A 56,836-nucleotide genomic window follows, 5' to 3' on the forward strand; every position below is an offset into this window, starting at 1 on the left:
ATCTTCCGGGCGTTCAGGTGACGGGTGATTTGGGAACTGCGCTGGAAAGCCACGCCATCGACCTTGTGGTCCTTGCTACGCCTGACGCGCTTCATGCAGAACAAGCGCTTTCAGCACTGGACGCGGGCAAGCATGTCGTCGTCGACAAGCCGTTCGCACCAAGTCTTGCAGAGGCGCGCCTCGTTGCCGAGCGAGCGGCTGACCGCGGCCTTACGCTGGCGATATTCCACAACCGGCGTTGGGACGGCGACTTCCTGACGGTCAGGCGTCTTGTCGAGGAAGGTGCCCTCGGCGAAATCATGCTGTTCGAAAGCCACTTCGATCGGTTTCGCCCCGAGGTGACCGATCGGTGGAAGGACAAGCGCGCCGGAGGAGTCTGGCAGGATCTTGGTCCACATCTCGTCGATCAGGCGCTGCGGCTTTTTGGCATGCCAGAGGCTCTGTTTGCGGACATAGGCACCCAAAGGTCCAGCGCTTTGGTGCCCGATTATGCGCATGTCGTCCTCAGATATGGCGCTCGGCGCGTCATCTTGCAGGCATCTCAAATGACGCATGCCAATGGCTTGCGCTTCGCTGTCCATGGAACCCGGGGCAGCTATATCAAATATGGAACCGACCCGCAGGAGGGTCAGTCCAAGGCGGGTCTGAAGCCCGCGTCGCCTGTCTGGGGTATCGACGATCAGCCAGGATTACTGACGCGCCTTGCCCCGGATGGCCGAGCGCATGAAATCATCGTCGAAAGCGAGCGCGGCAATTATGCGGCTTTTTATGAAGCACTGCGTGATGCGATCCTGGACGGGAAACCGAATCCGGTTCCGCCTCAACAAGCGCTGGACGTGATGACTGTCATTGAAGCCGGACGCATCAGTGCCGACGAGCGGCGCGAGGTCCGTTTGTAGCCCATGGCGGCTGACGCGGATGCATTGATGGCAACAGACCGCGACCATGCGAATGCGGATGACGCTTTGGACAAGCTCCGCTTTCGTCAGAACTATATTCGTTTCTGAGAATTTGGAGTGGCTCCCCGAGTTGGATTCGAACCAACGACCAAGTGATTAACAGTCACCTACTCTACCGCTGAGCTATCGGGGAACACTACGCGAGGCGCGCCTATAGCAGTGGGATTCGCGACTTGGCAAGCGCTCTCAATGACAATTTTTTGTGGTTTAGATGACGAACTGCTCCATCGCGATCCGGTCGTCCAGCGCGTGATCGGGATCGAACATCATGGTCAGCGTGCACGAGGGATCGATGCCGATCTCGACACGCGCGACATCGCGGACTTCGCGCTGGTCGGCGACCGCGCTCACCGGTCGTTTGGCGGGGTCGAGCACCTTGAGCGTGAAGCGCGACTTTTCGGGCAGGATCGCGCCGCGCCAGCGCCGGGGACGAAAGGGGCTGATAGGCGTGAGCGCGACCATCGCAGAGCCCAGCGGCAGGATCGGCCCCTGTGCCGAAAAGTTATAGGCCGTCGACCCCGCGGGCGTCGCGACAAGCACGCCGTCGCAAACCAGTTCGGGCAGCACGACGTGCTTGTTGACCATCACTTCGATCTTGGCCGTCTGGCGCGTCTCGCGCAGCAATGAGACCTCGTTGATCGCGGGGAGCGAGAATCGTTCGCCGTCGATCGTCTCGGCATCCATGCGCAACGGCGTGACCGCGAAAGCCCTGGTGCGCGAAATCCGGTCTTCGAGCAGGTCGGGACGCCATTCGTTCATCAGGAAGCCCACGGTGCCCAGGTTCATCCCGAATACAGGCACAATCCGCCGTCGTTCGAGCATCGCGTGGAGCGTCTGGAGCATGAATCCGTCGCCGCCCAGCACCACGATCATGTCGGCGCGCTCGGGCTCGACCCAGTGGTACATTTCGCGCAACTGCGCTGCGGCTTCCTGTGCGGCCGGGGTGGGGGAAGCGATCAGCCCCCGCGTCGGTTCGGGGTTCATCCGCCGGTTACGCTCATGTGCCGCTCCACGGCGGGCGCGGCGTCGCGTCGGTCGATATGGAAATCGTGCCGCGCGGGCTTCAACCGCAGGGCCTCGTCAATCAGCGGGTCGACCGCGGCAAGCCCACCTTCGCGCAGCGCAGTCTTGAGGTCGACCCGGTCGTCATGGCCCAGGCACATATAGAGCCGTCCCGATACGGTGAGCCTGATCCGGTTGCAGCCATCGCAGAAATTCCGCGTCAACGGCGAGATGAGGCCCAGGCGCACACCCAGTTCCTCGACCTGCGAATATCGCGCGGGGCCGCCCGTACTGAAGTCGAGCGGGCGCAGCGTGAAGTGTTCGTTCAATCGTTCCTGCACGCGCGTCAGCGGCAGGAAACGGTCGACACGGTCTTCGTCGATCACCCCCAGAGGCATCGTCTCGATCAGGCTGAGATCGAAACCCTCATCGCCACACCAGCGCAGCATCGGTTCGATCTCGTCTTCGTTGAAATCCTTCAGCGCCACCATGTTGATCTTGATCGCCAGACCAGCAGCCTTGGCGGCCTTCAGCCCTGTGAACACCTTTTCAACATCGCCGAAGCGCGTGATGTAGCGGAACCGCTCGGGATCGCGGCTGTCGAGGCTGACATTGATCCGGCGCACGCCCGCATCGAACAGCGGCGCGGCCATATCGTCGAGCCGCGTGCCATTGGTTGTGAGCGTCAGTTCGTCGAGCTCACCTGTGTCGATGTGGCGTCCGATCGACCGTGCCAGACCCTCAAGCCCACGGCGCACCAGCGGTTCGCCACCGGTAAGGCGGATCTTGCGGATGCCGCGTTCCACGAACCGATCCGCGAGCGCCGCCATCTCTTCGAGCGAGAGGATCGCCGCCCGGGGCATGAAGCTCATATGCTCGGCCATGCAATATCGGCATCTCAGGTCGCAGCGATCCGTGACCGAAAGGCGCAGATAGGTGATACGACGGCCAAGGCCGTCGATCAGTGCCGGCTGGGCGGGGGCGCGCACGTTCTCCATACGCTTTAGCTAGGCGCAGCAAAGCCGTCGAGCAAGACAAAGCCGTTTGCGCTCGTTAGCATGGGCCTCTGATAAGGGGGTAGAGTGGGCACAGAGGGCGACGAAGAGCTGGGCGCGCGTCAGGGAGCGCCGCTGTTCATGCTTTCGTTTCGACAGCGTGATGAACTGGCGGCAGCGGCCGAGGCGGCGGGCTGGCGGACGATCGCTGCGCGGCGCGCCGAGGGCGTCGAGCGTCGCTTCATCGTGAGCGGGGCGGCCGTAGCGGTGGTCGACGCGCGTGGTGCGCTCGATGAAGGCCTGGCCGCCGTAAAGGCGCTGGCCGATCCCGTGGAGGTCAATGCCGGCGCGCTGCTCGTTTTGCTGTCACGCAACGATGTGGCGGCGCTCGATACCGTGTTCGCGGCGGGAGCGACGCACTATCTCGCCAGCCCCTTCGGCGACGCCGAGTTTGCGCAGGCACTCCGATTCGCTGAACGCCTCGCGGACAGGCTGGCAGGTGGCGCGCAGACGGGTGAGCGCGGACGCCTTGGTCTGGATGACATGCTGGGGTGGCACTACCATCCCGCTGGCGGCCTCAGGATCGGGGCGCCGCTTCGCGAGCGGCTGGCATTGCCCGCCGAAAGCCCTGTGTCGCTTGCGCGCTTTTACCGCCTGCTCGGCGTCGAGGGGCGTGAGGCCGCGCGCGGCGCTGCCCGTCGGCTGCGCGCGGGCTCACGCGCAACGGCCTTTGCGCACGACATGCCGGAGCCAAGCGGAGAGCGCGTCGCGCATCACCTGCATGTCGATCTTTCGGGCGTGGGTGTTTCGGGCAGCATCGAGACCCTCGACACGCTCGGTGAACTCGACGAGCGGCCCGAGCGCGGCAATCGCGATTCGCTGACGGGGTTGCGCGATGGCGTCGCGACGCGTCGCTGGATCGAGGCGCGCCTCAAAACGGGCGGACCGGTGACGCTGCTGCTGCTGTCGATCAGCCGGTTCGACATGATCAACGCGGCCTTCGGACGCGCGACAGGCGACGCGCTGTTGCGATCGGTCGCGAGACGGATCGAGGCGCTGGCGATCGCCGCGGCGGGGCGAAGGGTTTTTGTCGCGCGCATGGCGGGCGCCGAGTTCGCCGTCGGGCTCGATCACGAGATAAACGAAGAAAAGGCGCGCTTTCTGGCCGAGGAGCTGTCGCGCTCGATCGCGCGCCCCTTTATCTCGGGTGCGCAAATGGTGCCGCTCGCCTGCCGGATCGGCATGGCGATCTCGGGCGCGGGCGAGGACGACGCCACCATTCTGCTTCGTCGCGCCAGCGCGGCACTCGCCGAGGCGCAGGCCACCGAATCGGGCGCGGTGCATGTGATCAGCGGCGCCGATCCCGGCGACGTCGCGCTGCACGGTCGGCTTCAGATAGACCTTCGCCGCGCGCTCAATCATGGTGAGGTGGATATCGTCTTCCAGCCCCAGGTGTCGGTGACGACGGGCGCGATCGTCGGTGTCGAGGCACTTGCGCGCTGGAACCATCCCGATCTGGGTGAACTGGGCGCGGTCACGCTGTTCGCCGCTGCCGAACGGTCGGACTATGTCGCGCAACTCTCCGAGCATGTGCAGCGCCGCGCGGTTACGATCGCGGCCGCGTGGCCCGAAGCGCTCGCCGAACTCAGGCTTTCGATCAACGTCACCGCCGCCGACATTGCCGCGCCGGGCTTTCGCGAACGCCTGCTCGCTATGGTCGATGACAGCGGCTTTCCGCGGGCGCGGCTCACCGTGGAGATCACCGAATCGGGGCTGATCCGCGACCTGGGCGACGCTGCGGCGCTGCTGGCAGACCTTCGCGAGGCGGGATGTCGTGTCGCAATCGACGATTTCGGAACGGGCTATTCGAGCCTTGCCTATCTCAAGGCGCTCCCGCTCGACTATCTCAAGATCGACAAGAAACTGGCCGAGGACATCACCGGATCGACACGCGACCGCATCGTCGTGCGCGGCGTGATCGAAATGGCGCGCTCGCTCGGCCTCGCGGTGATCGCCGAAGGCGTCGAGAGCGAGGAACAACTCGCGCTGCTCGCGCGCGAGGGATGCAACTATTATCAGGGCTATCTCTGCTCGGAGCCGATTGACAGCGAACGGCTGAACGAGCTGATCGCGCGGCCATAGCGCAACACAACGCTACGCCGCGGCCTTTGCGAGCCCCTTGGAAAGTTGCAGTACGCCGTTGAGCCGCGACTTTGGATCGCCCCAGGCCCGGTTGATGACGAGCTTGCTGTCGGGCCTCAGCTTCGCCACGCCGTCCAGCCGCTGCACATAGGCGAGCAGTCCCTCAAGATTGGGGAAATTGTCGTTGAAGAAGCTGACAAGCGCGCCGCGCGGGCCGACATCGATCTTCGCTATCGACGCCTTTTTGGCGTTCAACTTGATCTCGATGACGCGAAGCAGGTTTTCCGTGGAGTCAGGCAGTTTGCCGAAACGGTCGATCATCTCGGCGGCGAAGGCCTCGATCTGCTCGCGATTCTCGAGCTCGTTCATGCGACGGTACAGCCCCATGCGCAGATCGAGATCGGGGACATAATCGTCGGGGATCATGATCGGCGCGTCGACGGTGATCTGCGGCGAGAAGTCCTCGCGCCGCGGTTCCAGACCCGCTCCGCCTGCACGTGCCTCGATGATCGCGTCCTCGAGCATCGACTGATAGAGTTCGAAGCCCACCTCCTTGATATGGCCCGACTGCTCGTCGCCGAGCAGGTTGCCCGCGCCGCGAATGTCGAGGTCGTGGCTGGCGAGCTGGAAACCCGCGCCAAGACTGTCGAGGTCGGACAGCACCTTCAGCCGCTTTTCCGCAGCCTCGGTCATTAGCCGGTCGGTCGTCATATAGGCATAGGCGCGCGTCTTCGAGCGCCCGACACGGCCGCGGAGCTGATAGAGCTGCGCGAGCCCGAAGCGATCGGCGCGATTGATGACGAGCGTGTTGGCGCTGGGGATGTCGAGACCGCTTTCGATAATGGTAGTCGAAACCAGCACTTCGTAGCGCTTGTCGTAAAAGGCCGACATGCGCTCTTCCACGAGGCCCGGCGCCATCTGGCCGTGCGCCACGACATAGCGGACCTCGGGGACTTCCTCGCTCAGGAACTTCTCGATTTCCGGCAGATCGGAAATGCGCGGCGTCACGAGGAAGCTCTGTCCGCCGCGATAATGTTCGCGCAGCAGCGCCTCGCGCAACACTACGGGGTCCCACGGCATCACATAGGTGCGCACCGCAAGCCGGTCTACGGGCGGGGTCTGGATCACCGAAAGCTCGCGCAGTCCCGACATCGCCATCTGCAGCGTGCGCGGGATGGGGGTGGCAGTGAGTGTGAGGACGTGGACGTCGGTCTTGAGTGCCTTGAGCCGTTCCTTGTGCGTCACCCCGAAGCGCTGTTCCTCGTCGACGATGACAAGCCCAAGCCGCTTGAACTCGATCCCCTTGGCGAGGATCGCGTGCGTGCCGACGACGATGTCGATCGTGCCGTCGGCCAGCCCTTCCTTGACCGTCTTGGCTTCTCCCGCGGGAACGAGGCGCGAGAGGCGCCCGACGTTGATCGGGAAGCCCTGGAAACGGTCGCGGAAATTCATGTGGTGCTGGCGCGCGAGCAACGTGGTCGGGCACACCACCGCGACCTGCATTCCAGCCATCGCCGCGACGAAGGCGGCGCGCAACGCAACCTCGGTCTTGCCGAAGCCGACATCGCCGACGACGAGCCGGTCCATCGGCTTGCCCGCGCCCAGATCGTCGATGACCTCGGCGATCGCGCGGTCCTGATCATCGGTTTCCTGATAGGGGAAGCGGTCGACGAACGCGGGATAGCCGCCGCTGTCGGGTTCGGCCACCTGTGCGTGGCGCAGCGCGCGCTTGGCGGCGGTGGCGATGAGTTCGCCCGCGATCTCGCGGATGCGCTCCTTCATCCGCGACTTGCGGCGCTGCCAGGCTTCTCCGCCCAATCTGTCGAGCGTGGCGTTTTCGCCATCGGCGCCGTAGCGCGAGAGCACGTCGATATTCTCGACGGGCACGAACAGCTTGTCACCGCCCGCATAGGTCAGCCAGACGCAGTCATGCGGGCTCTGTCCGACGGGGATCGAGGTCAGTCCCTCATAGCGCCCGATGCCGTGGTCGACATGGACGACGAGATCGCCCGGACTGAGCGTGGCCAGTTCGGCAAGGAACGCATCGGCGCTCTTCTTGCGCTTCTGCCGGCGGACCAGACGGTCGCCGAGCATGTCCTGCTCGGTCAGCAGCGCGACATCGGGCGCGGTGAAGCCGTGATCGAGGGGAAGGACGATCAGCGCGATGGCCGAGGCGGCGGTGCCGAGCGCTTCCTGCCAGGTGTCGGCGGCACGGCCGCCTTTCAGCCCGTGATCGGCGAGGAGGCCACCCAGACGCTCGCGTGCGCCTTCGGAATAGCTGGCGAGCACCAGCTTCTTGCCCTGTTTTCTGAGCGATGCGGCGTGCGCGGCAACCGCTTCGTAGACATTGGCGTTCTGGGCGCGCTCGGGCGCGAAATCCCGGGGCCCCTCGACCTGAAAGTCGAGGACGCTCGCGCTTTCGGGTTCGTGGAAGGGCGAGGTGAGGTGGATCGCATGCGCCGCGATCGCATCCGACCATTCGGCCGCATCGAGATAGAGCGTTTTGGGATCGATCGGGCGATAGCTGCCCGGATCGCTCGTCCGCGCGCGCTCGCGGTTGGCGTGATAGTCCGCGACCGCCTCGAAGCGTCCCTCCGCCGCGCCCGTCGAGCCGCTATCGCGTACGATCACCGCCTCGTCGCCGATATGATCGAACAGCGTCGTCATCCGCTCTTCGAGCAGCGGCAGCCAGTGCTCCATGCCTGCAAGGCGGCGCCCTTCGGAGATAGCCTGATAGAGCGGATCGCCCGTCGCTGTAGCGCCGAAGATCTCGCGATAGCGGCTCCGGAAGCGCTTGATGCTCTCCCCGTCGAGCAGCGCCTCGGACGCGGGGAGCAGCGTGAAGCCGTCAATCCGTCCGGTGGTGCGCTGGTCGGCGGGGTCAAAGCGACGAACGCTCTCGATCTCATCGCCGAAGAAATCGAGCCGCAGCGCCTGTTCCTCCCCGGAAGGAAAGAGGTCGACGAGCCCGCCGCGCACTGCGAACTCGCCCGCATCGGCAACGGTATCGACGCGGACATAGCCATTGGCCTGAAGCAGAGTTGCAAGCGCGTCGCGCTCGATCCGCTCGCCGGGCGCCAGCTTTGCCACGAGTTGGCGGATGCGAAAGGGCGTAAGCGTGCGCTGCGTGATCGCATTGAGCGTCGTCACCAGCAGTTGCGGCCGCGTCGGTTTGCGCTGGAGCGCGTGCAGCGTCGCCAGCCGTTCGGAACTTACGCGCAGCGATGGCGAAGCGCGGTCATAGGGAAGGCAGTCCCAGGCGGGATAGGACAGGATTTCGAGTTCGGGCGCGAAATAGTGCGCGGTATCGACGAGCGAGCGCATCGCGATATCGTCGGAGGCGATGAACACCGCGCGGCCCTTGGCGGCGCGCGCGAGATCGGCCATCAGCCAGGGCAGGAAACCCGTAGGCGCGCCCGAGAGCGTTAGGGGGGCTGCGGCCTTCAGAATGCGGGAAAGGTCGGTCAACGCGCCACCGGAATATAGTCGAGCTTCTTGATCGCGGTCATCATCGGGCCCTGATAGCGCTCGGGCACGTCCGCAGTGTCCATCGCCCATGCAAGGATATCAACGTCGGCTTCTTCGATCAGCACTTCAAATAGATCGACCTCTTCTAGCGTCCAGCTTTCCGAATAGGTGTCGAAGAACCCGCCGACCAACATGTCGGCTTCGCGCGTACCACGGTGCCATGCGCGGAAGCGGAGACGTTTGAGGCGGGTTTCGGCGTCCATGATTTTCCTAACAGAAATAAGCCCACAGGCGCTGGCGGCGCATGTCGGCTCGGCTATAAGCGGTGCCCAGATAGACATGCGACCCGATATTCTCAATCCGCTCTTCGTCGAAATAACGGCGCTCAAAGGCATCGGGCCACAGCTCGCCAAGCCATTGGAACGCCTTGGCCTCGCGCGCGCGATCGATGTGGCGTTCCATCTGCCAACCGGCTGGATCGACCGGATGCGCGTCGATGAGCTGCGCATGGCCGATACGGGGCGGGTGATCACGATCGTGCTGACCCCGACCGACTATCGCAGCGGCGGTCCGCGCAGCCCGTTCCGCGTGCAGGCGACGGACAAGCACAGCAACTATGTCACGCTTGTCTATTTTGGCGGCAATCCGGGCTGGGCGAAGAAGCTGCTGCCGCTGGGCGAGGTGCGCGTGGTTTCGGGGAAACTCGAAAATTACGGGCAGGAACTCCAGATCGTCCATCCCGACTATGTGCTGGCGCCCGGCGAAAGCGCGAGCCTGCCCGAACGCGAGGCGGTTTACCCGCTTTCGGAAGGGCTGACGGGCAAGCGCGTCGCCCAGCTCGCCGAACAGGCGCTCGAGCGCGCGCCCGATCTGCCCGAATGGATCGAACCGAGCCTGAAGGGGCGGCACGACTGGCCGGATTGGCGTAACTCGCTCGTGCGCATCCACGCCAATCCCGCCGACAAGCTGGCCCGCGATCGCCTCGCTTATGACGAGATTTTCGCCAACCAGCTCGCACTGATGCTCGTCCGCGCCTCCACACGGAAGCGACGGGGCAGGGCGCTTAAGGGCGACGGCCGGCTGCGCGATGCGTTGAAGCTCCCCTATGCCGCGACGGGCGCGCAGCGGCGGACGATCGCCGAGATTGAAGGCGACATGCAGCAGGAACAACCCATGTTGCGTCTGCTCCAGGGCGATGTCGGATCGGGCAAGACGCTCGTAGCGCTGATGGCGCTGCTGAGCGCGGTTGAGGCGGGCGCGCAGGGTGCGTTGCTCGCGCCCACCGAGATCCTGGCGCGGCAGCATTACGAGACGATAACACGCGATCTCGTGGGGCTTCCCGTCAATGTCGCGATCCTGACCGGGCGCGACAAGGGGCGAGCGCGCGAGGCGACGCTGATGGGATTGGCCGATGGCTCGATCGACATATTGATCGGGACGCACGCGATCTTCCAGGAAGCGGTGACTTACAAGAATCTGGGGCTCGCGGTGGTCGACGAGCAGCACCGCTTTGGCGTCGCACAGCGGCTGATGCTTGCGCAAAAGGCCGAGCATCCGCCGCATCTGCTGGTGATGACCGCAACGCCGATCCCGCGCACGCTGACGCTCACCCATTATGGCGAGATGGACGTCAGCCGCCTCGACGAGATGCCGCCGGGGCGGCAGCCCGTGGAAACGCGCGTAATTTCCGACGAAAGGCTGCCCGAAGTGGTCGATGGGGTCGCGCGGCATCTGTCGGGCGGGGGGCAGGCCTATTGGGTATGTCCATTGGTCGAAGAGAGCGAGACAAGCGACCAGGCCGCGGCCGAGGCGCGCGCAGCGGCGCTCAAGTTGCGCTTCGGCGACAAGGTTGGGCTGGTCCACGGGCGGATGAAGGGGCCGGAAAAGGATGCGGTGATGGAAGCGTTCCAGCGCGGCGCTACCCAGCTCCTCGTCGCGACCACCGTGATCGAAGTGGGCGTCAACGTGCCAAATGCGACGCTGATGATCGTTGAGGGCGCCGATCGCTTCGGGCTTGCACAGCTCCATCAGCTACGCGGACGCGTAGGGCGCGGGGAGGGGCGGTCGGTCTGTCTGCTGCTACGCGGCGGCGCGCTTAGCGAAACCTCGCGCGCGCGGTTGGCGCTGATGCGCGAGACCAATGACGGCTTTCGCATTGCCGAGGAGGATCTGCGGCTGCGCGGTGCAGGGGAAATTCTGGGGACCAAACAGTCGGGCGAAGCGCGCTTCCGGCTCGCCAGCCCCGAGCATCTGCAGACTTTCCTGCCGGTCGCTACCGACGACGCGCGGCTGCTGGTCGACCGCGACGGGGGACTGCAGGGCGAACGCGGACAGGCGGCGCGGACCGCGCTCTATCTGTTCGAAAGGGATTCGGGGGTCGAGCTGCTGCGCTCGGGCTGAACGGCTTCCTGGTGACGCTCGATGACTGCGAGCACATTCTCATATTGCAGCGTCGGGATCGGCACCAGGAACTCGGCGCCGACGTCATACCCCATCGACCAGACGCTGCGCGCCTTCATCTCGCCCAGCATCGGCAATTCGATCGACACGAACTCGCCATCGATGATGAGCAGATCGGTTCGAACGAGAAAGCCGAGCCGCGACAGGTTGAGGAGGGTGGCGGATTCGGGGGGCGTGATTGGCGGTGAGCGACGGCGGAACAGCGTTGGCACGCCGATTTCTTTCCGGTCGGCGCGACGCTGGTCGATATCATTGATCTGCCGGGCGATCGGCCACGCCATTGCTGAACTTTTCCCCACACTGGTTCGCGAACCGCGGATAGTGACGTTCCCGAGACAAGATGTGGCTAAGGGACAGGGTTAAGCAGGTGTTTACCGCCGCTTAAGCTTCACCACCGCGGTATCGAGCGCTGAGAGGAAGCGCGAGCGATCGGTCTTGCTGAAAGGCGGCGGACCACCGCGCACCTCGTCCATCGCGCGCAGATCGGCCATCAGCGCTCGCGTCGCAACCGCGGCACCGATCGAATGTGCGTCGAAGGGCCGGCCATTGGGGCCGAGCACTGCGGAACCCGCCTTGATGCAGCGATCGGCCAACAGGATATCTGCGGTGATCACGATCGTGTCGGCCGAGGCATGCTCGGCGATCCAATTGTCGGCGGCGTCGAACCCCGAATCGACCAGCACGCGCTCGATGAGCGGTTCGGGCGGCACGCGGATGAAGCTGTTGGTGACGAGCTTGACGGGCACGTCGTAGCGGCGCGCGACCCGGTAAATTTCATCCTTTACCGGGCACGCGTCGCCATCGATGAGGATCACCCGCGGCGGCCCGGGCCCGATCCTGCCTTAGGGCCGGGCTTCTTGCCGCGATGATAGGGCTTGGGTGCGTAGCGTTTCTCGGGCGGCGGACCGTTCGGGCGGCGACCACCTCCGCCGCGCATAGGCGGCGGGCCTTCGGCCGAATGCTCGATCCGGACGTCGTCATCCTCGGTCGCGGTCTTGCGGACGGCCTGGGCGAAACGATCGGCCATGGCGCGCGGGATCTGGAACATGGTCTCGCGGTCGCCGATGCGGATCGCGCCGACCTCGTTCTTGGTGATGTGACCGCGACGGCAGATCAAGGGCAGGATCCAGCGCGCGTCAGCGCGGTCGTTGCGGCCGATGCTCATGCGGAACCAGACCACGTCCTCGAAGCCGTCGCGCTTGCCGTCCGGACGCTGCCCACGATCGTCGGGTCCGCTGCCGAGCAGTTCCTCGGGCTCGGGAAGTTCGCGGCGGTGCGCGCGAACGAGCGCTGCGGCGATTTCCTCGGCGCTGTGGCGCTCGAGCAGCGTGCGGCCGATCGCCAGATCCTCATCGGCGACCTCGCCCGGGACGATGGTTTCCAGCAGCCGTTCCTGATCGCGGGCGCGGATATCCTCGGCGCTGGGCGCGTCGACCCACTGCGCCTTGACGTTGGCGGCACGGAGCAGCCCTTCGGCACGCCGGCGGCGCTGGTAAGGAACCACCATGATGCAGGTGCCCTTACGCCCCGCGCGGCCCGTGCGGCCCGAACGGTGCTGGAGCGTTTCGGCATCGATCGGAAGCTCGGCGTGAACGACCAGCCCCAGATTGGGAAGGTCGATGCCGCGCGCGGCGACGTCGGTGGCGACGCAGACGCGGGCGCGACGATCGCGCAGCGCCTGAAGCGCGTGGTTACGCTCGTTCTGGCTGAGTTCGCCCGAGAGCGCGACCGCAGAAAAGCCGCGCTCGGTGAGGCTGGCAGCGAGGCGGCGGACATTCTCGCGCGTCGCACAGAACACCATCGCGCCATCGGCTTCATAGAAGCGCAGCACGTTGACCACGGCATTCTCGATCGCCGAGGGCGGCACCGCGATCGCGCGATAGTCGATATCGGCATGCGCCTGGCCCGAAGCTACGGTCTGGATGCGCAGCGCGTCGCGCTGATAGGTCTTGGCGAGGTGGGCGATGGGGCGGGGCAGTGTTGCCGAGAAAAGCAGCGTGCGGCGCTCGGGGGGCGTGACGTCGAGGATTTCCTCGATCTCCTCGCGGAAACCCATGTCGAGCATCTCGTCAGCCTCATCGAGCACGACGACCTTGATGCTGCCGGTGGCGAGGCTGCCGCGCTCGATATGATCGCGCAGACGACCCGGAGTGCCAACGACGATATGCGCACCGCTCTGCAGCGCGCGCTGTTCCTGGCGGATGTTCATTCCGCCGACGCACGAGGCGACCCGCCCACCCGCCTTGGCATAGAGCCAGCTCAGTTCGCGCTGGACCTGCATCGCGAGCTCGCGCGTGGGGGCGACGATCAGCGCCAGCGGCTCGACCGCATAGGGCAGCCGCTCCTGACCGTTCAGCACGTCGGACGCCATGGCGAGGCCGAAGGCGACGGTCTTGCCCGATCCGGTCTGCGCGGAAACGAGCAGGTCGCGACCTTCGGTTTCCTGCGAAATGATGGCGGCCTGAACATCGGTGGGCGCGGCATAACCGCGCTCGGCCAGCGCCTCGCCAATCGTGGCGGGCAGCGAAGAGAAGGGCATCTGAATTCCAGTTTTGAATGCGCCGGACGCGAAGCGAATCCCGACGGGAGGGCGGCCTATAACACCAGAACGGCCTCAGCGCCACCGTGCCCCGATCCGCTTGTGTTCGCACTTTTCTCTTGAATCGTGAAAAAAAGTTTCGTCGACGTGAAATGATATTACTGAAACCGGGAAACGAAAAGAGCGTGCGCGGAACCATGGCGCGACCATGACAGACATGCGGTATTGTAGGACAGTAGGGTCCCCCAACGGCAAGGCGATCGAAGATCAAAGCTTTCGCGCGAGGAAGTCGCGGGTATTCCTCGTGATGCCGTGTCGGTGGACATAGGGCTCGCCGACCGAGAACGTCGAAACCTCGAATCCGGCCGCGGCGATGCGATCCGCCGCATCGGCGCCATAGTAGCGAACATGATCCCATTGACCGAAATGGAGGTCGCGGTCGGCTTTCGAAATAATGGCCGGGTTTTCGTAGGTTTTTTCGTAGAGCGGCGCGATCGGGAACGAAAGGATCGCAAGCCCGCCTGGCGCCAGCACGCGGTGCATCTCGGCGAGCGCCTTCCTGTCGTCGACATGCTCGAGAACGTGATTGGCGACGATCACGTCCCATGACGCATTGGGCTGATCGATCTGCTCAAGGTTCAGCGTCATATCGGCGCCATCGCCCCTGATATCCGCCGACGCATATCGTGCAGCGAGCGCGCTATAGATTTTGCGCAGGATAGGTTCGGCTGCGAAATGCAGGATGCGCTTGTTCCGCAGCAGCGCATGCTCATTGCTGCTGATCCAGAGGGCTTGATGCCGATGTCTTTCCAGCGAAAGGCAGCGGGGGCAGCGCGCATCGAAACGAGGAGGCAAGCCGGCTGCCCTGAACATACCCGCATAGCCGCAGATATTACATTCGCGCGGATAGACGCCGTTCAGCCGCTGCCAGACTTTGCGGGCATAGTTTACATTCTGGCCAGCCGCTTTGATCTGCGCCCAGGGCCTCAGCATATCCGTCTCCCGACGCCCTCGAACCGCTAAATGAAAGACTTCGCCTGCTTCAGCACCATGTCGCAGACCTGCGATTTCACCTGCTTCGGCGCGCTGTCGAGCGAAAATGGTGCGCCCTTCCCCGTGGCCACCTTGCCTGCGGCGCCCGCGGTATAGTCCTTGGAGGATGTCACGTCGGGCTTCTTCGTCAAACTGCCAAGCGTCGAAGTCGCATCACCGCCGCCGATGATCTTGTTCTTCACGCAATAGCTCAGCACGCCTGCCGCATTTCCGGCGCCCATGGATGACACGTTGGGCAGGCCCATCCCACCCGCTCCGCCCGGCATGCCGGGAATCTGGGCCTGTGCGGCGCCCATGCTGCCGATCGCCGACAGCAACGCGATGTGACGAAGAAAACGAGGCCTCATGATTTGCTCCTTTGCGGGCGCCGAGTGTCCTGTCAGGAGAACTCGCAGGCCCCGGGAGCGTTCCGCTGGGTATTTTGCGACGTCGAAGCCGCAGCTTTGCGCCTGTTGTCAGGCGACCTGACCCGCCGCCACGCCGCTGGCCCAGGCCCACTGGAAATTGTAGCCGCCGAGCCAGCCGGTGACATCGACCGCCTCGCCGATGAAATAAAGGCCGGGGACCTTGCGAGCTTCCATCGTCTGCGAGGAGAGGCCCGCGGTGTCGACGCCACCCACCGTGACCTCGGCCTTGGCGAACCCTTCGGAACCGTTGGGAACGAAGCGCCAGCCGTTCAATCGCTCGCCCGCCGTGCGCAGCGCCTTGTCGGGGATGTTGGCGAGCTCGCCCTTGAGGCCGAGCGGCTCGCGTATCAGCTCGGCGAGACGATCGGGGAGGAGTTCGCCGAGCAGCGTGTGGATCTGGACCCTTGGCCGGGCGCGCTTGGTATCGAGCAGCATCGCCGCTGCATCGCGATCTGGAAGCATGTCCATCGTGATCGTGTCGCCATGGCGCCAGTATGACGAGATCTGAAGAATAGCGGGGCCGGAAAGGCCACGATGCGTGAACAGCGAGGCTTCGCGAAAGTGCGCGCCGTTGCAGCGCGTTATCGAGTCGACCGCGATGCCGGAAAGGCCGCGGAACACCATGTCCTCGCCCGCAAGCGTCAGCGGCACGAGCGCGGGGCGAGGCTCGACCACCTTGAGGCCAAACTGGCGCGCGATGTCATAGCCGAAGCCTGTCGCGCCCATCTTTGGGATCGAGGGGCCGCCTGTCGCAATCACCACCGACGGCGCGGCAAAAATGCCGCGATCGGTAGTAACATGAAAATCATCAGGTTTTTCGATCGATGTGATGCGATGTTCGCAGCGGACATCAACATTGCCGCGCGCGCATTCGTCGAGCAGCATCTCTACAATCTGGCGCGACGAGCCGTCGCAGAAGAGCTGGCCCAGCGTCTTTTCGTGCCAGGCGATGCGGTGGCGCTCGACCAGATCGAGGAAATCCTGCGCCGTATAGCGACCGAGCGCCGACTTGGCGAAATGCCGGTTGGACGAGAGGAAGCGGTCGGGCACGGCCTGGATATTGGTGAAGTTGCAGCGCCCACCGCCCGAGATGAGGATCTTCTTGCCCGGCCGGTCGGCATGATCGAGCAGGAGCACACGCCGCCCGCGCTGGCCCGCGGTGAGCGCGGACATCAGCCCCGCCGCACCCGCGCCGAGGATTATGGCGTCAAAGTGCTCCATTTGTTTGTCGTGACGCGATTTCCGAGTCACCGAGCGTTTCCGCTCGGCTCGAAATCGCTCCCTGCGCGCGCGCCGGATACGCGGTGGCGAGCGCGGCGAGTTCCTTGACCATCTTGGCGGCGAGGACGGCGGTCATGCCGTTGATGTCGCGATCCGGGTTGAGTTCGACGACATCAGCGCCCGCGATCGGAACATCGAGCCCGAGCAATATGTCGGTGACGTCGCGAACGGTCAGCCCGCCGGGCTCGTGATGCGAAACGCCCGGAGCAAAGGCGGGATCGAAGCCGTCGAGATCGATGCTGATATAGAGCGGCCCGTCGAGCGCGGGCAGGCAGCCGGGGCGGAAATGACGCGCCTCGATGACCTCGACGCCGAATCTTTCAGCCTGTTCGCGGCAATGGCGATTCATCGTGCGGATGCCGACCTGGACGAGCCGCTTGGCCAAGCCGTCCTCCATGATCCGCGCAAACGGCGAGGCGTGCGAGCGCCGGTCGCCGCCGAGTTCGTCATAGATGTCGGGGTGCGCGTCGAAATGCAGGATTGTGACGGGGCCGTGCGCGGCAGCGATCGCTTTGAGGATCGGATAACTCACCGCGTGATCACCACCGATGCTAATCGGGATTGCGCCCGCGTCGAGCGCATAGGCGACCGCTTGGGTAATGCGATCGTCATCTTCGGAGCCTTCGTCGAGCGCGACGTCGCCAAGGTCGACGAGGTCGATCTCGATGCCAAGCTCGGTTCCGCGCTCGCTCGCGGGGTTGCCGTGATCGCTGTTGAGCGCAGCACGGATATGCGCGGGCGCCTTGGCGGGCCCGCGCAGGAACGAGGAATGGCAGTCGGTCGGCAGCCCGATGAGGTGGATGGGGACCGGGGCCGTCACACGCTCGCCCGCTTGAGGACGCCGTGATTCTTCTTGCCCGACGACAGCCGCACGGGATCGGCGCCGACCCGCACCATCAAGGCCTCGTCCTCGACCTTTTCGCCGTCGACGCGCGCACCGCCGCCCTTGATCAGCCGGCGTGCCTCGCCCTTTGATGCGGCCAGCCCGAGGCCGACCAGCGCGTCGACGATCGCAATCTCGTCGCCGAGAACGTCGAGCGTGGGCAGATCGTCGCCAGCGGCGCCCTCTGCGAAGGTCTTGCGCGCGGTCTCTGCGGCGGCAGCAGCCGCCTCGCGGCCATGGCACATCGCGGTGGCCTCGTTCGCCAGCCGTACCTTGACGTCGTTGATCGCCGCGCCCTGGGCTTTTTCCAGTTCGGCGATCTCGTCGAGCGGCACATCGGTGAAGAGGCGCAGGAAACGGCCGACATCGGCGTCCTGCGTGTTGCGCCAGAACTGCCAGTAATCATAGGGGCTTAAGGCATCGGCGTTGAGCCAGATCGCGCCCGCCATCGTCTTGCCCATCTTGCCGCCATCAGCGGTGGTGATGAGTGGGGTGGTAAGCCCGTAAACCTGCGTGCCGTCCTTGCGCCGCGCCAGTTCTATGCCGTTGACGATATTCCCCCACTGGTCCGAGCCGCCCATCTGCAGACGACAGGCGTGGCGCTGCGCAAGCTCGCGGAAGTCATAGGCCTGGAGGATCATGTAATTGAATTCGAGGAAAGAGAGCGACTGCTCGCGATCGAGGCGCATCTTCACCGAATCGAAGCTCAGCATCCGGTTGACGGAGAAATGCTGGCCGATCTCGCGCAGGAAGGGGATGTATTCGAGCTTGTCGAGCCAATCGGCATTGTCGACCATGAGCGCATCGGTCGGGCCGTCGCCGAAGGTCAGGAAATTCTCGAAGACGCGCTTGATCGAGGCGACATTGGCCTTGATCGTTTCCTCGCTCAGCAGGCTGCGCGCTTCTTCCTTGAGGCTCGGGTCGCCGATCTTGCCGGTGCCGCCGCCCATCAGCACGATCGGCTTGTGCCCCGCCTGCTGGAGCCGGCGCAGCATCATGATCTGGACGAGGCTGCCGACATGGAGCGAAGGCGCGGTCGGATCAAAGCCGATATAACCGGGCACGATCTCCTTCACCGCAAGGGCATCAAGCCCCTCGGCATCGGTTGTCTGATGGATATAGCCTCGGCTATCGAGCAGGTTCAGAAGATCGGATTTGAATTGGGTCATAGCGCGCGGGCGCTTAGCATGGAGAGCGGGTATTGGGTAGCGTGCGTCTGCCATTGGCAGTTCATGCGGATACGCAGTGCGACGCCGTGACCGGCATCACGGCGGAGATCACGCGGTCGGCCGCGGGCGAGGTTTCGTTGAGCTATGAGCTCGCAGGCCGCATTGCGGCGCTCGCGCTGCCTGCCCCGACCACACCGTCTCGCCGCGATGCCCTGTGGCAGCACACATGCTTCGAGCTGTTTGTCGACATGGCGGGCGAGGGATACCGAGAATTCAACTTCGCGCCGTCCGGGCAATGGGCTGCCTATGGATTCAGCGGCTATCGGATCGGTATGCACGACGTCGATATCGACGCGCCGCAGATCGCGATGCGTGCCAGCGACGAACTGCTCGAACTCAATGTCACCCTGGCGCCCGGAATCGGCGCAGGAGCGATACGGATCGGTATTTCGGCGGTGATCGAGGAAGCGGATGGCCGAAAATCCTACTGGGCGCTGGCGCATCCGTCGGACAAGGCAGATTTTCACCATCCCGATTGCTTCGCGTTCGAACTCCCCGCATTGGAGCTTCCATGAAATTTGGCATTGATCGCCTTCTGGCGGACCCCGCGCTCCGCGCACCAATCAAGGGCAAGCGCGTCGCGCTGGTCGCGCACCCCGCCTCGGTGACCGCCGACCTGACGCATTCGCTCGACGCGCTGGCGGCATGCGACGATATCAGGCTGAGCGCCGCTTTCGGGCCGCAACACGGCCTGCGCGGCGACAAGCAGGACAATATGGTGGAGTCGCCCGACTTCAACGATCCGGTTCACGGCATTCCCGTGTTCAGCCTCTATGGCGAGGTGCGTCGGCCCACGGGCCAGTCGATGGGGACATTCGACGTCGTCCTGATCGACCTCCAGGATCTGGGGTGCCGCATCTACACCTTCATCACGACTTTGCTCTACATGCTCGAGGCGGCAGCGGAGCACGGCAAGAGCGTTTGGGTGCTCGATCGCCCAAATCCGGCGGGGCGGCCGATCGAGGGGCTGACGCTGCGCCCGGGTTGGGAGAGCTTCGTCGGCGCGGGGCCAATCCCGATGCGTCACGGGCTGACGCTGGGCGAGCTCGGGCAGTGGTTCGTCGATCATTTCAAGCTCGACGTCGATTACCGCGTGATCGAGATGGAGGGCTATGCGCCCGAGGCGGCGCCGGGGTTCGGCTGGCCGCTCGAAGAGCGTATCTGGATCAACCCAAGCCCCAACGCGCCCAATCTCAACATGGCGCGCGCCTATGCGGGGACGGTGATGCTCGAGGGGACGACGCTTTCCGAAGGGCGCGGCACCACGCGCCCGCTCGAGCTGTTCGGCGCGCCCGATATCGACGCGCGCGCGGTCATCGCGGAAATGCGTGCGATTGCGCCGCAGTGGATCGAGGGCTGCATCCTGCGCGATTGCTGGTTCGAGCCGACGTTCCACAAGCATGTGGGCAAGCTGTGCAGCGGCGTGCAGATCCACGCCGAGGGTGCGCGCTATGACCATGATGCGTTCAAGCCGTGGCGGCTGCAGGCGCTTGGTTTCAAGGCGATCCGGCGACTCTATCTCGATTATCCGCTGTGGCGCGATTTTCCGTATGAATATGAGCTCGGCAAGCTCGCCATCGACGTCATCAACGGCGGACCGGCGCTTCGCGAATGGGTCGACGACGCGGCTGCGACGCCCGCGGATCTCGATGCGCTGACCGAGCCTGACGAGCGCGCCTGGGCGGTGGAGCGCCAGCCTTATCTGCTTTACTGAGTACGGGGAGAAACTGGATGCGCAGCATTGGCCGGCGTGACTTTCTTGGCATGACGGGGGCAGCCGCGATGGCGGCGAGCCTGCCGGCGCGCGCGCTCGCGGCGCCGGCAGCGGCGGACGGGCTGACATCGCTTGCCGGCAAGGCGGTTCCGATCAGCGTCGAGGAGCGCAAGGCGCGGATCGCCAAGGCGCAGCGGCTTATGCGCGCGCAGGGTCTTTCCGCGCTGCTGATCGAGCCCGGATCGAGCCTGATCTATTTCACCGGCGTCCATTGGAGCCGCAGCGAGCGGTTGACCGCGGCGGTGCTGCCCGTCGAGGGCGATATCCTGATCGTAACGCCCTTTTTCGAGGAGCCCTCGGTACGCGAGACGCTTGCGGTGCCGGGCGATTTCAGGACGTGGAACGAGCATGAGGATCCGGTCAGGCTGGTCGCCGACTGGTTGAAGGCGCACAAGCTAGCAGGCGGCAAGATCGGCATGGAAGAGACGGTCCGCTATTTCGCGGTCGACGGGCTGAAGCGCGCGCTGCCCGATGCCGAGATCGTCTCGGGCGCAAGCGTGGTGCGTGGGTGCCGGATGCACAAATCGCCCGCGGAGATCGCACTGATGCAGATCGCGGCGGACATCACGATCGCGGCTTATCGCTACACCGCGCCGCGGATCCAGCGCGGCATGACGCCCAAGGACATCGGCGCGATCATGAACGACGCGACGCGCGCGCTGGGCGGAGATCCTGAGTTCGCGCTGGTTCTGCTTGGCGAGGCAAGCGCCTATCCGCACGGGTCGGGCAAGCCGCAGGCGGTGCGCGACGGCGAGGTGGTACTGATGGACTGCGGCTGCACCGTGCAGGGTTACCAGTCCGACATCTCGCGCAGCTTCGTCTTCGGCGAGCCCAGCAAGAAGCAGCGCGACGTCTGGCAAATCATGCGCAAGGGACAGGATATCGCCTTCGAGGCAGCGAAGGTCGGCGCGTCTGCGGGGAGCGTCGATGACGCGGTGCGCGCCTATTATACGAAGCTGGGCTATGGGCCCGATTACAAGCTGCCAGGGCTTTCACATCGTACGGGGCACGGTATCGGCCTCGATGGCCATGAGCCAGTAAACCTGGTGCGCGGGGAAACCACGCCGCTCGCGCCGGGCATGTGCTTCTCCAACGAGCCCGGCATCTACATCCCCGGCGATTTCGGCATCCGGCTGGAGGATTGCTTCTACATGACGGCGCAGGGACCGCGCTGGTTCTCCAATCCGCCGCCCTCGATCGACAATCCGTTCGGATGACAACGAAAAAGGGCGCGCCGTCGATGGACGACGCGCCCCATGGCGGTCGGGGGGGCCGCGCTTATTGCGGCTTGGCCTTTGCTTCCAGCTCGGCCTTGGTGATGCCGATGGTCAGGCCCTTTTCGCCAGCGGCGAGCGCCGAAACGGGCACACGGACCTTGGCGGCGCCAGTCGAGATCACGGCCATGTCGTCCGCGACCGATTCCACGGTCCCGACGGGCGCGCCGGTTGTGTCGACCACCGTCGCGCCTACGCTGACGGCGGCAGCCTTTTCACTGTCGGGTGCGGGCTGATCCTGAGCGATCGCGGGGACCGCGCCGCCGATCAGCAACATGCCGGCCAAGGCGCCCGCAAATATCGAGTTCTTACGCATTGCACTTCCTCCTTCGTATTACTCGGGAGGGTCAACACCTGCGCCGGCATATGGATGCCGCGCTTGGGGCGAAACGACGCATTTGCAAGACGTTGCGCCGCCGTCGAAATATGCGGTTACGCCTTGAGCGAGGGCAATTCGACCGCGGTTTGCGGATTGACCAGCACCGATCCGGCGAACTGGCCGATCGGCAAGGGCGGACTTAGATAATAACCCTGAACCTGCGAACAGCCCTGGAGTTGCGCCAGTTGCTCCGCGGTTTCCACGCCTTCGGCGACGATCTGGAGGTTTAGGCCGCGACCGAGCGAGATGATCGCTTCCACGATCGAACGGGCATGGCTGTTGTGGAGCATGTCCTTGATGAAGGAGCGATCGATCTTAACCTTGTCGAACGGGAACTGCCGGAAATAGCTGAGGCTCGAATATCCGGTGCCGAAATCGTCCATTGCGATCTGAACGCCCGTCGCGCGGATGCGCTCGAGAATGGCGATGCCCCGCTTGGCGTCATGGATGAAGACGCCTTCGGTAACCTCAAGCTCGAGACGCTGGGGCGGCAATCCCGAATCTGCAAGCGCGCGCGCAACTGTTTCGCACACATCGGCGTAGCCGAACTGTGCCGGCGATAGATTGACAGAAAGGCGCAGCGGCGGGTTCCATCTCGCGGCATCGGTGCAGGCGCGGCGCAGCACCCATTCGCCGAGATCGACGATCAGGCCGCTGTCTTCGGCGACGGGCACGAAATCGGTTGGCATGATCAGCCCGCGCGTCGGGTGCTGCCAGCGGACAAGCGCCTCGAAGCCTTCGACGCGCCCCGATTCTATTCCGACGAGCGGCTGATAATCGATGAGAAGCTGCTCGTGCTCGATGGCTTCGCGCAAGTCCGCTTCCAGCGTCGCGCGCTCGCGCGCGATCGCGTCCATAGCGGGTTCGAAGAAGCGATAGCCGCCCCGCCCGTCGGCCTTTGCCCGATAGAGCGCCAGATCGGCATGGCGCAACGCCTCGGCAGCATTCCGCGCATCCGCCGGGATCATCGCGATGCCGATGCTCGAGGAAACACGGATCGTCTGGAGGTCAATCGGCACGGGTTGACTGAGCCGTGCGAGCAAACGCCGCGCCAGCGAAGCGGGGTCGTTGTCCGCGGTGACGCGGTACATCAGCGCAAACTCGTCGCCACCGAGCCGCGCGGCTATGACATCGGCACCGGCAACTTCACCGATCTGCGTCGCAACGTGCCGCAGCAGTTGATCGCCAAGCGCGTGTCCGTACACGTCATTGACTGCCTTGAAGCGATCAAGATCGAAACAGAGCACCGCGATCTTCTCCTCCTCGGCGCGCGTGGCGATCGCCTGTTTCAATTGCGTGTTGAACAGTGTGCGATTGGCGATGCCCGTGAGCGGATCGTGAAAGGCCAGATGGTGAATGCGACGTTCGGCTTCCTTGCGCGCGCGGATATCTGATACGGCGAGGACGGTATGCGGCTTGCGACGCCACATGATCGGCCGCGCGGTGATCTCGACGTCGATCGTTTCACCGCTGCCGTCGACAAGCGTCATTTCGCGCGTCTGTCCGGTCATGAGGAGTTGTTCGAGCGATCGCAGGTCTGCGAGCGCGGGCAGCACCTCGCCAAGCGTACCTATGGTACTCCGGCTCGAACCGGCAAGGCGTAGAAAGGCGGCGTTGGCATCGACGATGCGCCCTTGCTCTACGACGGCGAGGCCCTCGACCGCAGCATTGGCAAAGTCCTCGACGCGCTGCTGCTCTGCGACGCGGTGCATCGCGAGCCGGTAATCCAGCCAGATGTGCATCGCGCCGATCGCCAGCAGAATCAGGGCACCTGCGCCGACCATCACCGCTAGGATGCCAGAGGCGATCGCGCCGGCGGGGACGGTCATGCGCGGATCAGGCATGATCGTGACCGCGGCCATCGCGGTGAAATGCAGGCCGCAAATCGCCAGCGTGTAGACAAGCGTCGAGATCGGGAGCGCCGTACGGCGCAGGCGGCGCCGGGCGAGAAGCGCGGCATAGACAAGTGTCGCGCCGATGGCGACCGACGCCACGACATAGGCGCTATCCCAATCGAGCCGCCCCTGAACTTCGAGTGCCTGCATCCCGACGAAGTGCATCATGCCGATGCCGGCGGCCAGCACAAGCGCCGGAAGCGGCGACAGCGAGCGTCGTTTCGTGCGTAATTCCAGCGTCCAGCCCAGCCAGCTTACGATAATCGCGATCGCGATCGAAAGCAGCGTCAGCGGCACGTCATAACCGGTGGGTAGCTGCGGCTGATAAGCGATCATCGCTATGAAGTGGGTGGACCAGATGCCGAGCCCGGTCGAGGCGGCCGAAAGTGCAAGCCAGCGTTGGCGATCCGCGCCTCTGACTCCCGCGGCACGCCGGACGATGAGGTGTGTCAGCGTCATCGCCAGCGCGCAGATGAGACCGGCGAGCAGCACGAGACGAAAGTCGTGCTCGATCGCGAGACAGGAATAGACCTTGAGCACGCAAACCCCGTTTCAAATCATTTTCGGGGATGCTTAGGAAATGAAGGTTAAAAAACCTCGAACTTCAAAGTTTTGCCGGACGATTGACGCAAGAATTTTATCGGCTGATGCGGAAAGCGCTACGCGCGTCGATCGAGAGCGTGAATCCGAATTTCTTCAAATAGTTGCCTAATGTTTGCGCGTGAGCTCACGCATCGCGTCGTCGAGGCCTTCGAGCGTCAGCGGGTACATCCGGTCATTCATCAACTCGCGGATGATCTTCGACGACTGCGAATAGCTCCAATGCTGCTCGGGCGTGGGGTTGAGCCACACCGCGGCGGGGTAGACATGCGTCATCCGCTGAATCCAGGCGGCGCCTGCCTCATCGTTGAAATGCTCGACCGAGCCGCCGGGATGGCTGATTTCATAGGGGCTCATCGCGGCATCGCCGACAAAGACCAGTTTATAGTCATGACCATATTTATGAAGCACGTCCCAGGTGGGCGTGCGCTCGGTGAAACGCCGGCGATTGTCCTTCCACACGCCTTCGTAGACGCAGTTGTGGAAATAGAAGAATTCGAGGTTCTTGAACTCGCTCGTCGCAGCCGAGAAGAGCTCCTCGCAGAGCTTGATATGCGGGTCCATCGATCCGCCGACGTCGAGGAAGAGCAATAGTTTGACCGCATTGTGCCGTTCGGGGCGCATGTGGATGTCGAGCCAACCCTGACGCGCGGTACCGTCGATCGTCGCGTCGATATCAAGCTCATCCGCGGCTCCCTCGCGCGCGAAGCGGCGCAGCCGGCGCAGCGCGATCTTGATGTTGCGCGTGCCAAGTTCCTTGGTGTCGAGATTCCTGAATTCGCGCTTGTCCCAGACCTTGACCGCGCGGCCGTGCCGGCCCTCTTCCTGGCCGATGCGCACACCCTCGGGATTATAGCCATAGGCGCCGAAGGGGGAGGTGCCGCCGGTGCCGATCCATTTGTTGCCGCCCTGATGGCGTTCCTTCTGTTCCTCGAGCCGCTTCTTGAGCGTCTCCATGATCTCATCCCACGAGCCGAGCTTCTCGATCTCGGCCATCTGCTCGGGGGTAAGGTAGAGCTCGGCGACCTTGCGCAGCCAGTCCTCGGGGATTTCGGCGGCATCGGTGCCGTAATTCGTCTCGATCCCCTTGAAGACCTTGGCGAAAACCTGATCGAAACGGTCGAGCAATCCCTCGTCCTTCACGAAGGTTGCGCGCGCCAGATAGTAGAATTCCTCGGGGCTGCGCTCGATGACTTCGCGGTCGAGCGCTTCCAGCAGCGTCAGATGTTCCTTGATCGAGGCGGGGATGCCTGCGTGGCGAAGTTCGTCGAGAAAGGAAAAGAACATGTGGATCAGCCTAGCAGCTTGGCCGCATGCCGCAATCCTGCGCGTGGTTAACCGCGTTTCAACGAATTGGCGCTACCTATGTCATTTCGGTCGCAAAACAGGGGTTTCTCATGGCCACGCAGCCAGTTGCAGCGGGATATGCCGACAGCGGCGCAATCGACGATGTCGCGCGAAATTGCGGGCAGCTCGCGGTCGGGTGCAGCGATGCGGCGGGCTATGTCGAGGGTGTTTCGCAAAGGATCAAGCGCCAGCTCGAAATGCTGTCGGCGCTGGAGGACGTCACCGCGGCGCTCGAGGCCGACCAGCGTCGCGTCGCCGATTCGACCGACGAGGCGCGGCTTCTTTCCGAACAGGCGCATGAAAAGCTGGAGCGCGGCGCCCAGCTCATCAGCAGCGCCATCGCCGAATTCGGCGGACTGACCGATCTCGTCACGCGCCTCGGCGCACACATGACCAGCTTTGCCGCCGCGATGGAACAGGTGCAGCGCGTGTCCGCGGGCATCGACGTCATCGCGCGCAAGACCAATATGCTCGCGCTCAACGCGACGATCGAGGCCGAGCGCGCGGGGGATGCCGGACGCACCTTTGCGGTGGTTGCGGACGAGGTGAAGAAGCTCGCGCAGGAAACGCGCGCCGCCACCGACGAGATCACCACGACCATGGCATCGCTGACGCGCGAGGCGGGCACGGTGATTTCCGAGATCAACCAGGGGGTCGAGAAGAGCCGCAGCGCGCAGCGTGGTTTCTCGACGATCAATCAGACCGTGCGCGATGTGACCGATATCGTCGAGCAGGTCGATCAGCAGAGCGAGGGCATAGCGCGCTCAACCGCATTGATCCACGACAGCGTCGCGCGCGTGCAGGAGGGGCTCACGCTGTTTTCGAGCGACGCACGCGAGAATGGCGGGCAGCTCGTGAGCGCGCATGAGCGGCTCAACCGTCTTGAGCTGCTGTCCAACGAAATGCTCGACCAGCTCGCGCACAGCGGCATTCGCATCGCCGACAGCCATTTCGTCGATCTTTCGATCGAAGGCATGAAGGAAGTCCGTGCGCTCGTCGAAAAAGCGCTGAACGAGAACAAGGTTTCGCCCTTCGACGTGCATGATACCGATTATGTGCCGGTGCCGGGCTCAGACCCCCAGCAGTTCGACAATCGCTTCAACACCTTTGCCGACGCGCATGTCCAGGCGGTTCTCGACCGGATCGCGAGGCTTGACGAGCGCCGGATCCTGGGCGTCGCGATTACCGATGTGAATGGCTATCTGCCAACGCACATGTCGTGGAAGGCGCAGCCGCAGCGGGCGGCCGATCCGGCATGGAACGCCATCAACAGCCGCAACAAGCGCATCTTCATGGACGACGCGACGGGGCGCGCGATCGCCTTTACCGGCGATTTCATGCTGACCACCTATCGCCAGCCGCTCGAGGAGGGGCGTTATCGCGCGGTGAAGAGCGTGTTCGTGCCGCTGAGCTTCAACGGGCGTCGCTGGGGCAATTTCGAGATGGCGTTCATCGACTGAGCGCCGGAAAGATTGACAGCGTAGCACCGCCGCTCTAACACTTAACTATATGGTTAAGTGAAGGAGAGACCGATGATTACGCTATACACCTTCGGTTGGGTTCCGCCGTTCGCCAAGGGCCTCGTGCGCGATCTGCGCGTGCGCTGGGCGCTCGAGGAATCCGGGATTCCCTATCGTGTACGGACGATTGGCGAGGGCGCGGATGAGGTCGCGCCTGCGGACTATCGCGCGCTTCAGCCTTTTGGCCAGGTTCCCGCGATCGAGGATGATGGCGCAACGCTTTTCGAGTCAGCCGCGATCGTTCAGCATATCGCCGACAAGGGCGGGGTGCTCGACGTGGCGGACCGCATCATGGTCAACCAATGGTCCTTTGCGGCGATGAACACGGTCGAACCGCATGTCGCGAATCTGGTGGTGCTCGATCTTTTCTATGTCGACGAGGAATGGGCCAAGGCCCGACGCCCGGGCGCCGTAGAGTTGGCTCAATCGCGACTGCACGACCTCGAGGCGGCGCTTGGCGACCGCGAGTGGCTGGCGGACGCATTCAGCGTCGCGGATATCCTGATGGTCACCGTACTGCGCCTGCTCCGCCACACCGACATGCTTGCCGGTTATCCGGGGCTGGTGGCCTATAAGGAACGCGCCGAGGCGCGCCCCGCGTTCCAGCGCGCGCTTGCCGATCAGATGGCGTTGCACGCCGAGCCTGTGCCCGCCTGAGCGTCAGCGGTTCTGCTGGCGTTTCGCCATGAACGCCAGCCGTTCGAACAGCATCACGTCCTGTTCGTTCTTGAGCAGCGCGCCGTGGAGCGGCGGGATCGCCTTGGTGGGATCGCGCGACTGGAGCACGTCCAATGGCATGTCCTCGGCGAGGAGCAGCTTGAGCCAGTCGAGCAGTTCGGACGTGCTCGGCTTTTTCTTGAGGCCGGGGACGTCGCGGACCTCGTAGAAAATGTCCATCGCCTTGCTGACGAGGATCTTCTGGATGCCCGGGAAGTGGACGTCGACGATCGCCTGCATCGTCTCGCGCTCGGGGAACTTGATATAGTGGAAGAAGCAGCGGCGCAGGAACGCGTCGGGCAGCTCCTTCTCGTTGTTCGAGGTGATGATGACGATCGGACGCTCGGCCGCCTTCACCGTCTCCTTGGTCTCGTAGACATGGAATTCCATGCGATCGAGTTCCTGGAGCAGGTCGTTGGGGAATTCGATATCGGCCTTGTCGATCTCGTCGATCAGCAGGACGGGCAGGGTGGGGGAGGTGAATGCCTCCCACAGCTTGCCCTTGCGGATGTAATTGGCGATGTCGTGGACGCGCTCGTCGCCGAGCTGGCCGTCGCGCAGCCGCGCCACGGCGTCATATTCGTAGAGGCCCTGTTGCGCCTTGGTGGTCGACTTGATGTTCCATTCGATCAGCGGCGCGCCCATCGAATCGGCGACTTCCTGCGCGAGCACGGTCTTGCCGGTGCCGGGTTCGCCCTTGACGAGCAGCGGGCGGCGGAGCGTGACCGCTGCGTTGACCGCAACCTTGAGATCGTCGGTTGCGACGTAGCTGTCGGTTCCGCTGAAACGCATGCTCTATCCTCTTCGCTTCCACTTTACGTTAAGGGAAGCGAATAGGGACGCGGACGTACGGGCGCAAGGCCCGATTCTGTTCAGGATTGACCGGTCAGTAGTCGGGGCGTGCCGCGCTGCGGGCCTCTAGCACCGCCCACAGGCCGCGATGCTGCGCGAGGATCTGCTGCGCGCCGAAGCCCAGCGCGCGTTCGACGCTCGGCGTTTCGGCTACCGCCATGGCGACCGTGCGCGTCTCGCGCTCGTCGGGAAGGCGCGCAGGCTGGATGGGAATGCTGAGCCGCTCGGCGGCCGTATCGAGCACGCGGCGGATCGCCTTCCAGTCCATTATCAGCGCGATCGCCGCGCCGAGTGCGCAGCCGATACGATCCGACTGGGCGAGCATCTCCAGCGCATGATGTTGTCCCATCACCGCAGCCTCGCATTCGGCCTGGCCGGGCGTGCTGGGAATTGGGCCCGCCGCGACGGTGATTCGCGTCAGATAGCCGCGTTCGCGCGCAAAGCCGTCGGCGGCATCGATCAGCCAGCCCCGCGCGGCGGCATGAACCGTCTTAGTCGCCGCGAGGTCGATCACGCCCGGATGACGTCCGTGAAGGACGCACAGATAATGGGCGGCATCGGCCAGATTACGCGTGGCGTGCCGTCCCGACAACAGGTCGGCGGAATGCGCATAGCCCTGCGCGCCCGATCCGTCCGCCTCGACCAGTGCTGCCAGCATCTCCGAAACGCCGCCGGTGCGCGCGGTCTGAATAGCCTGTGTCGCCATCCGAAATCCCCAAAATTATGCTGCGCCCGTGCCGGGCGACCAATCGTCTGAACGCCCTGCTATACCAGTCGCGTAAAGACGCGGTTTATTTTGCATTAGGACGCTGGTCAGGAATTGGCGGAGAGCGCGGCCGCCTGCGTCTCGTATCGTTTCAAAAACTGAAGCCGAGCGTCGCATTGACCGTGCGGCGGAGGCCCAGAAAGCAATCGCCGCGTCCGAGGCAGGTGGTGTAATATTTCTTGTCGAACAGATTGGTTGCGTTGACCGTCAATGTCCATGGCCCGCGACCGACGCCGATCAGCGCGTCGGCCAGCACATAGTCGGGGCTGGTGACGACGAAGCCACCGACCTGGCTTTCCGAAATGCTTTCATCGACATAGCGCACGCCCGCACCGAGCTGAAGCACCACCTCATCGCCCAGCGGCAGGGATTTCATCCCCCAGATCGAGGCGAGATGTTTGGGCACGCTTTCGACCTGAAGATCGCCGTTGGAACGATCCTTGGCGCGCGTGTAACTGTAGGTCGCGATGACGTCGAAATCGTCGGCGATCGTCTTCGATGCCTCGATCTCAAACCCCTGCGTCTTGATGACGCCCGTCTGGACCGAATTGAGCGGATTGGTCGGATCGGTCTGGAGGCGGTTCTCGTCCTTGAGATCATAGGCGGCAAGCGTGACGAAGGTCGTTGGGTCAGGCTGCCATTTGATGCCCAGTTCGTACTGCACGCCGCGCTGCGGCTTGAACGGGTTGCCGGTAAAGTCGCGGCCGGCGATCGGCAGGAAGGATTCGGAGTAGCTCAGATAGGGCACAAACCCGTCGCCGAGCTCGATCATCAGCCCGGCGCGCTTGGTAGTGGCCTTGTGAACGAGCTTGTCGCCGCCGACCGTCCGGTCCTCCGCGCGATCGCGCCGGATGCCCAGCACGACGATCGCCTTGTCGAATGCGCGCGTCTGGCTCTGGAGATAGACGCCGAGCTGTTGCTGGATATTTCGCTCCCCGTCGAAGAAGGGCGTGTCGACGATGTTGCCATAGACTGGCGCATAGGCGTCGACAGGCGTCGTCGAGGGCGCAAGACCCAGCAGGGGCATGCCGTCGATGTCAAAGGAAAGGCCCGAATAGCCGCCGGTCGACGTGGTGCGGTTGTTGTTGCGCGCATAGTCCACGCCCGCGAGGACCTTGTGGGTAAAGTTGCCGGTGGTGAAATCGAACTGGAGCTGGCTGTCGCTGCTCAGCGTCTCCGAACGGAAGACCTCGCCAAAGGAATAGCGGTTGAGCACGCGGCCGGATCCGCGCGCGGCATAATCGGGAAACCAGATGTTCAGATAGGGATCGGCCGCATCGAGATAGGGATCGACCGGATTGGTGTAGCTGTCGGCATAGTGGAGATACTGGTCCGACCTGAACCATTCGTAGCGGAAATTCTGGCGGAACTCGACGACGTGCGAGAACTGGTGCGAGAAATTGGCCGCGATCCATTCGGTGTTGAGATCGACCTTGTCGGTCGAAGGCTCGCCGAGCTGGCGGCCCCAGGGGAGCCGGCCATTGGGTGCATCGAACAGCGTGCCGGTGAAGGGCAGGAACTGGCCGGTCCACCCGCTGTCGTCGTCCTGGACAAGACCGAGCAGCGTGAGATTGGTGTCCTCGCCCATCTGCCAGCTCAGCGACGCGCCCAGCATCCGGCGCTTCTCGCGGACGAAATCGGTCTGCGAATCGCTGTCGCGCCAGACGCCGATGACGCGGCCGGCGAGCTGGTCGCCCGCGATCGGGCCGGTCAGGTCGAAGCCGAGCTCCTTGCGATCGAAGGTGCCGTAGGAGCCAAAGAGTTCGCCATGCGTCTCGAACTCGGGTCGCTTGGTGACGATGTTGAGAATGCCGCCGGTCGAGCCTTGGCCATAGAGCATCGAGGAGGGGCCACGCAGCACCTCTACGCGCGAGAGCGAGAAGATCTCGGGCTTGGATCCGGCGCGGTAGCCAAAGGTGCGACGCAGTCCGTCCTGATAGATCGGCGCCTCTGTCCCACGGATAAAGCCGTAGTCGCCACGCGTATCGAGGCCATAGGCCTCAGTGCGGACACCCGCCGAATAGCGCAGCGTATCCTGAAGATTGAGCGCCCCCATCGCCTCGAAGCGGTCGACAGTGATGACGCTGATCGACTGCGGGGTTTCTATGAGCGGCGTATCAGTCTTCGTGCCCGCATCGGTTTCGACATTCTGACCGGTGACAATAATGACCTGGCCAGGGGACGGGGCGGTCGCAGGCCGCTCTTCCGCCCAGGCCGGATGCGCCGCGAACGCGCTGGAGGCCAGGAACAGCGCCTTCAGCGTCGTTTTCGGCATGTTGATTATCCCCCTGCGAAACGGGTGCTGTTCCCGAATTGAAGCTGAACCCAACATGTACCGTGTCCGCTGATGCGGGGCACCCGCGTGAAGTTGCTGTGCGTAAAGCGAAGATGGGGCCAGCCAAGCCGAAGCTCCGGACGGAGGCGGTTCCCGCGCGATGCTCTGCGAGAAAATGCCCGTCAATGCAGCCGGTTGATGAGTTCGACCTTCGAGTTGATCCGCAGTTTGGTGTAGATTGACGAAATCTGGTTCCGGATGGTCGCCGAGCTGACTCCACGAAGCATTGCGATCTTGCCGCTGCTGTGGCCCGCCGCGAAGAGTTTGGCCACCTCGAGCTCAGCATGGCTCAGCGGCGAGCTATCCCGCGGCGTGCGCGCGATGACGTGGCAAAAATCATCCCGTCCAACCAGCTCTATTTCAAGCCGCCCGATGACAGCGCTCATCATTCCGCCTTTTACCAAAGCCGCTATGTCGGGTGGAAGGTCGGGCCCCGTCCATTCGGGAAAGCACGATGTCATCAGTTTCCCGAACTGCGGCTCGGCTGTGCAAATGGCGCCTTTCCAGTCCGTGATGGCATGCGCTGCAACCATAAGCGCTTCGCCGTTTTGACGGCGTTCGTCCTTGCCCGAAATTTCGAGAAACTGCCTCTGCCGCCAAGCATTGTGCATGTGGCCCGCGAATCTCTTCTTCAATATTCTTTCCGCCGGAGTGAAGGGGCGCGCTCGATCAGAGCGCCATAAGACAATTCCCTGCCAAATATTGAGTAGCGGATCGCCGATCGCCACGCCCATCGTGTATTCAATGCCCAAGGCCTGGGCGAAATTTACGTACAGAAAAGACGATCTGTAATCTTCGATGGACATCGTATCTTCGATGCATACCGGTTCACCAGGCGTTGCCATGGCCATCTGCGACACGAGATCATGATCCTTGAACTCGGTGCCAAACCGGATGGGAACGCTTTGGTCCTGGCCGATAATGCTCATTGTGTGAATATCGAGAATGGCCGTTCCCGCGGCCTGCGGATAGGCTCGATACGAAACCCAAACCGCTGAATCGAACTTTATCAGCTCGGCCAGCCGCTCAAAGCCAAAGGCGCGGAAGGCATCGAGAGGCACCGACAAGACTCCGGCGTATAAGCGCGCGACCACTTCGTCGAATTCGTCATATCCATCATAGTGATAGGAATCGGAGTCACGCATAAGTCGCTCGCACTGGCAGGTTGTTGCTCATTTTGGCCAAAATGCCGCAAGAATGATGCAGATGCACTATTTCCTATGGATTAGTTCTCTTTCATCCTGACGCCCGAACAACGCAATCCGCGGCGACTTCTGGTCCAGCGATGGCGGAGAATATCCATGCATGTGAAATGGTGCGGATATCGGGTGCTTTGGCCGCTCATGCTCGTCGGCATGGCGGGTTGTGGCGGTGAAGGAAGTTCTGGCACTTCCGGAACGATCGTCACGATGCCGTTCGCACCCGCGCCGGCTCCGCAGCCTTCCCCGACGCCGTCTCCCACTCCATCCCCTCCACAAGCCGGGCTGAATGCGAGCATCGGGCTTCAACAACTAGCGGATTTTCCCACGCTTGCCTGGTTTTACCGCAACTCTGTACCTGGCGAGGCGAACGGAACCGACCCCGTCCAGTTCGGGTGGGATTCGGCGCTCAGAGCGAGCATCATGACCCTGCCGGGGGTGCCGCGCAGCTATCTGGATGTCCTGGCGACCGAAACCGGCGACGACTTCAGCGGCTCCATCTTGCAGCCCGCTGGCGGCATTGTCGTCTACATGCTTCGCCCCGGGATCCAAAACCGCGTTCTGGCGCTGAGCAGCACCAGCGTCGGCTATTTCGGCTGGTCGCCGATCGGCGCTTCTGCGCGCGATCGAATCCAGGGCGTGTTCGGCTATGGCGTGCCGAGCACGACGGCTGACATTCCGACGAGCGGCGTCGCAAGCTTCTCGCTCTATGGCTATGCGGCCGCTCGTCCCGCGGGTGTCAACAGCGACCCCATATTCTATCAGTTCCTCGGAAGCGCTGAATTCGACCTCTCGTTACGGGCAGTTCGCGGATCCTTCGCCACCGGGAATCTGACGGGCTACCCGTCGAGGGGAAGTCTCGCGGAGCGATTCGAATTCTCGCAGGCGTCGTTCAAATCCGACGGGACATTCACCGGCACGCTGACGGTGCCAGGCATGACCGGCGCCGGTGAGTACGAAGGATCATTCACCGGCCCGGGCGCTGGCGAGCTCATGCTGCGATGGAAGGCGCCCTATCGCGATCCAGCGACAGGACGCACCGACATGATCTACGGCGTCCTCGTGGGCAAAAAGAACTGAACCACGAAAACCGTCGCCAGAGCCTGATCGGTTGAGGTGGAAGCACTTCGTGCTTCCGCCGATGCCGTGAATCAGGCTCTATTCAAACGATCAAGGTCTAGGCAGGGCGGTTTTACTGATCGAGGAACGAGCGCATTTTGCGGCTGCGCGAGGGATGCTTGAGCTTCCGCAGCGCCTTGGCCTCGATCTGGCGGATACGTTCGCGCGTCACGCTGAACTGCTGACCGACTTCCTCGAGCGTGTGATCGGTGTTCATGCCGATGCCGAAGCGCATGCGCAGCACGCGTTCTTCGCGCGGGGTGAGCGACGCGAGAACCCGGGTGACAGTTTCCTTGAGGTTCGCCTGAATCGCGGCATCCACAGGGATGATCGCGTTCTTGTCCTCGATGAAATCGCCGAGGTGCGAATCTTCCTCGTCGCCGATCGGCGTTTCGAGGGAGATCGGCTCCTTGGCGATCTTCATCACCTTGCGGACCTTTTCGAGCGGCATCGACAGGCGCTCGGCCATTTCCTCGGGCGTGGGCTCGCGGCCCTGCTCGTGGAGGAACTGACGGCTGGTGCGCACCAGCTTGTTGATCGTCTCGATCATGTGAACCGGGATGCGGATCGTGCGCGCCTGATCGGCGATCGAGCGCGTGATCGCCTGGCGGATCCACCAGGTGGCATAGGTCGAGAATTTGTAGCCGCGGCGATATTCGAACTTATCGACGGCCTTCATCAGGCCGATATTGCCTTCCTGGATAAGGTCGAGGAACTGCAGGCCGCGATTGGTGTATTTCTTGGCGATTGAGATCACGAGGCGGAGATTGGCCTCGACCATCTCCTTCTTCGCGATGCGCGCCTCGCGCTCGCCCTTCTGGACCATGTTGACGATGCGGCGGAATTCACCCAGCGACATGCCCGTCGCCTGTGCAATCTCGCCAATCTCGCTGCGGATGCGATCGACGGCATCCGCTTCGTTTTCGGCGAACGCGGTCCATTTCTTGTCGAGCTTCGCGACGCGCTCCATCCAGCCGTCTTCGAGTTCGTGATCGACATATTCGTCGAGGAACGCCTTGCGCGGAACCTTGTGGCGCTCGGCAAGGCGCAGCATCTGGCCGCCCAGCGCGGTCAGGCGCCGGTTGAACGAATAGAGCTGGTCGACGAGATATTCGATCTTCGCACCGTGGAACTGGACGCTCTCGACCTCGGCGGTGAGATCTTCACGCAGCTTCTGGTACTTGGCCTCGTCGCTGGCGGCGAACTCGTTGCCCACGCCAAGGACCTCGAGGCGCGCATTCTGGATCTTGGAGAACTTCTTGTAGAGCGACGTGATGTTCGCGAACTTCTCAAGCGCCGCGGGCTTCAGCGTCTCTTCCATCTGCGCGAGGCTGAGGGTGTTGTCCTCTTCCTCATCGTCCGATGGGCGCTTGGCGCGCCGCTCGGTCATCGAATCCTCGTCGTCGCCGTCGACGGACTCTTCCTCGACCTCTTCCTCTTCCTTGTAGGAAGGGCCAGCGGTCTTCTCGGAAATCTCGCCGTCGCCTTCCTCTTCCTCGTCGGTGAGGCTTTCGGGCGCGGGATCCTTGGAGAGCATCGCATCGAGATCGAGGATCTCGCGGAGCTGCATCGTGCCTTCGTTGAGCGCGGTCGACCAGTCGATGATCGCGTTGAAGGTGATCGGGCTTTCGCACAGCCCCAGAATCATCGTGTCGCGACCAGCTTCGATGCGCTTGGCGATCGCGATTTCGCCTTCGCGCGAAAGGAGTTCGACCGCGCCCATCTCGCGCAGATACATGCGCACGGGATCGTCGGTGCGATCGACCGTCTCACGCTTCTTTTCAGCGACATTGGCCGAGCTGCCGTCGCCGGAATCAACCGATTCGGCCTCGTCGTCCTGGTCGGGCTGCTCCTCGCCGTCCTCGCCGGCATCCTCGTTCTCGACGATATTGATGCCCATCTCGCTCAGCGCCGAGGTGATGTCCTCGATCTGATCGGACGACATCACATCCTGCGGCAGCGCTTCGTTGAGCTGGTCATAGGTGATGTAACCGCGCTTCTTGGCGCGGGCGATCAGCTTTTTGAGCGAAGCCTCGTTGAGGTCGATAAGCGGCGCATCCCCGCCCTCATTGGCCTCGCTGTTCTCCGCCGCGTTCGTCTTTGCCATGTATTCGCCTTGTCCCAAGTCACCCACCGGCATCATCGTCGCCCTGTTTCAGCGCCGCGAGCCTTGCTTCTGCCTCATCTCGAGCCGCGCGCAACCGGCGCAACTCTTCAAAAACATCGTCGTCCGTTTCGCGTTCCAGCCGTGCCGTCGCGGCAGCCAGTGCGGCGTCGAGCTCCGGGCGAATTGCCAGCGCCTCTATAGTCAAAGCCAGATCACGCCGTATTATATCCGGATCGGCATTGCTTCGCTTCGCGGAAAAGGCAAGCCTGTTTGTCGTGCGCAGCCGCTTGGCAAGCGTCTCCAAGCCCGCGGCAGCCAATATGGGGTCAAGCAACGCCCGATCAAGATGCGGAATGGTAAGTCCGGCATCGATCAATGTCGTGCGCAATTGTTCCAGCGCAGGATCGCCTAGTTGCAGCGCGGAAATCGCCTCCGCGTGCGGTGCGATCACGCTCGGGTGATCGAGCAACCCTGCGAAAACGAGCCGCGCCATGGCGGGATCGGTGCCCTCCTGGCTGACCGTGCGCGCGATGCCCGAAACGGGCCGTTCGGGCGGTTGCCAGCGTCCGCCGGGACGCGGCCGAAAGGGCTGCTGGGGGCGAAAATCGCGACGCTGCCCGTAGAGCGCGTCGAAACGTTCGCGGAATTCTGCGAAATATTGTTCTCGCACGTCGCCGTCGCCGATCGCCTTGGCATGCGCGTTGAGCCGGCGACGCAGTCCGGCGCGCGCCTCGGGGGTATCGAGTGGTTCGGCCGCGTGTTCGTGGCGCCACAGCCGGTCGGCGAGCCCTTCGGGGCTGACGGCGAGCGCCTCGAAGGCCTGGCGACCGCCCGATTTGACGAGATCGTCGGGATCCTGCCCCGCAGGAAGCGTCAGGAAGCGGAGCGAGCGGCCAGGTTCGAGATGGGGCAGGGCACGCTCTGCGGCGCGGATCGAGGCTTTTTGCCCCGCATTGTCGCCATCGAAGCAGAGGATCGGCGTCTCGGTCATCCGCCACAGCCGCTCGATCTGCATTTCGGTCAGCGCGGTGCCGAGCGGGGCGACCGCCTCCTCGATCCCGGCCTGCGCGAGCGCGATCACGTCCATATAGCCTTCAACGACGATCACGCGCCCCGATTTGCGCGCGGCGGGAGCGGCGCGATCGAGATTGTAAAGCGTACGCCCCTTGTCGAAGAGAGGCGTGTCGGGGGAATTCAGATATTTGGGTTCGCCCGAACCGAGGATACGGCCGCCGAACGCGATCACGCGCCCGCGCTGGTCGCGGATCGGGATCATCAGCCGCCCGCGGAAGCGGTCATAGGGCTCTCGCTCACCCTCTGGTGCGATCAGAAGACCGGCCTCGATCAGCGTGTCCTCGCCGAAATCCTTGAGCGCGGCCTTGAGACGCCCACGCGAATCGGGCGCGAAACCGAACCCGAAAGCCTTGCGGGTCTTGTCCGAAATACCGCGTTTCTTGAGATAGGTGCGCGCTTCCGCACCATCGATTCCCGCCAGTTGCTCCTCGAGCCAGTGCTGGGCGCGCTCCATCGCGGCGTGGAGCCCGGTGGCACGTTCGGCGCGTTCCTGTGCTTGCGGATCGGGGGCTGGGACCTCCATCCCCGCGGTCTGCGCGAGTTCCTTGACGGCATCCATGAAGGGCAGGCCGCGCTGGTCGGTCATCCAGCGTATGGCATCGCCATGCGCCGAGCAGCCAAAGCAGTGGTAGAAGCCCTTCTCGTCGTTGATGTAGAAGCTGGGCGTCTTTTCGTTGTGAAAGGGGCAGCACGCCTTGAACTCGCGCCCCGCGCGCTGGAGTTTCACGCTCTTGCCAATAAGCGCGGAGAGCAGGGTGCGGGCGCGGAGCTCGTCGAGGAATTGCGGGGTGAGGGTCATTTGGGAGTCGAAAGGCGTCCCTCGACTTCGCTCGGGACGAACGGAAAGGCTGGTTCCTCATCCCCGCTTGTCCCGAGCGAAGTCGAGGGACGTTCCTTCGGCGGTTTGCTGTAGAAGGACAGGGCGTCCCAGTCGCCCCGGATCAGCGCTTCCTTCTTGGCCCGCGACCACGGCTTGATCCGGCGCTCGGCTTCGAGCGCCTCCAAGCGAGTCTGGAAGTATTCGCTCCAGAAAAGCGCCACCGGCCGACGTCGGGAAGTGAAATCACAAAAACCACCGGTTTGATGCTCGGCCATGCGGCGCTCCAGATCATCGGTCTGGCCTGTATAGTATCGGCCATCCGAGCATTTCAGAATATAAACCCAGAACGCCATGCCGGGACTGTGCAACACCTGACCCGTTCGTGTCGAGCGAAGTCGAGACACGTCCGCTCTGGCGCCCGCGTCCCTCGACTTCGCTCGGGACGAACGGGGAAAGTTCGGTTCTTTTTCCTATCCCAAAGCCGCCTTCACCAGCCCGCTCGCCTTGCTCATGTCGAGCTGCGGGCCGTGGCGTTCCTTGAGCGCCGCCATCACCTTGCCCATGTCCTTGACGCTTTCTGCACCCGTCTCGGCCTTGATCGCCTCGATCGCCGCCCGGGTTTCGTCCTCGCTCATCTGCTGGGGCAGGAAGCGTTCGATCACCGCGACCTCGGCCTGTTCAGCCGCGGCCAGTTCTGCGCGGCCGCCCTTTTCATACATGTCGATCGATTCGCGGCGCTGCTTCACCATCTTTTGCAGCACCTCGACGACGAGCGCGTCGTCATTCTCAGGCGCCTTGCCCGTGCGCGCCTCGATGTCGCGGTTCTTGATGGCGGCCTGGATCAGGCGCGTGGCGGCGGTGGTTTCCTTGTCGCCGGCCTTCATGGCGGCGATCTGCGCGGCTTTAATCTCGTCGCGAATCATGGGGTGCTTTCGGCTGAACTTTCGGAAAGAACCAGCTTAGCGGCGCCACGCGGATTTTAATAGATTGACCCGGCTGAGCATGGCACCTAGTGACGCGGCCGTTTAACCGACAGCCCAGGAGCACATGTCATGGCCGACGCCAAATCCCTACGCGCGCCCGATGGAGCGACGGGGGTATTGGTTCTGGCTGATGGCGCCGTCTTGTGGGGGCGCGGATTCGGCGCCAGCGGCGAGGCGGTGGGCGAGGTCTGCTTCAACACCGCGATGACCGGCTATCAGGAAGTGATGACCGATCCCTCCTATGCGGGGCAGATCATCAACTTCACTTTTCCTCACATTGGAAATGTCGGCACCAACCGCGACGATGTCGAGGCGACCAACCCGCATGCGCTCGGCCTGATCGTCCGCGAGGACGTGACCGAGCCCAGCAACTTCCGCAACATCCAGCATTTCGACGAATGGCTGAAATCAAACGGCCGCATCGGCCTTGCCGGCATCGACACGCGCGCGCTTACGCGGCGCATCCGGCAGAAGGGCGCGCCCAATGGCGTGATCGCGCATAATAGCTGGGGCGAGTTCGACGTGGATGCGCTGCTGAAGAAAGCGCGCGAATGGCCCGGGCTCGAGGGCATGGACCTCGCCAAGGAAGTCTCGACGCTGCAGAGCTATCAGTGGCACGACGGGCTGTGGGACCTGAAGGACGGCTATCGGCTGAACGAAGCCGGCGACGACCGCCCGCATGTTGTCGCAATCGATTATGGGCTCAAGCGCAACATCCTGCGCAATCTCGTCGCCGCGGGCGCGCGCGTGACCGTGGTCAAGGCGACCGCGACCGCCGAGGAGGTGCTGGCGCACAATCCCGACGGCATCTTCCTGTCGAACGGCCCCGGCGATCCCGCGGCGACCGGCGAATATGCGGTGCCCGTGATCAAGAAGCTGCTCGAAACGGCCAAGCCGATCTTCGGCATCTGCCTCGGTCACCAGCTCCTCGCGATCGCGGTGGGCGGCAAGACGATCAAGATGCACCAGGGCCACCGCGGCGCGAACCATCCGGTCAAGCGCCTCGACGACGGCGCGGTCGAGATCACCAGCATGAACCACGGCTTCGCGGTCGAGCTGGATAGCCTGCCCGCCAATGCGCGCGAAACGCATGTCTCGCTGTTCGACGGCTCCAATTGCGGCTTTGAGTTGACCGACAAGCCAGTGTTCTCGGTGCAGTACCACCCCGAGGCGAGCCCCGGCCCGCAGGATAGCCATTATCTGTTCGAGAAGTTCGTTGGGGGGCTGAGGCAAACAGCATGATTGGCGTTGTCCTCATGCTGGCAATGCAGGGATCCGCGCCACCGGTCGCCACCAAATCGGCCGAGACCATTACGCAGTCGCAACTGGACGCAATGTCTGACGCGTGCCGTGCGCCGCGAAAATGGTTGAAGCATTTGAACGGCGACGAAGTTCGCTTTCGGCCGGCTAAGCGAGCAAAATATGAACAGGTCGACTGCGTTCTGCGGCACCTGAAAGATAGCATGGCGCCAATGAGCTTTGGTTTTGTTGGCAACGAAGCAATAGAAGAGGCTGGAAAGCAATAATGCCCAAACGCACTGACATTTCCTCCATCCTCATTATCGGCGCCGGCCCGATCGTCATCGGCCAGGCGTGCGAGTTCGACTATTCGGGGACGCAGGCGTGCAAGGCGCTGCGCGAGGAGGGGTATCGCATCATCCTCGTCAACTCGAACCCGGCAACGATCATGACCGATCCCGATCTGGCCGACGCGACCTATGTCGAGCCGATCACCCCCGAGATCGTCGCCAAGATCATCGAGAAGGAGCGCCCCGACGCGCTGCTGCCAACGATGGGCGGGCAGACCGCGCTCAACACCGCGCTGGCGCTGTTCAACGACGGCACGCTCGAAAAATATGGCTGCCAGATGATCGGCGCCGATGCCGAGGCGATCGACAAGGCCGAGGACCGGCTGAAATTCCGCGACGCGATGAGCAAGATCGGGCTCGAAAGCGCGCGCTCGCGCATTGCGCACTCGATGGCCGACGCGCTGGCCGCGCTCGAATTTGTCGGCCTCCCCGCAATCATCCGTCCCAGCTTCACGCTCGGCGGCACGGGCGGCGGCGTCGCCTATAACAAGGACGAGTTCGTCCAGATCGTGACGAGCGGGCTCGAAGCCTCGCCGACGACCGAGGTTCTGATCGAGGAATCGCTCCTCGGCTGGAAAGAATATGAGATGGAGGTGGTGCGCGACCGCAAGGACAATTGCATCATCATCTGCTCGATCGAGAATGTCGATCCGATGGGCGTCCATACGGGCGATTCGATCACCGTCGCGCCCGCGCTGACGCTGACCGACAAGGAATATCAGATCATGCGCAATGCGAGCATCGCTTGCCTGCGCGAAATCGGCGTCGAAACAGGCGGTTCGAACGTACAGTTCGCGGTCAATCCGAAGGATGGCCGCCTGATCGTGATCGAGATGAACCCGCGCGTTTCGCGGTCCTCGGCGCTGGCATCGAAGGCGACGGGCTTTCCGATCGCCAAGGTCGCGGCCAAGCTCGCGGTCGGCTACACGCTCGACGAGATCGACAACGACATCACTGGCGCGACGCCCGCGAGCTTCGAGCCGACGATCGATTATGTCGTCACCAAGATCCCGCGCTTCGCCTTTGAAAAGTTCAAGGGCGCCGAGCCGCTGCTTTCGACCGCGATGAAGTCGGTGGGCGAGGTGATGGCGATCGGCCGCAACATCCACGAATCGATGCAGAAGGCGCTGCGCGGCCTGGAAACCGGGCTTTCGGGCTTCAACACCGTGGATCACCTGATCGGCGCGTCAAAGGATGACATCGTTTCCGCACTTTCGCGCGCGACGCCCGATCGGCTGCTGATCGCTGCGCAGGCGCTGCGCGAGGGGCTGAGTGTTGATGAAGTTCATCAGATCGCAAAGTATGACCCGTGGTTCCTCGAGCGCATGGCCGAGATCGTCGCCGCCGAGCGCGAAGTGATCGAAAACGGCCTGCCGCGCGACACCAGAGGCATGCGTCGCCTCAAGGCCATGGGCTTCTCGGACAAAAGGCTCGCCTGGCTCGCGCTGCAATCGGCGCATCTCGCCAAGGGCATGGACCGCGCGGTGGCGCGCGGTTCCGGCCTGATCCGCGAGGCCGTCGTCGCGATGACCGGCGGCGTGACCGAGCAGGAGGTGCGCAAGCTGCGCCACAAGCTCGGCGTGCGTCCCGTCTTCAAGCGCATCGACACCTGCGCCGCCGAGTTCGAGGCGAAGACGCCCTATATGTATTCGACCTATGAGGCGCCCGCGTTCGGCGAGCCCGAGTGCGAATCGCAGCCTACTTCCGCCAAGAAGGTCGTCATCCTTGGCGGTGGCCCCAACCGGATCGGGCAGGGTATCGAGTTCGACTATTGCTGCTGCCACGCGTGCTTCGCGCTCGATGAGGCCGGCTATGAGACGATCATGATCAACTGCAACCCAGAGACCGTCTCGACCGACTACGACACGTCGGACCGGCTCTATTTCGAGCCGCTGACCGCCGAGGACGTGCTCGAGATCCTGCATGTCGAGCAGCAGAACGGCACGCTTGCGGGCGTGATCGTCCAGTTCGGCGGGCAGACGCCGCTGAAGCTCGCGCAGGCGCTCGAGGATGCGGGGATCCCGATCCTCGGCACCTCGCCCGATGCGATCGATCTGGCCGAGGACCGCGAGCGTTTCGCGCAGCTCATCAACAAGCTCAAGCTGCTCCAGCCCGCCAACGGCATCGCGCGCAGCCGCGAGGAGGCGATCGCGGTCGCCGAACGCATCGGCTATCCCGTGCTGATCCGTCCATCCTATGTGCTTGGCGGCCGCGCGATGGAGATCGTCGATGGCCAGCAACAGCTTGAGGATTATATCCAGACCGCAGTGCAGGTGTCTGGAGACTCACCCGTTCTGATCGACCAGTATCTGCGCGACGCGATCGAGGTCGATGTCGACGCGATCTGCGACGGCGACGACGTGGTGGTTGCGGGCGTGCTCCAGCATATCGAGGAAGCCGGCGTCCATTCGGGCGACAGCGCATGCACCATCCCGCCTTACAGCCTGCCGCAGGACATCATCACCGAGATCGAGCGCCAGACCGAGCTTCTCGCGCACGCGCTCGAGGTGAAGGGCCTGATGAACATCCAGTTCGCGGTGAAGGACGGCAAGGTCTTCCTGATCGAGGTCAATCCGCGCGCCAGCCGAACGGTGCCCTTCGTCGCCAAGGCGATCGGCCAGCCCATCGCCAAGATCGCCGCGCGCGTGATGGCGGGCGAGAAGCTGAAGGATCTGCCGACGATCGATCGCCATGCGATCAACCATGTCGCGGTGAAGGAGGCAGTATTCCCGTTCGCGCGCTTCCCCGGCGTTGACCCGGTCTTGTCGCCCGAAATGAAGTCTACGGGCGAAGTGATGGGAATCGACAAGGATTTCGCGATCGCATTCGCCAAGTCGCAGCTTGGGCTGGGCGACGATCTTCCGCTCGAGGGCACGGTGTTCGTTTCGGTCAAGGATACCGACAAGCCCGTGGTGCTTCCCGGCGTCCGCCTGCTATCCGAAATGGGCTTCACCATCATCGCGACGGGCGGCACCGCCGACTATATCGAGGAGGCGGGAATCGCCGTCGAGCGCGTCAACAAGGTGGCGCAGGGGCGGCCCAATATCGTCGACCGGATCAAGGACGGCGGGGTGCACCTGATCTTCAACACCACCGAAGGGTGGCAGAGCCACAAGGACTCGCAGTCGATCCGCGTCTCCGCACTACTGGGCAAGGTTCCATACTATACGACGGCGACCGCAAGCGTCGCTTCGGCGCGCGCGATCGAAGCGCTTCGGAACCAGTCTCTTGAAGTGCGGTCGCTGCAATCCTATTATTCATCATCACACGCCTGATCCCGACAAATTATCGCGTGGCGGGCGGCTTTTCACTTCAGGGGTGAGGCCGCTTGGGGGAAGCTTTGACGAAGGACTGAGGAATGGCGACCGTCGAGAAATTGCCGATGCTGGCAGAGGGCTATGACAAGCTGACGGAGTCCCTCCGCCGCCTCAAGGCCGAGCGCCCCGAGATCGTCGACGCGATCGAGGAAGCGCGCGCGCATGGCGACCTTTCGGAAAACGCCGAATATCACGCCGCCAAGGAGCGGCAGGGCCAGATCGAGGCGTCGATCGCGGACATCGAGGACCGGCTCAGCCGCGCGCAGATCATCGATCCGACGACGCTTTCCGGCGACAAGGTGATCTTCGGCGCGACGGTGACCTTGCACGACGAAGACGAGAAGCCCGTGAAGTACCAGATCGTCGGACAGACCGAGGCGGATGCCAAGGTTGGCCGCATCTCGTACAACTCGCCGCTCGGCCGCGCGCTGATCGGACGCCAGGTTGATGACGAGGTCGAGGTTTCGGTCCCTTCGGGCGACCGCTACTATCTGGTTTCCAAGATCGAATTCATCTGATCGCGGGATGAAAATTCCGCAGGGCAAGGTGACCAACGCGCTGGTGATCGCCACCAGCGCGATATGGCTTACGCTGACGCTGGGCGGCTACCAGGATCTTGCCGCTGGAGCCGGCGGCTTCTTTCCCGCGCGAATTTCAGGCGCGCTCGTGCTGCAGGGCGCACTGCCCGCATGGCTGACGCCTTTGTCGGCGGTGCTGCTGCATGCCGACATATTCCATCTCGCCTTCAACATGCTGATGCTCTTCTATTGCGGGCGCTTCGTCGAAGCCGCGATCGGCCCCGGCGGGCTGGGCGCGCTCTATGTCGTGGGCGCCTATGCATCGGCGGCGGCGGAGTATCTCTGGAATCCGGGCAATGTCGTGCCGATGATCGGCGCAAGCGGCGCAATTTCCGCGGTGATCGGTTGCTATGCGATGCTCTTCGGGCAGAATCGCATCAAGCCGTTGGGCCCGATACCTGCCCGTGCGATCCAGATCGTCTGGCTCGCGGTCGCCTGGGTCGTGATCCAGGGGTTGATCGGGATTGCAACCTGGGGCTCGATGACGCGCATCGCGATCGCCGCGCATATCGGCGGATTCATTCCGGGATTGCTGCTGGCGCGGCCGTTGCTGCTGTGGCGCTATCGCAGGGCGTGACCTCCAACCGCGTCACCCCAGCGAAAGCTGGGGTCTGCTGACGAGATTGCTCTCTATTCGTCGGGAGATGCCAGCTTTCGCTGGCATGACGGGAAGAGGGTCAGTTGGCCTTGTCCGCCGGGGCGACCATGTCGGGCTGGAGCAGGCGGTGAAGGTGGACGACGACATATTTCATCTCGGCATCGTCCACCGTCCGCTGCGCCGCTGCGCGCCAAGCCTTTTCGGCGCTGGAATAGTCGGGAAAGACGCCGACGATGTCGATCGACTTGAGATCATCGAAGTCGAGCGTCTGCGGATCGCTGACGCGGCCGCCGAAGACGAGGTGCAATTTGCTCATGGGGTCACCGGATCTGTTGGGATTTGGCGGGGTCACTAGGGAGCCAGCGCCCCGCCGTCAATGATCCGTACCCGAAATCAGCGCTTCTTGGCCGATCCGCCGACGGTCTTGCCCGCTGCGGAGCCTGCTTCCTCGACCGCTGTCACCACCGCGCCGACGAGCTGGCTGATCTGCGATTTCGCGGCCTCGGCGTTGACGCCGAGCGCGTCGAGCTTCTTCTGGCCTGCGGTCTTGGCTGCCTTGGCCGCGGCCGACGCACCTTGGTTGAGCTTCTTGCCAGTGGCGCCCAGAGTCTTGGTCTCGCGTTCGGTGCGGGGCAGCAGCGAACCGACGAGCGCGCCCAGGGCGATGCCACCGACGAGAAAGGCGAGGGGATTGTCCTGCACCTGTTTCGTGGTCTTGTCCTTGGCGGTTCGCGCGCCTTCCTGAGCTGTCGAATAGGCCTTGCGCGCCTTTACCTTGCCCGTGGCGAGCGCCTCCGATGCCTTGGCGCGCCCGGTGGCATAGGCTGCCTCCGCACGTTCGCGCGCAGCATGCGCACTTTCCTTGACCTGCTCGCTCGCCGCGCCGATCTTCTCGCTCGCCAGCGTTGAAACCTTGCGGGCGTTATCGGTGATCGGATTGGTCATCGTCTATCCTCCATTTCGGCGGGTGCGCTGTGTGCGCCTGTTGCCTGGCTGAAACTCCTCGGGCGCGGCCTGGGTTGCCTCGTCCCGTGAAAAGGCTGCAATGAGCGCATCCCAGAGCGTGCCTCGGAAAAACCACGCGAGCAATGTGACGGCCACGCCGGCGGTGGCGACGGGACGCTCCTTTACGAGCGCAAGACCCTCTTGCGTCAGTTCGTCCGCCTTCTCTCGCAGGTCTTCCACCAGTTCCTCGATCAGTGCGCTCGGCTTGAGGCGCCCCTGAATCTCCACCAGGCGTCCGGTGAGTTGCGAACGCGCGCGCGTCGCTTCCTGGCGTGCGCGGACAAGTTCGCGTTCGGTGCGGCTCATCGGCGGGCCCCGAACTCATCCACATCCTTGCGGATCTTTTCGGCGATGATGCTGAACAACAGTGCCGTGATCGCGATCGCCAGCACCGCGATCAACAGCGCGGCGCCAGCAGCACCAATGAACGGCGCGAGCATGAAGACTGCGGCCATAAGCAACAGGATGATTGCGCAAAAGCCGAGCACCACGCCGATCGCGGCGAAGATGAAATATTTCCGGTAGCCGGAAAGCTGATGGATCGCCTGCGCGCGATAGAGCTTGATTTCCGCCTTTACGAAGGTTTCGGTATCGTCGACGAGCTGTCCCAACAGATCGCCGATGCTGTCCTCCTCGCGGTCCGCACGCGGATCACTCACCCCAGGCTCCCATATTGCTGGCACTAGCCGACGTTGAAAATCACGCCTTGTCGTTCGACCCTGCCTTGATCAGCCGCGCGAGCACGAAGCCGACTGCCGCGGCAGCGCCGATTGCGACGGCAGGGCTCTTCTTGACGAAATCACCCGCATCCTTGACCAGGTCGTCGACATCCTTGCCCTTGAGCGTCGTGGCGAAGCTCGCGACTGCCTCGGCCGCCTTGCGCGTGTAATCGCCATATTGCGCCCCGACGCGCTCGTCGACCGTGCCTGCCGCGTCTCCGATGAGCTTGGCGACATTGTCGAGCGCACCGGTAGCCCGGTCCTTGCCCTGCGCGGCAAGTTCATGAGCGCGTTCACTCGCTTGCTTGGTCAGCACTTTTGCTTCCTTCTTGACCGCGGCGGTCGCCTCGTTTGCCTTCGCCTTCAGCGGCGAGGGCTTCGCCTTGGCCTTGGGCGCTGCACGGGTCGCCGCCTTTTTGACGGGCTCCGCCTTTTTCGCGACGGGCTTCGGCGCGGCGCTTGCCGCGGCCTTGGTGGCTGCGGGCTTCTTCGCGGCGGGCTTCTTAGCCGCAGTCTTCTTCGGGGTCGTGCCTTCAGCCATGAACGTGTCTCCCATTTGCGGAATTCGATTCACTGCTACAACAATCGCGATTGCAAAGCGGTTCCGCAAGGCTTTCCCGACAATTGCGTTTGCGCGTCTTCCCCGATAGGAGGCCGCCATCCTTCCAAACGCGCCCAAGAAAGCGAGACACATGACCGCGATCATCGACGTTCACGCACGCCAGATCCTGGACAGCCGGGGCAACCCGACGGTGGAGGTCGATATCCATCTGGAAGACGGCAGCTTCGGCCGCGCCGCGGTGCCCTCGGGCGCTTCGACGGGCGCGCATGAGGCGGTCGAGAAGCGCGACGGCGACAAGGGCTATTATCTCGGCAAGGGCGTGACGCAGGCAATCGAGGCGGTCAACGGCGAGATCGCCGAAGCCATCCTCGGCCTCGACGCCGAGGACCAGAGCGAGGTCGACGCGGTGATGATCGATCTCGATGGCACCGAGAACAAGGCCCGGCTCGGCGCGAACGCCATCCTCGGCGTCAGCCTTGCCACCGCAAAGGCGGCCGCGGATTCGCGCGGATTGCCGCTCTACCGCTATGTCGGCGGCGTTTCGGCGCATCTGCTGCCCGTACCGATGATGAACATCATCAATGGCGGCGAGCATGCCGACAATCCGATCGACTTCCAGGAATTCATGGTGATGCCCGTCGGCGCGGACAGCCTCGCCGAGGCGGTGCGCTACGGTGCCGAGATCTTCCACACGCTCAAGAAGGGCCTGTCGGAAAAGGGGCTGTCGACCGCGGTCGGCGACGAGGGCGGCTTCGCACCCAACCTGGCATCGACCACCGACGCGCTCGACTTCATCATGCAGTCGATCGAGAAGGCCGGCTACAAGCCGGGCGACGATGTCGTGCTTGCGCTCGACTGCGCCTCGACCGAATTCTTCAAGAAGGGCGCCTATCAGATGGTGGGCGAGGGGAAGACGCTCTCGCCCGCCGAGATGGCGGACTATCTCGCCGATCTGTGCGCGCGCTATCCGATCCTGTCGATCGAGGACGGCATGGCCGAAGACGATCTCGAAGGCTGGAAGATCCTGACCGAGAAGATCGGCGGCAAGGTTCAGCTCGTCGGCGACGATCTGTTCGTGACCAACCCCGCGCGCCTCGCCATGGGTATCGATCAGGATCTCGCCAACTCGCTGCTGGTGAAGGTCAACCAGATCGGCACGCTCACCGAGACGCTGGAGGCGGTCAACATGGCGCACCGTGCCGGCTACACCGCGGTGATGTCGCACCGTTCGGGCGAAACGGAGGATTCGACGATCGCGGATCTCGCGGTCGCGACCAATTGCGGCCAGATCAAGACAGGCAGCCTTGCGCGCTCCGACCGGCTCGCCAAATACAACCAGCTCATCCGTATCGAGGAAGAGCTTGGTTCAGTCGCCCGCTACCCGGGTCGCGCGATCTTTGGCTGAACTCAAGGCGAAATGCGTCATTCCCGCGAAAGCGGGAATGACAGTCTTTGGGAAGAAACGGCTTGATTCCACGAATCGTCTGTGATTCAAGGAATACAGATGACACGCGCTATATCCTTTATCGGCCTCCTGCGTTCAGCCGCCCCTACCGCGATCATGATGCTCGTGATCGCGATCTTCGGAGGCTATGCGGTTGTGGGCAAGAACGGCGTGCTTGCCTGGGGCGATTATACCCGTCAGCTTGAACAGCAGCGCGTCGAACTCGCCAAGCTGGAGAAGCACAAGACGCTGCTTCAGAACCGCGTGGCGCTGCTCGATCCCAAAAAGGCCAATCCCGACATGGCGGACGAGCTGATTCGCCGCGAGCTCGGGCTCGCGCATCCCGACGAAGTGATCGTCCCGCTCAACTGAACCTGTCGGGGAAAGAAATTTCTCGTTGCCGTTGCGGAATCCGTGAGCGGGCGATTATAGACCGCTCGTTCCTTTCCTCCCTCCCAAGGTGAACGACTTGGCAAGAGCATCGACAGCGAAATCGTCCAAGAGCGCGCCGGCCCCGATCCCCAATCGCGAGCGCCCCGGCGAACCAGAACGCTATAAGGCAAGCAAGGAAGAGCTCCTGCAGTTCTACCGCGACATGTTGCTCATTCGCCGGTTCGAGGAAAAGGCGGGCCAGCTTTATGGCCTCGGCCTGATCGGTGGCTTCTGCCACCTCTATATCGGCCAGGAAGCCGTCGCCGTCGGCCTTCAGTCCGCGCTGAACGGCGATACAGACAGCGTTATCACAGGCTATCGCGATCACGGCCATATGCTCGCTTACGGCATCGACCCCAAGGTGATCATGGCCGAGCTAACGGGCCGCGAAGCGGGCATCTCGCGCGGCAAGGGCGGCTCGATGCACATGTTCTCGGTCGAGCACAAATTCTACGGTGGCCACGGTATCGTCGGCGCGCAGGTGTCGCTGGGCACGGGCCTTGCGTTCAAGCACAAATATTCCAGGGACGGCGGCGTCGCGATGGCCTATTTCGGCGACGGCGCGGCCAATCAGGGCCAGGTTTACGAGAGCTTCAACATGGCCGAGCTCTGGAAGCTCCCGATCATCTTCGTGATCGAGAACAACCAATATGCCATGGGCACCTCGGTCAACCGCGCATCGGCTGAGGATCAGCTCTACCGTCGCGGCGAGAGCTTCCGCATTCCCGGCCTTCAGGTCGACGGCATGGATGTGCTTGCGGTGCGTGGTGCGGCCGAAGAGGCTGTCAAATGGGTCCGCGCAGGCAAGGGGCCGATCCTGCTTGAGCTCAAGACCTATCGCTATCGCGGCCACTCGATGTCCGACCCTGCCAAATACCGTTCGCGTGACGAAGTGCAGGCGGTGCGCGACAAGTCCGATCCGATCGAACATGCCAAGCGCGAGCTCGAGGCGCTGGGCGTCAGCGAGGACGCGCTCAAGGACATCGACAAGGAAATCCGCAAACAGGTGAGCGAGGCGGCCGATTTCGCCGAAACCTCGCCCGAGCCCGAGATTTCCGAACTCTATACCGACGTGCTGGTGGATCAATATTGATGGCTGTAGAACTCAAGATGCCCGCGCTTTCCCCGACCATGGAGGAAGGCACGCTCGCCAAATGGCTCGTAAAGGAAGGCGATGAAGTCAAGTCGGGCGACATTCTCGCCGAGATCGAGACCGACAAGGCCACGATGGAATTCGAAGCTGTCGACGAAGGCACGATGGCGAAGATCCTCGTGCCCGAGGGCTCCGAGGGGGTGAAGGTCGGCACCGTGATCGCGTTGATCGGCGGCGAGGGAGAAGAGGCCGCTGCGCCCGCGCCCAAGGCAGAGCCCGAGGTGCAGAAGGCCGCGCCGGCTGCCGAGGAAGCTCCAAAGAAGGCGGAAACTGGCACGCAGAAGCTCGTTTCGGAAGCGAAGGCTCAGGTTGCCGATCCGGCGATCCCTGCGGGTACCGAGATGGTCAAGACCACCGTCCGCGAAGCATTGCGTGACGCGATGGCCGAGGAAATGCGTTCCGACGACCGCGTCTTCGTGATGGGCGAGGAAGTCGCCGAATATCAGGGCGCGTACAAGGTGACGCAGGGCCTGCTCGAGGAATTCGGGCCCGAGCGCGTCATCGATACGCCGATCACCGAATATGGCTTTGCCGGCGTCGGTACGGGCGCGGCGATGGCGGGCTTGCGCCCGATCGTCGAGTTCATGACCTTCAATTTCGCGATGCAGGCGATCGACCACATCATCAATTCGGCCGCGAAGACCAACTATATGTCGGGCGGGCAGATGCGCTGCCCGATCGTGTTCCGCGGTCCCAATGGCGCGGCGAGCCGCGTCGGCGCGCAGCACAGCCAGAATTATGGCCCCTGGTACGCCAGCGTTCCCGGGCTGATCGTGGTCGCGCCCTATGATGCGGCCGACGCCAAGGGCCTGCTCAAGGCGGCGATCCGCTCGAACGACCCGGTGGTCTTCCTCGAAAACGAGCTGTTGTACGGCCGCAGCTTCGAGGTGCCCAGGCTCGACGACTATGTGCTGCCGATCGGCAAGGCGCGGATCATGCGCGAGGGCAAGGACGTGACGCTGGTCAGCTATTCGATCGGCGTGGGCGTCGCGCTCGACGCCGCCGAGAAGCTCGCAGCCGAAGGTATCGACGCCGAGGTCATCGACCTCCGCACGCTGCGCCCGCTCGACACCGCGACGGTGCTCGAGAGCCTCAAGAAGACCAACCGCATGGTCGTCGTCGAGGAGGGTTGGCCCGTCTGCTCGATATCGAGCGAAATCGTCGCGGTTGCCATGGAGCAAGGCTTCGACGATCTCGACGCCCCGGTGCTGCGCGTGACCAACGAGGATGTGCCGCTGCCCTATGCCGCAAATCTGGAGAAGCTGGCGCTCGTCGACGCCGACCGCGTTGTCGCGGCGGCGAAGAAGGTCACCTATCGCTGATCGGTGTAGCGCCGATCAGCTAGTGTAAGCGGCGCACGATGCCTTGGGCGCTTCATTGTTCGGATTGAAGATGCCCCCCTCGATGTCGCGTTCATCACGAACCAGGAAGGTCGCTGTGTAGTGGATCAACGGCTCGCCCATGATCTTCGCGCTGACGATGGGCTCATACTGGTAGGTGATTTCGGCAAACATGGCGGCGTTGCCCTCGGGCGCCTTCACTTCCTTGCCCACGGGCCCCATGCCCTTGAAAGCGGTGCCGGTCTTGCCGTCGCCTTCAACGCCATAGCGCGAATCATATTTGCGCTGGCCGATGCAGCGCTGCCACTGAATCCACTGCCCGCCGTCTTCATTGACGGTGAGGCCGGACAAGACGATCCGGCCACGCTCTGTCAACTTCATCGAGCCGGCCTGGAGCTTGGCGCCTACGAAGGTGTCGTTGACGTCCGATTCGCGAAATTGCGTGAGTGCCATCGCGTTGTCGAGGCCGACGCGCGAGCTGTTGTCGGCCACGGCCAGCGCGATCTGGCTGACGCGCATGTGCGTCAGCGCCAGATTGGTCGCCTCCACGCCGTAAAGCCCCATCGCCAGCACCGGCGGCATCGTATAGGCGAATTCGACATAGGCCACTGCCGAACGGCAGCGCCACAGTCGGGCCGCGAAGGCGCGTGTGCGCGACAAGCCGCGGTTCAAGCGGGCTTGGGGCATATCTCTACTCCCGTTTCTTCGGCCTGCTGGCTATAGGGCTGGTTTCTCAGCGTCGTCCGCGCAACGCTCGTGCCGGTGTTCGACCACCCCAGCATCCCCATCACCGGGAAAAGGCGCGGATAGGTAGCGGTGGCGGTGAACACGACGATGTCGTCGGCGCCGCCCAGACCGCTCTTGCCGCGCTTGTTCCACGTCTTGGAGTTGTTGACGTCCAGGAAGCATTCGGTGTCGGCGTCGAACTGTTTGTCACCGTCGAGGTCCTTGAAGTCCTCGTAGGTGTTGACCTTGGTGAAGGACGAGAAGGACTCGCTGGTCGTCGTGACGGTCGCCCTGTTCGAGATGGTCTGGAGCATGGACGCGATCTTGCCTTCGATTACCGCCTTCTTGGTCGGTGCGTCCTCAAGCGTCAGGTCGCGCGCGGCCTTGTTGGTGGCGCCCTGCAGCACCGATTGCGCATAAGCCTGGTAGCCGAGTTCCATCATGCCGAGCATCAGCATCAGCATGATCGGCGCGACGATTGCGAATTCGACCACGGTCGCTCCGTCCGTGTTCCTGGTCAGCGCGGGGAAAGTTCGGCGCGGCGCGATCATTTCGAGATCCTGAGTTCGGCGATCTTCGACGCGATGAGCTGGAATTTTGCCTTGAGCTCCGCGTCATTGGCCGCGGTGAACGACTTGCCGGGATCCGCGCACGCCTGAAGCTGCGGTGTCACCGTCAGGCCATAGGCGACCGCCCAGACCGTGATCCCCTTCGCCTTTGCAGCCGCGCAGATCGCGAGGAAACGCGAATGATGGCGATTCGCGAGGTCGCTGTTGCTGGGCGTCCCGCCGCTGACGCGCTGGTCCACATACTCATAGCCATACATCGAGTAGGTGCTGTAGCTCGGCTCCATGATGCCGTCGGTCATGAAGACGATGTGCCGGTTGGTGTCGCGACCATTAGGCGCAACGGTATGGTCGGGACCGAAAACGCCCTCCAACGACATCATTCGCGTACCCCACAGAATGCCCAAATCGTGATAGGTGCTCCCGGTCGGAGACAGGCTGTCGACATAGGTCTGCACCTCGCCTTGCGTCATCGTCGCAAGCCGCTTTGCGGCGCGCGGGCAGGCGGTGCCGGGCTGGTTGTGATTGTCGTCGTCGAATTCCTCGATCGTCCCAGGCGTGCGCGCGAAAATCATTTCACGCCAAGCGGGCCCCCATCTCGTATTGTTATCTGCCCCCGGCTTCGCGTCGATTTCGAGATCTCGCAGGCCCTCAGGTTTTGAGCTTGCACCCTTTGGCTTGATGGCACCATTCCCGAACTCGAATTCGGGCTCTGGCACCGTCGTCCGCTCTTCAACACAACCCGACCATTGAGCCGATGCCTTGTTGGTGTAGCCGTTGCCAATTCGATTAACGACACCAGAAACAAACTGCTTGTACTGATCAGTGTCCCTCTCGATGCTTGCGTATTTCCATGTATAGTCTGGCGTAAGCACGACAGTAACGGAGCGCTCTTGCTCGGAACGCGTCGTCCGAACTTTGACGGTGCATTTTCCGCCGCTCCAGTTCGTGTCGTATTCTTTGCGAACGCGAGTCCGCGTTTCTTTGTAAACGGTGGTCTTTACATTATCGACTACGGTTTCGCCAGTTTGTGTCGTAGCCTGATTCTCATAATTGGTGTCGGTGTCGCCATCCAAATCCTGACACGTCGACTTGTTGTACTGGTTGACAACGTCTTCCCACCCTGAAGTCGTGGAAGACGTGGTTTGCCAGCTTGTCGTCGTGGTGTTGGGTTCATTGTAGCTGGTGCTGTCCCACCAACGATCCCGGGTCTGGTACGACCATTTGTCGGCCAGATAGGCCGGGTTGAGATCGAGCAGCAGCTTGCCGACATTGACGCCCGACGAATAGGGCACGAAGCCGAAGCGCAGTCGCGAGCTCTTGCTCGCAGCGCCGTCGAGAATCTTGTAGAAATCGACCACCGCAGTGCGGAGTCCGGCGATCTTCTTGCCTGTTCCGCCCGGCAGCGTCTGATCCATCGAGCCCGTCACGTCGAGCACGAACATCACGTCGGTATTCGCGAGCTCAAGGCGCGCGTCGCAAACGGCCGTCATGGTAAGCGTGGGGACGTCGAAGACCTTCATCAGCGTCATCGGGACCGTAGCGGTGGCCGTGGCTGTTACTTGACCGTCATTGAGGCTGTTCGAATCCACGGTGCCCTTGGGCGTGAAGGTGATGTTGCTGACGCCGAAGGATCCCGCAGGGAAATTGGCATGGAAAAAGCTATTGGCTTCTTTCTTCGCGGCCGTATCGTCGTCGAAATCGGCCGCGGTCAACGCGCGACGCCCTGCCAGCGCGCCCGCATCGCATGCCTGCTGAAGGCGCGATTTGACCATATAGGCGCGGCCCATGTCGAAGGCGGAACCCGCCATGCCGATGATCGGCAGCATCGCCGCCGCCATCATCATCATGGTGTTGCCCGCTGTGTCACCGGCGAGTCTCGCGGCCTGGCCGTGGCTCCAACCCTTTGCTTTCGGTCCCGTTTTCATGCTCTGGCCTTACCCCCAAGCGCTGCATAGATTGCGCGACAGCCTGCACCCTGCCACTGAGCGGCTAATGAGTGCTGACGGGCTGTGGTTAACCCCCGGTTTTCCATGAATGAGTTTGGTTTACGTGAGGACTGCGTGACGCCTTCGATCGATCCGGAAATCGCGCTTTCAATAGCTTACGCGCCCGCCGGCCGACGGCAGGCGCTGGAAACCATATGGGTGCTCGATGCCCAACTGGGCAGCGTCGTTCGTTCCACAAGCGAACCGATGATCGGTGCGATGCGGCTGACCTGGTGGCGCGATGCTATCGAGGCGCTGGGACAGGGGCCTGCGCCCGCCGAGCCGCTGCTTCAGCAGCTCGATGCGGTGCTTGTCGCGCGCGGGCAAGGAGTGGGGCGGCTGCCCGACATGGCGGAGGGGTGGATCGTGCTGCTCGATCCTTTCCCGCTGCCGTGCGCGGCGCTCGAGGATTATGCGCGGCAGCGTGGCGGAGTACTGTTTGAAGAGCTTGGCCGGTTTCTGGGCGCGGCAAACGTTCCCGCGATAGCGGCGGCGGGCGCGGGCTGGGCGCTGGTCGACTTCGCGTTTCGCTGCTCCGATCGCGCAACCGCGGGCGCCGCTCTCGAACTGGCGCGCCCGATACTTCGCGAGGCGCTCGCTGCGCGCTGGGCGCGCGAGGCAAGATCGCTCGGCATGCTTGCGCATCTGGCGCTGCGCGACGCTGAGGCAGGGCCGGGCGTTCCGCGCCGTACGGGATCGCCGGGCAGGGCGCTGCGCATGCTCCGTCACCGGATCACGGGGCGTTGAGACTTGATATCGGACCCGAAACGAGCCTAGCCTCATTGCCGCATAGCGCGGGAGGGCGAAATGGGACGTTTTCTGGCAGGCGTTGCGTCGGCATTGCTGCTGGCCGGCGCGGGAATATTCTGGTGGCAGAGCCGCGCCGAGACCGAGCCGCGACTGCCGCTGGCGCCCGGCGTACAATCCGCGGGATTGCCGCTGTCGGGCGATCCCGTGCCCGCGCCTCCGGAGGCAAGCGCGAAGACCCGCGAGGAGAAGCGCTTCGGGCGCTATGACAAGGACAAGAACAGCGCGATCAGCGCGGAGGAATATTTCGCGAGCCGGCGCAAGGCGTTCGCGAAGCTCGACGCCAATAGCGACGGACGGCTGAGTTTCGACGAATGGGCGATCAAGGCGCGCGAAAAGTTCGCCAAGGCCGATGCGGACCGATCGCAGATCCTCACGCGCGCCGAGTTTGCGACGACCGCGCCCGTGCGCAAGGCCAAACCCAAACCCGATTGTCCGCCTGCACGTTCGCCGGGAGACGAGGACGAGGGCTGATCAGGCGCCGGGTGTGAACAGCCGAACCGGAGGCCCGACCTCGATCACCGGAACTTCCCATGGATGACGCGCGACGATGGCATTGATCAGTGCGTCCATATGCTCGCCGGGCAGATCGGCGTCGATCCACGTCAGCAGCACGATGGTCGGGGAAAGCGAAGGGGTGTCCGGCGTGCCCAGTGTGGGCATGGCTGCGGTGGTCGGCACGAAGCTCTCGGCGCCGAAGCCGATTTCACACACGCCGCGATAAAGGTCAAAATCGCCCAGTGGATTGTCGCCGCGGATGAGTTCCAGCAGGCGCGCAACGCACGGATCGCCCTCGATCGCCATCAGATTGCCCGCGGTCGCCGTGGCAAGCG

52 protein-coding genes and 1 tRNA gene (2 of these 53 only partly in view) are annotated in these 56,836 nt (G+C 63.4%); 20 read left to right on the forward strand and 33 right to left on the reverse strand.

Annotated elements, in window-relative coordinates:
* Positions 1 to 899, forward strand: the 3' portion of a protein-coding gene (locus tag D3876_RS14435) for an oxidoreductase (RefSeq protein WP_119763286.1). It extends 136 nt beyond the left edge of the window; 899 of the gene's 1,035 nt are visible here — the last part of the coding sequence; its start codon lies off the left edge, out of view; its stop codon occupies positions 897 to 899.
* 118 nt (positions 900 to 1,017) lie between these two features.
* Here the strand turns inward: D3876_RS14435 and D3876_RS14440 are convergent.
* The 3 genes from D3876_RS14440 to moaA form a co-directional block, all read right to left on the reverse strand.
* A tRNA-Asn gene (locus D3876_RS14440) sits at positions 1,018 to 1,092 on the reverse strand.
* A 74-nt stretch (positions 1,093 to 1,166) separates the two neighbouring features.
* Complete coding sequence (locus tag D3876_RS14445; protein ID WP_119763288.1) at positions 1,167 to 1,943, reverse strand: NAD kinase; 777 nt, start codon at positions 1,941 to 1,943, stop codon at positions 1,167 to 1,169.
* Positions 1,940 to 2,959 carry a GTP 3',8-cyclase MoaA gene (gene moaA / locus D3876_RS14450; protein ID WP_119763290.1) on the reverse strand — a complete coding sequence of 340 codons (1,020 nt, stop codon included), beginning with the start codon at positions 2,957 to 2,959 and terminating at the stop codon, positions 1,940 to 1,942. Before moaA ends, D3876_RS14445 begins: the two co-directional genes overlap by 4 nt.
* A gap of 84 nt (positions 2,960 to 3,043) precedes the next feature.
* On the opposite strand from moaA, the gene D3876_RS14455 reads away from it, so the two are divergent.
* Positions 3,044 to 5,098: a putative bifunctional diguanylate cyclase/phosphodiesterase gene (locus D3876_RS14455; protein ID WP_338014328.1), complete on the forward strand. Its 2,055-nt coding sequence runs from the start codon at positions 3,044 to 3,046 to the stop codon at positions 5,096 to 5,098.
* Between the two features lie 12 nt (positions 5,099 to 5,110).
* Here the strand turns inward: D3876_RS14455 and mfd are convergent, their stop codons facing one another.
* Together mfd and D3876_RS14465 are read right to left on the reverse strand one after the other, a co-directional pair.
* Positions 5,111 to 8,566, reverse strand: coding sequence for a transcription-repair coupling factor (gene mfd / locus D3876_RS14460; protein ID WP_119763292.1), 3,456 nt, complete (start codon positions 8,564 to 8,566; stop codon positions 5,111 to 5,113).
* Positions 8,563 to 8,829 carry an FAD assembly factor SdhE gene (locus D3876_RS14465; protein ID WP_119763294.1) on the reverse strand — a complete coding sequence of 89 codons (267 nt, stop codon included), beginning with the start codon at positions 8,827 to 8,829 and terminating at the stop codon, positions 8,563 to 8,565. The genes mfd and D3876_RS14465 overlap by 4 nt, the downstream gene beginning before the upstream one ends.
* 76 nt (positions 8,830 to 8,905) lie before the next feature.
* Here D3876_RS14465 and recG point away from each other — a divergent pair, with 76 nt between their 5' ends.
* Complete coding sequence (recG, locus tag D3876_RS14470; RefSeq protein WP_119763296.1) at positions 8,906 to 10,966, forward strand: ATP-dependent DNA helicase RecG; 2,061 nt, start codon at positions 8,906 to 8,908, stop codon at positions 10,964 to 10,966.
* Here the strand turns inward: recG and D3876_RS14475 are convergent.
* From D3876_RS14475 to tyrS, 8 genes are all read right to left on the reverse strand, one after another.
* Entirely contained in the window at positions 10,918 to 11,307 is a 390-nt protein-coding gene (locus D3876_RS14475; RefSeq protein ID WP_119763298.1) for a hypothetical protein, read from the reverse strand. The two genes, recG and D3876_RS14475, sit on opposite strands and share 49 nt — an antisense overlap.
* A 90-nt stretch (positions 11,308 to 11,397) precedes the next feature.
* Entirely contained in the window at positions 11,398 to 11,841 is a 444-nt protein-coding gene (locus D3876_RS14480; RefSeq protein ID WP_119763300.1) for a YaiI/YqxD family protein, read from the reverse strand.
* Complete coding sequence (locus tag D3876_RS14485; protein ID WP_119763302.1) at positions 11,838 to 13,565, reverse strand: DEAD/DEAH box helicase; 1,728 nt, start codon at positions 13,563 to 13,565, stop codon at positions 11,838 to 11,840. The genes D3876_RS14480 and D3876_RS14485 overlap by 4 nt, the downstream gene beginning before the upstream one ends.
* Positions 13,566 to 13,832: 267 nt before the next feature.
* Complete coding sequence (locus D3876_RS14490) at positions 13,833 to 14,558, reverse strand: class I SAM-dependent methyltransferase (protein WP_119763304.1); 726 nt, start codon at positions 14,556 to 14,558, stop codon at positions 13,833 to 13,835.
* Positions 14,559 to 14,584: 26 nt separating this feature from the next.
* Positions 14,585 to 14,965, reverse strand: a complete 381-nt coding sequence (locus D3876_RS14495; protein ID WP_119763306.1) for a DUF2501 domain-containing protein — start codon at positions 14,963 to 14,965, stop codon at positions 14,585 to 14,587.
* A gap of 108 nt (positions 14,966 to 15,073) precedes the next feature.
* A complete protein-coding gene (locus D3876_RS14500; RefSeq protein WP_119763308.1) occupies positions 15,074 to 16,246 on the reverse strand; it encodes a BaiN/RdsA family NAD(P)/FAD-dependent oxidoreductase in 1,173 nt (390 codons plus the stop codon).
* Entirely contained in the window at positions 16,233 to 17,126 is an 894-nt protein-coding gene (locus D3876_RS14505; protein WP_119763310.1) for an agmatinase family protein, read from the reverse strand. Before D3876_RS14505 ends, D3876_RS14500 begins: the two co-directional genes overlap by 14 nt.
* Positions 17,123 to 18,358 (reverse strand): tyrosine--tRNA ligase, encoded by a 1,236-nt coding sequence (gene tyrS / locus D3876_RS14510; RefSeq protein ID WP_119763312.1) that lies wholly within the window; start codon positions 18,356 to 18,358, stop codon positions 17,123 to 17,125. Before tyrS ends, D3876_RS14505 begins: the two co-directional genes overlap by 4 nt.
* Positions 18,359 to 18,390: 32 nt before the next feature.
* Here tyrS and D3876_RS14515 point away from each other — a divergent pair, with 32 nt between their 5' ends.
* From D3876_RS14515 to D3876_RS14525, 3 genes are read left to right on the forward strand one after another with little or no spacing between them, the layout of a single operon-like run.
* Positions 18,391 to 18,933, forward strand: a complete 543-nt coding sequence (locus tag D3876_RS14515; RefSeq protein ID WP_220475467.1) for a DOMON-like domain-containing protein — start codon at positions 18,391 to 18,393, stop codon at positions 18,931 to 18,933.
* On the forward strand, positions 18,930 to 20,132 hold the full coding sequence (locus D3876_RS14520) for an exo-beta-N-acetylmuramidase NamZ family protein (protein ID WP_119763316.1): 1,203 nt from the start codon (positions 18,930 to 18,932) through the stop codon (positions 20,130 to 20,132). Before D3876_RS14515 ends, D3876_RS14520 begins: the two co-directional genes overlap by 4 nt.
* Positions 20,133 to 20,149: 17 nt before the next feature.
* Positions 20,150 to 21,409, forward strand: coding sequence for a M24 family metallopeptidase (locus D3876_RS14525; RefSeq protein WP_119763318.1), 1,260 nt, complete (start codon positions 20,150 to 20,152; stop codon positions 21,407 to 21,409).
* Between the two features lie 61 nt (positions 21,410 to 21,470).
* Here the strand turns inward: D3876_RS14525 and D3876_RS14530 are convergent, their stop codons facing one another.
* From D3876_RS14530 to D3876_RS14540, 3 genes are all read right to left on the reverse strand, one after another.
* On the reverse strand, positions 21,471 to 21,782 hold the full coding sequence (locus D3876_RS14530) for a hypothetical protein (protein ID WP_147417664.1): 312 nt from the start codon (positions 21,780 to 21,782) through the stop codon (positions 21,471 to 21,473).
* 116 nt (positions 21,783 to 21,898) lie between these two features.
* Positions 21,899 to 24,280, reverse strand: a complete 2,382-nt coding sequence (locus tag D3876_RS14535; RefSeq protein ID WP_119763322.1) for an EAL domain-containing protein — start codon at positions 24,278 to 24,280, stop codon at positions 21,899 to 21,901.
* A 168-nt stretch (positions 24,281 to 24,448) separates the two neighbouring features.
* A complete protein-coding gene (locus tag D3876_RS14540; protein ID WP_119763324.1) occupies positions 24,449 to 25,627 on the reverse strand; it encodes a vWA domain-containing protein in 1,179 nt (392 codons plus the stop codon).
* Between the two features lie 110 nt (positions 25,628 to 25,737).
* Between D3876_RS14540 and D3876_RS14545 the strand changes: the two genes are divergently transcribed.
* Together D3876_RS14545 and D3876_RS14550 are read left to right on the forward strand one after the other, a co-directional pair.
* Positions 25,738 to 27,147: a methyl-accepting chemotaxis protein gene (locus D3876_RS14545; RefSeq protein ID WP_182912017.1), complete on the forward strand. Its 1,410-nt coding sequence runs from the start codon at positions 25,738 to 25,740 to the stop codon at positions 27,145 to 27,147.
* Between the two features lie 72 nt (positions 27,148 to 27,219).
* Positions 27,220 to 27,864 carry a glutathione S-transferase family protein gene (locus D3876_RS14550; protein WP_119763328.1) on the forward strand — a complete coding sequence of 215 codons (645 nt, stop codon included), beginning with the start codon at positions 27,220 to 27,222 and terminating at the stop codon, positions 27,862 to 27,864.
* A gap of 3 nt (positions 27,865 to 27,867) precedes the next feature.
* On the opposite strand, the gene D3876_RS14555 is transcribed toward D3876_RS14550, so the two are convergent.
* The 4 genes from D3876_RS14555 to D3876_RS14570 all read right to left on the reverse strand — a co-directional run bounded on the left by D3876_RS14555 (position 27,868) and on the right by D3876_RS14570 (position 33,022).
* Entirely contained in the window at positions 27,868 to 28,716 is an 849-nt protein-coding gene (locus D3876_RS14555; protein WP_119763330.1) for an AAA family ATPase, read from the reverse strand.
* A gap of 94 nt (positions 28,717 to 28,810) precedes the next feature.
* Entirely contained in the window at positions 28,811 to 29,482 is a 672-nt protein-coding gene (locus D3876_RS14560; RefSeq protein WP_119763332.1) for a DUF6975 family protein, read from the reverse strand.
* Positions 29,483 to 29,633: 151 nt separating this feature from the next.
* Positions 29,634 to 31,817, reverse strand: a complete 2,184-nt coding sequence (locus D3876_RS14565) for a TonB-dependent siderophore receptor (protein ID WP_182912018.1) — start codon at positions 31,815 to 31,817, stop codon at positions 29,634 to 29,636.
* A 182-nt stretch (positions 31,818 to 31,999) separates the two neighbouring features.
* A complete protein-coding gene (locus D3876_RS14570) occupies positions 32,000 to 33,022 on the reverse strand; it encodes a helix-turn-helix transcriptional regulator (RefSeq protein WP_119763336.1) in 1,023 nt (340 codons plus the stop codon).
* Positions 33,023 to 33,220: 198 nt separating this feature from the next.
* On the opposite strand from D3876_RS14570, the gene D3876_RS14575 reads away from it, so the two are divergent.
* The gene (locus D3876_RS14575) at positions 33,221 to 34,156 is read left to right on the forward strand and encodes a HupA family protein (protein ID WP_147417665.1); all 936 of its coding nucleotides are present in this window, start codon (positions 33,221 to 33,223) and stop codon (positions 34,154 to 34,156) included.
* Between the two features lie 112 nt (positions 34,157 to 34,268).
* Here the strand turns inward: D3876_RS14575 and rpoD are convergent, their stop codons facing one another.
* From rpoD to D3876_RS14600, 4 genes are all read right to left on the reverse strand, one after another.
* Entirely contained in the window at positions 34,269 to 36,302 is a 2,034-nt protein-coding gene (rpoD, locus tag D3876_RS14580; RefSeq protein ID WP_119763340.1) for an RNA polymerase sigma factor RpoD, read from the reverse strand.
* A 19-nt stretch (positions 36,303 to 36,321) separates the two neighbouring features.
* Complete coding sequence (gene dnaG, locus D3876_RS14585; RefSeq protein ID WP_119763342.1) at positions 36,322 to 38,175, reverse strand: DNA primase; 1,854 nt, start codon at positions 38,173 to 38,175, stop codon at positions 36,322 to 36,324.
* Positions 38,172 to 38,549, reverse strand: a complete 378-nt coding sequence (locus tag D3876_RS14590) for a GIY-YIG nuclease family protein (protein WP_119763344.1) — start codon at positions 38,547 to 38,549, stop codon at positions 38,172 to 38,174. Before D3876_RS14590 ends, dnaG begins: the two co-directional genes overlap by 4 nt.
* 117 nt (positions 38,550 to 38,666) lie before the next feature.
* Positions 38,667 to 39,119, reverse strand: a complete 453-nt coding sequence (locus D3876_RS14600; protein WP_119763346.1) for a GatB/YqeY domain-containing protein — start codon at positions 39,117 to 39,119, stop codon at positions 38,667 to 38,669.
* 129 nt (positions 39,120 to 39,248) lie between these two features.
* Between D3876_RS14600 and carA the strand changes: the two genes are divergently transcribed.
* From carA to D3876_RS14625, 5 genes are all read left to right on the forward strand, one after another.
* Entirely contained in the window at positions 39,249 to 40,421 is a 1,173-nt protein-coding gene (carA, locus tag D3876_RS14605; RefSeq protein WP_119763348.1) for a glutamine-hydrolyzing carbamoyl-phosphate synthase small subunit, read from the forward strand.
* The gene (locus tag D3876_RS14610; protein ID WP_119763350.1) at positions 40,418 to 40,705 is read left to right on the forward strand and encodes a hypothetical protein; all 288 of its coding nucleotides are present in this window, start codon (positions 40,418 to 40,420) and stop codon (positions 40,703 to 40,705) included. Before carA ends, D3876_RS14610 begins: the two co-directional genes overlap by 4 nt.
* Positions 40,705 to 44,043, forward strand: a complete 3,339-nt coding sequence (gene carB / locus D3876_RS14615) for a carbamoyl-phosphate synthase large subunit (RefSeq protein ID WP_119763352.1) — start codon at positions 40,705 to 40,707, stop codon at positions 44,041 to 44,043. Before D3876_RS14610 ends, carB begins: the two co-directional genes overlap by 1 nt.
* 83 nt (positions 44,044 to 44,126) lie before the next feature.
* Positions 44,127 to 44,603, forward strand: a complete 477-nt coding sequence (gene greA / locus D3876_RS14620) for a transcription elongation factor GreA (protein ID WP_119763354.1) — start codon at positions 44,127 to 44,129, stop codon at positions 44,601 to 44,603.
* A 7-nt stretch (positions 44,604 to 44,610) separates the two neighbouring features.
* Complete coding sequence (locus D3876_RS14625) at positions 44,611 to 45,240, forward strand: rhomboid family intramembrane serine protease (RefSeq protein ID WP_119763356.1); 630 nt, start codon at positions 44,611 to 44,613, stop codon at positions 45,238 to 45,240.
* A 100-nt stretch (positions 45,241 to 45,340) separates the two neighbouring features.
* Here the strand turns inward: D3876_RS14625 and D3876_RS14630 are convergent, their stop codons facing one another.
* From D3876_RS14630 to D3876_RS14650, 5 genes are all read right to left on the reverse strand, one after another.
* Complete coding sequence (locus D3876_RS14630; protein ID WP_119763358.1) at positions 45,341 to 45,577, reverse strand: DUF4170 domain-containing protein; 237 nt, start codon at positions 45,575 to 45,577, stop codon at positions 45,341 to 45,343.
* A gap of 77 nt (positions 45,578 to 45,654) precedes the next feature.
* Positions 45,655 to 46,206, reverse strand: a complete 552-nt coding sequence (locus D3876_RS14635) for a hypothetical protein (RefSeq protein ID WP_182912019.1) — start codon at positions 46,204 to 46,206, stop codon at positions 45,655 to 45,657.
* A gap of 3 nt (positions 46,207 to 46,209) precedes the next feature.
* Complete coding sequence (locus D3876_RS14640) at positions 46,210 to 46,572, reverse strand: hypothetical protein (protein WP_119763360.1); 363 nt, start codon at positions 46,570 to 46,572, stop codon at positions 46,210 to 46,212.
* Positions 46,569 to 46,925 (reverse strand): phage holin family protein, encoded by a 357-nt coding sequence (locus tag D3876_RS14645; RefSeq protein ID WP_182912020.1) that lies wholly within the window; start codon positions 46,923 to 46,925, stop codon positions 46,569 to 46,571. Before D3876_RS14645 ends, D3876_RS14640 begins: the two co-directional genes overlap by 4 nt.
* Positions 46,926 to 46,965: 40 nt before the next feature.
* A complete protein-coding gene (locus D3876_RS14650) occupies positions 46,966 to 47,526 on the reverse strand; it encodes a hypothetical protein (RefSeq protein WP_119763364.1) in 561 nt (186 codons plus the stop codon).
* Positions 47,527 to 47,677: 151 nt separating this feature from the next.
* Between D3876_RS14650 and eno the strand changes: the two genes are divergently transcribed.
* The 4 genes from eno (at position 47,678) to D3876_RS14670 (ending at position 51,898) form a co-directional block, all read left to right on the forward strand.
* Positions 47,678 to 48,952 carry a phosphopyruvate hydratase gene (gene eno, locus D3876_RS14655; RefSeq protein ID WP_119763366.1) on the forward strand — a complete coding sequence of 425 codons (1,275 nt, stop codon included), beginning with the start codon at positions 47,678 to 47,680 and terminating at the stop codon, positions 48,950 to 48,952.
* Positions 48,953 to 49,051: 99 nt separating this feature from the next.
* Complete coding sequence (locus D3876_RS14660; protein ID WP_119763368.1) at positions 49,052 to 49,363, forward strand: FtsB family cell division protein; 312 nt, start codon at positions 49,052 to 49,054, stop codon at positions 49,361 to 49,363.
* A gap of 97 nt (positions 49,364 to 49,460) precedes the next feature.
* Positions 49,461 to 50,516, forward strand: coding sequence for a pyruvate dehydrogenase (acetyl-transferring) E1 component subunit alpha (pdhA, locus tag D3876_RS14665; protein ID WP_119763913.1), 1,056 nt, complete (start codon positions 49,461 to 49,463; stop codon positions 50,514 to 50,516).
* The gene (locus D3876_RS14670) at positions 50,516 to 51,898 is read left to right on the forward strand and encodes a pyruvate dehydrogenase complex E1 component subunit beta (protein WP_119763370.1); all 1,383 of its coding nucleotides are present in this window, start codon (positions 50,516 to 50,518) and stop codon (positions 51,896 to 51,898) included. The genes pdhA and D3876_RS14670 overlap by 1 nt, the downstream gene beginning before the upstream one ends.
* A gap of 15 nt (positions 51,899 to 51,913) precedes the next feature.
* Here the strand turns inward: D3876_RS14670 and D3876_RS14675 are convergent, their stop codons facing one another.
* From D3876_RS14675 to D3876_RS14685, 3 genes are read right to left on the reverse strand one after another with little or no spacing between them, the layout of a single operon-like run.
* The gene (locus D3876_RS14675) at positions 51,914 to 52,603 is read right to left on the reverse strand and encodes a TadE/TadG family type IV pilus assembly protein (protein WP_147417666.1); all 690 of its coding nucleotides are present in this window, start codon (positions 52,601 to 52,603) and stop codon (positions 51,914 to 51,916) included.
* Positions 52,585 to 53,193, reverse strand: a complete 609-nt coding sequence (locus D3876_RS14680; protein ID WP_119763374.1) for a TadE family protein — start codon at positions 53,191 to 53,193, stop codon at positions 52,585 to 52,587. Before D3876_RS14680 ends, D3876_RS14675 begins: the two co-directional genes overlap by 19 nt.
* Positions 53,190 to 55,136, reverse strand: coding sequence for a TadE/TadG family type IV pilus assembly protein (locus D3876_RS14685; protein WP_119763376.1), 1,947 nt, complete (start codon positions 55,134 to 55,136; stop codon positions 53,190 to 53,192). The genes D3876_RS14680 and D3876_RS14685 overlap by 4 nt, the downstream gene beginning before the upstream one ends.
* 135 nt (positions 55,137 to 55,271) lie before the next feature.
* Between D3876_RS14685 and D3876_RS14690 the strand changes: the two genes are divergently transcribed.
* Complete coding sequence (locus tag D3876_RS14690; protein ID WP_182912021.1) at positions 55,272 to 55,943, forward strand: squalene/phytoene synthase family protein; 672 nt, start codon at positions 55,272 to 55,274, stop codon at positions 55,941 to 55,943.
* A gap of 60 nt (positions 55,944 to 56,003) precedes the next feature.
* The gene (locus D3876_RS14695; RefSeq protein WP_119763380.1) at positions 56,004 to 56,477 is read left to right on the forward strand and encodes an EF-hand domain-containing protein; all 474 of its coding nucleotides are present in this window, start codon (positions 56,004 to 56,006) and stop codon (positions 56,475 to 56,477) included.
* Here the strand turns inward: D3876_RS14695 and D3876_RS14700 are convergent, their stop codons facing one another.
* On the reverse strand, positions 56,478 to 56,836 hold the 3' portion of the coding sequence (locus tag D3876_RS14700) for a hypothetical protein (RefSeq protein WP_119763915.1). Its footprint extends 55 nt past the window's final position; the window shows 359 of its 414 coding nt (coding positions 56-414); the start codon falls outside the window, past its right edge; the stop codon is at positions 56,478 to 56,480.

Source organism: Sphingomonas cavernae (assembly GCF_003590775.1).
Classification (GTDB): domain Bacteria; phylum Pseudomonadota; class Alphaproteobacteria; order Sphingomonadales; family Sphingomonadaceae; genus Sphingobium_A; species Sphingobium_A cavernae.

Excerpts from the sequence above, each read along its gene's own strand:
- D3876_RS14445 (WP_119763288.1), bottom strand. The coding sequence starts at position 1,943 with ATGAACCCCGAACCGACGCGGGGGCTGATCGCTTCCCCCACCCCGGCC.
- moaA (WP_119763290.1), bottom strand. The coding sequence starts at position 2,959 with ATGGAGAACGTGCGCGCCCCCGCCCAGCCGGCACTGATCGACGGCCTT.
- D3876_RS14465 (WP_119763294.1), bottom strand. The coding sequence starts at position 8,829 with ATGGACGCCGAAACCCGCCTCAAACGTCTCCGCTTCCGCGCATGGCAC.
- recG (WP_119763296.1), top strand. The coding sequence starts at position 8,906 with ATGCGACCCGATATTCTCAATCCGCTCTTCGTCGAAATAACGGCGCTC.
- D3876_RS14475 (WP_119763298.1), bottom strand. The coding sequence starts at position 11,307 with ATGGCGTGGCCGATCGCCCGGCAGATCAATGATATCGACCAGCGTCGC.
- D3876_RS14485 (WP_119763302.1), bottom strand. The coding sequence starts at position 13,565 with ATGCCCTTCTCTTCGCTGCCCGCCACGATTGGCGAGGCGCTGGCCGAG.
- D3876_RS14490 (WP_119763304.1), bottom strand. The coding sequence starts at position 14,558 with ATGCTGAGGCCCTGGGCGCAGATCAAAGCGGCTGGCCAGAATGTAAAC.
- D3876_RS14495 (WP_119763306.1), bottom strand. The coding sequence starts at position 14,965 with ATGAGGCCTCGTTTTCTTCGTCACATCGCGTTGCTGTCGGCGATCGGC.
- D3876_RS14500 (WP_119763308.1), bottom strand. The coding sequence starts at position 16,246 with ATGGAGCACTTTGACGCCATAATCCTCGGCGCGGGTGCGGCGGGGCTG.
- tyrS (WP_119763312.1), bottom strand. The coding sequence starts at position 18,358 with ATGACCCAATTCAAATCCGATCTTCTGAACCTGCTCGATAGCCGAGGC.
- D3876_RS14520 (WP_119763316.1), top strand. The coding sequence starts at position 18,930 with ATGAAATTTGGCATTGATCGCCTTCTGGCGGACCCCGCGCTCCGCGCA.
- D3876_RS14525 (WP_119763318.1), top strand. The coding sequence starts at position 20,150 with ATGCGCAGCATTGGCCGGCGTGACTTTCTTGGCATGACGGGGGCAGCC.
- D3876_RS14530 (WP_147417664.1), bottom strand. The coding sequence starts at position 21,782 with ATGCGTAAGAACTCGATATTTGCGGGCGCCTTGGCCGGCATGTTGCTG.
- D3876_RS14540 (WP_119763324.1), bottom strand. The coding sequence starts at position 25,627 with ATGTTCTTTTCCTTTCTCGACGAACTTCGCCACGCAGGCATCCCCGCC.
- D3876_RS14545 (WP_182912017.1), top strand. The coding sequence starts at position 25,738 with ATGGCCACGCAGCCAGTTGCAGCGGGATATGCCGACAGCGGCGCAATC.
- D3876_RS14550 (WP_119763328.1), top strand. The coding sequence starts at position 27,220 with ATGATTACGCTATACACCTTCGGTTGGGTTCCGCCGTTCGCCAAGGGC.
- D3876_RS14555 (WP_119763330.1), bottom strand. The coding sequence starts at position 28,716 with ATGCGTTTCAGCGGAACCGACAGCTACGTCGCAACCGACGATCTCAAG.
- D3876_RS14560 (WP_119763332.1), bottom strand. The coding sequence starts at position 29,482 with ATGGCGACACAGGCTATTCAGACCGCGCGCACCGGCGGCGTTTCGGAG.
- D3876_RS14565 (WP_182912018.1), bottom strand. The coding sequence starts at position 31,817 with ATGCCGAAAACGACGCTGAAGGCGCTGTTCCTGGCCTCCAGCGCGTTC.
- D3876_RS14570 (WP_119763336.1), bottom strand. The coding sequence starts at position 33,022 with ATGCGTGACTCCGATTCCTATCACTATGATGGATATGACGAATTCGAC.
- D3876_RS14575 (WP_147417665.1), top strand. The coding sequence starts at position 33,221 with ATGCTCGTCGGCATGGCGGGTTGTGGCGGTGAAGGAAGTTCTGGCACT.
- rpoD (WP_119763340.1), bottom strand. The coding sequence starts at position 36,302 with ATGGCAAAGACGAACGCGGCGGAGAACAGCGAGGCCAATGAGGGCGGG.
- dnaG (WP_119763342.1), bottom strand. The coding sequence starts at position 38,175 with ATGACCCTCACCCCGCAATTCCTCGACGAGCTCCGCGCCCGCACCCTG.
- D3876_RS14590 (WP_119763344.1), bottom strand. The coding sequence starts at position 38,549 with ATGGCGTTCTGGGTTTATATTCTGAAATGCTCGGATGGCCGATACTAT.
- D3876_RS14600 (WP_119763346.1), bottom strand. The coding sequence starts at position 39,119 with ATGATTCGCGACGAGATTAAAGCCGCGCAGATCGCCGCCATGAAGGCC.
- carA (WP_119763348.1), top strand. The coding sequence starts at position 39,249 with ATGGCCGACGCCAAATCCCTACGCGCGCCCGATGGAGCGACGGGGGTA.
- D3876_RS14610 (WP_119763350.1), top strand. The coding sequence starts at position 40,418 with ATGATTGGCGTTGTCCTCATGCTGGCAATGCAGGGATCCGCGCCACCG.
- carB (WP_119763352.1), top strand. The coding sequence starts at position 40,705 with ATGCCCAAACGCACTGACATTTCCTCCATCCTCATTATCGGCGCCGGC.
- greA (WP_119763354.1), top strand. The coding sequence starts at position 44,127 with ATGGCGACCGTCGAGAAATTGCCGATGCTGGCAGAGGGCTATGACAAG.
- D3876_RS14625 (WP_119763356.1), top strand. The coding sequence starts at position 44,611 with ATGAAAATTCCGCAGGGCAAGGTGACCAACGCGCTGGTGATCGCCACC.
- D3876_RS14630 (WP_119763358.1), bottom strand. The coding sequence starts at position 45,577 with ATGAGCAAATTGCACCTCGTCTTCGGCGGCCGCGTCAGCGATCCGCAG.
- D3876_RS14635 (WP_182912019.1), bottom strand. The coding sequence starts at position 46,206 with ATGACCAATCCGATCACCGATAACGCCCGCAAGGTTTCAACGCTGGCG.
- D3876_RS14640 (WP_119763360.1), bottom strand. The coding sequence starts at position 46,572 with ATGAGCCGCACCGAACGCGAACTTGTCCGCGCACGCCAGGAAGCGACG.
- D3876_RS14650 (WP_119763364.1), bottom strand. The coding sequence starts at position 47,526 with ATGGCTGAAGGCACGACCCCGAAGAAGACTGCGGCTAAGAAGCCCGCC.
- eno (WP_119763366.1), top strand. The coding sequence starts at position 47,678 with ATGACCGCGATCATCGACGTTCACGCACGCCAGATCCTGGACAGCCGG.
- D3876_RS14660 (WP_119763368.1), top strand. The coding sequence starts at position 49,052 with ATGACACGCGCTATATCCTTTATCGGCCTCCTGCGTTCAGCCGCCCCT.
- D3876_RS14670 (WP_119763370.1), top strand. The coding sequence starts at position 50,516 with ATGGCTGTAGAACTCAAGATGCCCGCGCTTTCCCCGACCATGGAGGAA.
- D3876_RS14675 (WP_147417666.1), bottom strand. The coding sequence starts at position 52,603 with ATGCCCCAAGCCCGCTTGAACCGCGGCTTGTCGCGCACACGCGCCTTC.
- D3876_RS14680 (WP_119763374.1), bottom strand. The coding sequence starts at position 53,193 with ATGATCGCGCCGCGCCGAACTTTCCCCGCGCTGACCAGGAACACGGAC.
- D3876_RS14685 (WP_119763376.1), bottom strand. The coding sequence starts at position 55,136 with ATGAAAACGGGACCGAAAGCAAAGGGTTGGAGCCACGGCCAGGCCGCG.
- D3876_RS14695 (WP_119763380.1), top strand. The coding sequence starts at position 56,004 with ATGGGACGTTTTCTGGCAGGCGTTGCGTCGGCATTGCTGCTGGCCGGC.